General features: G+C 70.6%; 48 protein-coding genes, 1 tRNA gene and 4 pseudogenes (1 of these 53 cut by a window edge). 20 read left to right on the forward strand and 33 right to left on the reverse strand.

All coding sequences use genetic code 11. The annotated features are described in order from the left end of the window. Positions 1 to 295 precede the first annotated feature (295 nt). The 3 genes and pseudogenes from R3F55_09580 (at position 296) to rpoD (ending at position 4,799) form a co-directional block, all read left to right on the forward strand. On the forward strand, positions 296 to 748 hold the full coding sequence (locus R3F55_09580; GenBank protein MEZ5667665.1) for a GatB/YqeY domain-containing protein: 453 nt from the start codon (positions 296 to 298) through the stop codon (positions 746 to 748). Positions 749 to 857: 109 nt separating this feature from the next. Then, positions 858 to 2,744: a DNA primase gene (dnaG, locus tag R3F55_09585; protein MEZ5667666.1), complete on the forward strand. Its 1,887-nt coding sequence runs from the start codon at positions 858 to 860 to the stop codon at positions 2,742 to 2,744. Positions 2,745 to 2,803: 59 nt separating this feature from the next. Continuing rightward, positions 2,804 to 4,799: pseudogene (gene rpoD / locus R3F55_09590) on the forward strand (RNA polymerase sigma factor RpoD). Positions 4,800 to 4,844: 45 nt separating this feature from the next. Here rpoD and R3F55_09595 read toward each other — a convergent pair. The 10 genes from R3F55_09595 to R3F55_09640 form a co-directional block, all read right to left on the reverse strand. Continuing rightward, a complete protein-coding gene (locus R3F55_09595; GenBank protein MEZ5667667.1) occupies positions 4,845 to 5,639 on the reverse strand; it encodes an AAA family ATPase in 795 nt (264 codons plus the stop codon). 70 nt (positions 5,640 to 5,709) lie between these two features. Then, entirely contained in the window at positions 5,710 to 6,705 is a 996-nt protein-coding gene (locus R3F55_09600) for a 2-oxoglutarate and iron-dependent oxygenase domain-containing protein (GenBank protein MEZ5667668.1), read from the reverse strand. A 7-nt stretch (positions 6,706 to 6,712) separates the two neighbouring features. Further along, positions 6,713 to 8,401 carry a vanadium-dependent haloperoxidase gene (locus R3F55_09605; GenBank protein MEZ5667669.1) on the reverse strand — a complete coding sequence of 563 codons (1,689 nt, stop codon included), beginning with the start codon at positions 8,399 to 8,401 and terminating at the stop codon, positions 6,713 to 6,715. A 177-nt stretch (positions 8,402 to 8,578) separates the two neighbouring features. Further along, a complete protein-coding gene (locus R3F55_09610; protein MEZ5667670.1) occupies positions 8,579 to 9,253 on the reverse strand; it encodes a Fe2+-dependent dioxygenase in 675 nt (224 codons plus the stop codon). Between the two features lie 55 nt (positions 9,254 to 9,308). Next, positions 9,309 to 10,682, reverse strand: a complete 1,374-nt coding sequence (locus R3F55_09615; protein MEZ5667671.1) for an adenylate/guanylate cyclase domain-containing protein — start codon at positions 10,680 to 10,682, stop codon at positions 9,309 to 9,311. 98 nt (positions 10,683 to 10,780) lie between these two features. Then, a complete protein-coding gene (cysC, locus tag R3F55_09620) occupies positions 10,781 to 12,658 on the reverse strand; it encodes an adenylyl-sulfate kinase (GenBank protein ID MEZ5667672.1) in 1,878 nt (625 codons plus the stop codon). Continuing rightward, the gene (gene cysD / locus R3F55_09625; protein MEZ5667673.1) at positions 12,658 to 13,554 is read right to left on the reverse strand and encodes a sulfate adenylyltransferase subunit CysD; all 897 of its coding nucleotides are present in this window, start codon (positions 13,552 to 13,554) and stop codon (positions 12,658 to 12,660) included. The genes cysC and cysD overlap by 1 nt, the downstream gene beginning before the upstream one ends. A 53-nt stretch (positions 13,555 to 13,607) precedes the next feature. Beyond that, on the reverse strand, positions 13,608 to 14,102 hold the full coding sequence (locus R3F55_09630) for a transcriptional activator RfaH (protein MEZ5667674.1): 495 nt from the start codon (positions 14,100 to 14,102) through the stop codon (positions 13,608 to 13,610). A gap of 18 nt (positions 14,103 to 14,120) precedes the next feature. After that, positions 14,121 to 14,738 carry a winged helix-turn-helix transcriptional regulator gene (locus tag R3F55_09635; protein MEZ5667675.1) on the reverse strand — a complete coding sequence of 206 codons (618 nt, stop codon included), beginning with the start codon at positions 14,736 to 14,738 and terminating at the stop codon, positions 14,121 to 14,123. 121 nt (positions 14,739 to 14,859) lie between these two features. After that, positions 14,860 to 15,543, reverse strand: a complete 684-nt coding sequence (locus R3F55_09640) for a DsbA family protein (protein MEZ5667676.1) — start codon at positions 15,541 to 15,543, stop codon at positions 14,860 to 14,862. Positions 15,544 to 15,704: 161 nt separating this feature from the next. Here R3F55_09640 and R3F55_09645 point away from each other — a divergent pair, with 161 nt between their 5' ends. Further along, positions 15,705 to 17,810, forward strand: coding sequence for a catalase (locus R3F55_09645; GenBank protein MEZ5667677.1), 2,106 nt, complete (start codon positions 15,705 to 15,707; stop codon positions 17,808 to 17,810). 19 nt (positions 17,811 to 17,829) lie between these two features. Here the strand turns inward: R3F55_09645 and R3F55_09650 are convergent, their stop codons facing one another. The 10 genes and pseudogenes from R3F55_09650 to msrB form a co-directional block, all read right to left on the reverse strand. Then, a complete protein-coding gene (locus R3F55_09650; protein MEZ5667678.1) occupies positions 17,830 to 18,834 on the reverse strand; it encodes a hypothetical protein in 1,005 nt (334 codons plus the stop codon). A gap of 106 nt (positions 18,835 to 18,940) precedes the next feature. Then, positions 18,941 to 19,927, reverse strand: a complete 987-nt coding sequence (locus R3F55_09655; protein ID MEZ5667679.1) for an SDR family oxidoreductase — start codon at positions 19,925 to 19,927, stop codon at positions 18,941 to 18,943. Positions 19,928 to 20,022: 95 nt separating this feature from the next. Continuing rightward, positions 20,023 to 20,109 (reverse strand) — tRNA-Leu (locus tag R3F55_09660). 226 nt (positions 20,110 to 20,335) lie between these two features. Next, on the reverse strand, positions 20,336 to 20,503 hold the full coding sequence (locus tag R3F55_09665) for a YdcH family protein (protein MEZ5667680.1): 168 nt from the start codon (positions 20,501 to 20,503) through the stop codon (positions 20,336 to 20,338). Positions 20,504 to 20,626: 123 nt separating this feature from the next. Further along, positions 20,627 to 21,124, reverse strand: coding sequence for a molybdopterin-guanine dinucleotide biosynthesis protein B (gene mobB / locus R3F55_09670; protein ID MEZ5667681.1), 498 nt, complete (start codon positions 21,122 to 21,124; stop codon positions 20,627 to 20,629). A gap of 8 nt (positions 21,125 to 21,132) precedes the next feature. Beyond that, positions 21,133 to 21,699 carry a CDP-diacylglycerol--glycerol-3-phosphate 3-phosphatidyltransferase gene (pgsA, locus tag R3F55_09675; protein ID MEZ5667682.1) on the reverse strand — a complete coding sequence of 189 codons (567 nt, stop codon included), beginning with the start codon at positions 21,697 to 21,699 and terminating at the stop codon, positions 21,133 to 21,135. An 18-nt stretch (positions 21,700 to 21,717) separates the two neighbouring features. Continuing rightward, positions 21,718 to 23,601, reverse strand: a pseudogene (gene uvrC / locus R3F55_09680) (excinuclease ABC subunit UvrC). Positions 23,602 to 24,066: 465 nt separating this feature from the next. After that, positions 24,067 to 24,861, reverse strand: a complete 795-nt coding sequence (locus tag R3F55_09685; protein MEZ5667683.1) for an SDR family oxidoreductase — start codon at positions 24,859 to 24,861, stop codon at positions 24,067 to 24,069. Positions 24,862 to 24,890: 29 nt separating this feature from the next. Then, a complete protein-coding gene (locus R3F55_09690; GenBank protein MEZ5667684.1) occupies positions 24,891 to 25,847 on the reverse strand; it encodes a calcium/sodium antiporter in 957 nt (318 codons plus the stop codon). A 198-nt stretch (positions 25,848 to 26,045) separates the two neighbouring features. Beyond that, positions 26,046 to 26,444 carry a peptide-methionine (R)-S-oxide reductase MsrB gene (msrB, locus tag R3F55_09695; GenBank protein MEZ5667685.1) on the reverse strand — a complete coding sequence of 133 codons (399 nt, stop codon included), beginning with the start codon at positions 26,442 to 26,444 and terminating at the stop codon, positions 26,046 to 26,048. A gap of 211 nt (positions 26,445 to 26,655) precedes the next feature. Between msrB and R3F55_09700 the strand changes: the two genes are divergently transcribed. Together R3F55_09700 and chrA are read left to right on the forward strand one after the other, a co-directional pair. After that, positions 26,656 to 27,471 (forward strand): chromate resistance protein, encoded by an 816-nt coding sequence (locus R3F55_09700; protein ID MEZ5667686.1) that lies wholly within the window; start codon positions 26,656 to 26,658, stop codon positions 27,469 to 27,471. Further along, entirely contained in the window at positions 27,468 to 28,751 is a 1,284-nt protein-coding gene (gene chrA, locus R3F55_09705) for a chromate efflux transporter (GenBank protein ID MEZ5667687.1), read from the forward strand. Before R3F55_09700 ends, chrA begins: the two co-directional genes overlap by 4 nt. Here the strand turns inward: chrA and R3F55_09710 are convergent. Beyond that, positions 28,748 to 29,137 (reverse strand): MmcQ/YjbR family DNA-binding protein, encoded by a 390-nt coding sequence (locus tag R3F55_09710; protein ID MEZ5667688.1) that lies wholly within the window; start codon positions 29,135 to 29,137, stop codon positions 28,748 to 28,750. The genes chrA and R3F55_09710 overlap by 4 nt on opposite strands. Before the next feature lie 100 nt (positions 29,138 to 29,237). Between R3F55_09710 and R3F55_09715 the strand changes: the two are divergent. From R3F55_09715 to R3F55_09755, 9 genes and pseudogenes are all read left to right on the forward strand, one after another. Continuing rightward, positions 29,238 to 29,614, forward strand: a pseudogene (locus R3F55_09715) (glyoxalase). Between the two features lie 22 nt (positions 29,615 to 29,636). Further along, positions 29,637 to 30,650 (forward strand): annotated as a pseudogene (locus R3F55_09720) (Gfo/Idh/MocA family oxidoreductase). Positions 30,651 to 30,667: 17 nt separating this feature from the next. Further along, the gene (locus R3F55_09725) at positions 30,668 to 31,483 is read left to right on the forward strand and encodes a sugar phosphate isomerase/epimerase family protein (protein MEZ5667689.1); all 816 of its coding nucleotides are present in this window, start codon (positions 30,668 to 30,670) and stop codon (positions 31,481 to 31,483) included. Between the two features lie 37 nt (positions 31,484 to 31,520). Then, complete coding sequence (locus R3F55_09730; protein ID MEZ5667690.1) at positions 31,521 to 31,835, forward strand: L-rhamnose mutarotase; 315 nt, start codon at positions 31,521 to 31,523, stop codon at positions 31,833 to 31,835. Between the two features lie 3 nt (positions 31,836 to 31,838). Then, a complete protein-coding gene (locus R3F55_09735; GenBank protein MEZ5667691.1) occupies positions 31,839 to 32,606 on the forward strand; it encodes an SDR family oxidoreductase in 768 nt (255 codons plus the stop codon). A 1-nt stretch (position 32,607) separates the two neighbouring features. Continuing rightward, complete coding sequence (locus R3F55_09740; protein ID MEZ5667692.1) at positions 32,608 to 33,045, forward strand: HIT family protein; 438 nt, start codon at positions 32,608 to 32,610, stop codon at positions 33,043 to 33,045. A gap of 76 nt (positions 33,046 to 33,121) precedes the next feature. Further along, the gene (locus tag R3F55_09745; GenBank protein ID MEZ5667693.1) at positions 33,122 to 34,003 is read left to right on the forward strand and encodes a phosphotransferase; all 882 of its coding nucleotides are present in this window, start codon (positions 33,122 to 33,124) and stop codon (positions 34,001 to 34,003) included. Beyond that, positions 34,000 to 36,453, forward strand: a complete 2,454-nt coding sequence (locus tag R3F55_09750) for an FAD-dependent oxidoreductase (GenBank protein MEZ5667694.1) — start codon at positions 34,000 to 34,002, stop codon at positions 36,451 to 36,453. Before R3F55_09745 ends, R3F55_09750 begins: the two co-directional genes overlap by 4 nt. 99 nt (positions 36,454 to 36,552) lie before the next feature. After that, on the forward strand, positions 36,553 to 36,891 hold the full coding sequence (locus R3F55_09755; GenBank protein MEZ5667695.1) for a hypothetical protein: 339 nt from the start codon (positions 36,553 to 36,555) through the stop codon (positions 36,889 to 36,891). A gap of 13 nt (positions 36,892 to 36,904) precedes the next feature. On the opposite strand, the gene urtE is transcribed toward R3F55_09755, so the two are convergent. From urtE to urtA, 5 genes are all read right to left on the reverse strand, one after another. Continuing rightward, a complete protein-coding gene (gene urtE / locus R3F55_09760) occupies positions 36,905 to 37,606 on the reverse strand; it encodes an urea ABC transporter ATP-binding subunit UrtE (GenBank protein MEZ5667696.1) in 702 nt (233 codons plus the stop codon). A 76-nt stretch (positions 37,607 to 37,682) separates the two neighbouring features. Beyond that, complete coding sequence (gene urtD, locus R3F55_09765; protein ID MEZ5667697.1) at positions 37,683 to 38,462, reverse strand: urea ABC transporter ATP-binding protein UrtD; 780 nt, start codon at positions 38,460 to 38,462, stop codon at positions 37,683 to 37,685. Next, a complete protein-coding gene (urtC, locus tag R3F55_09770) occupies positions 38,459 to 39,628 on the reverse strand; it encodes an urea ABC transporter permease subunit UrtC (GenBank protein MEZ5667698.1) in 1,170 nt (389 codons plus the stop codon). Before urtC ends, urtD begins: the two co-directional genes overlap by 4 nt. Next, positions 39,628 to 41,310, reverse strand: coding sequence for an urea ABC transporter permease subunit UrtB (urtB, locus tag R3F55_09775; protein MEZ5667699.1), 1,683 nt, complete (start codon positions 41,308 to 41,310; stop codon positions 39,628 to 39,630). Before urtB ends, urtC begins: the two co-directional genes overlap by 1 nt. A gap of 71 nt (positions 41,311 to 41,381) precedes the next feature. Next, complete coding sequence (gene urtA, locus R3F55_09780; protein ID MEZ5667700.1) at positions 41,382 to 42,677, reverse strand: urea ABC transporter substrate-binding protein; 1,296 nt, start codon at positions 42,675 to 42,677, stop codon at positions 41,382 to 41,384. Positions 42,678 to 43,113: 436 nt separating this feature from the next. On the opposite strand from urtA, the gene secA reads away from it, so the two are divergent. Together secA and R3F55_09790 are read left to right on the forward strand one after the other, a co-directional pair. Next, positions 43,114 to 45,858 (forward strand): preprotein translocase subunit SecA, encoded by a 2,745-nt coding sequence (gene secA / locus R3F55_09785; GenBank protein MEZ5667701.1) that lies wholly within the window; start codon positions 43,114 to 43,116, stop codon positions 45,856 to 45,858. 257 nt (positions 45,859 to 46,115) lie between these two features. Then, the gene (locus tag R3F55_09790) at positions 46,116 to 48,287 is read left to right on the forward strand and encodes a methyl-accepting chemotaxis protein (protein MEZ5667702.1); all 2,172 of its coding nucleotides are present in this window, start codon (positions 46,116 to 46,118) and stop codon (positions 48,285 to 48,287) included. Between the two features lie 239 nt (positions 48,288 to 48,526). Here the strand turns inward: R3F55_09790 and R3F55_09795 are convergent, their stop codons facing one another. Then, positions 48,527 to 49,159 carry a hypothetical protein gene (locus R3F55_09795; protein MEZ5667703.1) on the reverse strand — a complete coding sequence of 211 codons (633 nt, stop codon included), beginning with the start codon at positions 49,157 to 49,159 and terminating at the stop codon, positions 48,527 to 48,529. Between the two features lie 24 nt (positions 49,160 to 49,183). Beyond that, positions 49,184 to 50,095 (reverse strand): branched-chain amino acid aminotransferase, encoded by a 912-nt coding sequence (locus R3F55_09800; protein MEZ5667704.1) that lies wholly within the window; start codon positions 50,093 to 50,095, stop codon positions 49,184 to 49,186. A gap of 176 nt (positions 50,096 to 50,271) precedes the next feature. Between R3F55_09800 and R3F55_09805 the strand changes: the two genes are divergently transcribed. The 3 genes from R3F55_09805 to R3F55_09815 are packed head-to-tail and all read left to right on the forward strand — an operon-like array spanning position 50,272 to position 52,834. Beyond that, the gene (locus R3F55_09805) at positions 50,272 to 50,793 is read left to right on the forward strand and encodes a MarR family transcriptional regulator (GenBank protein ID MEZ5667705.1); all 522 of its coding nucleotides are present in this window, start codon (positions 50,272 to 50,274) and stop codon (positions 50,791 to 50,793) included. Beyond that, a complete protein-coding gene (locus R3F55_09810; GenBank protein MEZ5667706.1) occupies positions 50,775 to 51,509 on the forward strand; it encodes a response regulator in 735 nt (244 codons plus the stop codon). The genes R3F55_09805 and R3F55_09810 overlap by 19 nt, the downstream gene beginning before the upstream one ends. 2 nt (positions 51,510 to 51,511) lie before the next feature. Continuing rightward, complete coding sequence (locus R3F55_09815) at positions 51,512 to 52,834, forward strand: ATP-binding protein (protein MEZ5667707.1); 1,323 nt, start codon at positions 51,512 to 51,514, stop codon at positions 52,832 to 52,834. 6 nt (positions 52,835 to 52,840) lie between these two features. Here R3F55_09815 and R3F55_09820 read toward each other — a convergent pair whose 3' ends face one another. The 5 genes from R3F55_09820 to R3F55_09840 form a co-directional block, all read right to left on the reverse strand. Further along, positions 52,841 to 53,785 (reverse strand): aspartyl/asparaginyl beta-hydroxylase domain-containing protein, encoded by a 945-nt coding sequence (locus R3F55_09820; GenBank protein ID MEZ5667708.1) that lies wholly within the window; start codon positions 53,783 to 53,785, stop codon positions 52,841 to 52,843. A 71-nt stretch (positions 53,786 to 53,856) separates the two neighbouring features. Next, on the reverse strand, positions 53,857 to 54,441 hold the full coding sequence (locus R3F55_09825; protein ID MEZ5667709.1) for a tetratricopeptide repeat protein: 585 nt from the start codon (positions 54,439 to 54,441) through the stop codon (positions 53,857 to 53,859). A 234-nt stretch (positions 54,442 to 54,675) separates the two neighbouring features. Then, on the reverse strand, positions 54,676 to 54,903 hold the full coding sequence (locus R3F55_09830; GenBank protein ID MEZ5667710.1) for a hypothetical protein: 228 nt from the start codon (positions 54,901 to 54,903) through the stop codon (positions 54,676 to 54,678). Positions 54,904 to 54,966: 63 nt separating this feature from the next. Then, positions 54,967 to 56,343 carry an AarF/ABC1/UbiB kinase family protein gene (locus R3F55_09835; GenBank protein ID MEZ5667711.1) on the reverse strand — a complete coding sequence of 459 codons (1,377 nt, stop codon included), beginning with the start codon at positions 56,341 to 56,343 and terminating at the stop codon, positions 54,967 to 54,969. A 42-nt stretch (positions 56,344 to 56,385) separates the two neighbouring features. Beyond that, positions 56,386 to 56,599, reverse strand: partial view of an alpha/beta fold hydrolase gene (locus tag R3F55_09840; GenBank protein ID MEZ5667712.1) — the end only. It continues 575 nt past the right edge of the window; only the last 214 of its 789 coding nucleotides appear in the window; its start codon lies off the right edge, out of view; it ends in the stop codon at positions 56,386 to 56,388.

The following is a 56,599-nucleotide window of genomic DNA, read 5'->3' on the forward strand; positions in this document are numbered from 1 at the left end:
GCGAAGCCACGGGTTGCAACGGTGTGCGAAAAAATCCTGTACCGCCCCCTTTGCGGGCGCCGCCGGCACGCCATATTACATGCAATCCAGACAGCGGCGGAAAACGCGCGCAGCGGCCGGACCGGCAGGCTGCAGGGCGGCGGCGCATGGCAGCCCGTGCAAGGGCCATGCCGGTGCGATTTTTTTGGGCACGGTAAATACCTCATTAATCTCAGGCATTTATGGAAACGGCAACCGAGTCGACATCCGATCGTGAGTCCGTGTATTTTTCGCGGCCACGTTTGGGGGAGCGTCAATGCTGCGTGAGCGCATCCACGAGTCACTGAAACAGGCGGTCGAGCTTGGCGACGACCGCGCAGTGGCGACCATTCGCCTGATCCTGACCGCGATCAACGACCGCGACGCGACCGCGCGCGCCCGCGGCCGGCAGGCGGTCAGCGACGACGACATCGTGGCGATGCTGAACACGATGATCGCGCAGCGGCGCGAGAGCATCGACATGTACGAGAAGGGCGGCCGGCTGGAACTGGCCGAGCAGGAGCGCGACGAGATCGCGGTGATTTCCCGCTTCCTTCCCGAACAGCTGAACGAGGGCGAGCTGGGCGGCGTGATCGATTCGCTGGTCGGCGAGCTCGGCGCCAAGGGCCCGAAGGACATGGGCCGGGTGATGACCGTGATGCAGGAGCGCTATCACGGCCGGATCGACCCACGAAAGGCGTGCGGTTTGCTGCGCGAGCGGCTAGCCTGACCCGGTTCCCCTGCCCCGCGCGACGGCCACCGGCCCGCGCCGCGGCATGAACGCCAAGAGTTCCAGGATCCCCGCCCGGCCGGCCTGATCCACCGGCCAGGACAGAGCGATGGCGACGTTCGGGCCCGACTTCCTGCAGGAGCTGCGCGACCGCCTGCGGCTCAGCGACTATGTCGCCCGCCGCGTACAGCTGCGGCGCAACGGCTCGGAAAGCTCCGGCCTCTGCCCGTTCCACAACGAGAAGACGCCGTCGTTCACGGTCTCCGACGACAAGGGCTTCTATCACTGCTTCGGCTGCGGCGCGCACGGCAGCGTCATCGACTGGGTGATGGAGACCGAGGGCCTGGGCTTTCCCGAGGCGGTGCGCCGGCTGGCCGCGGACGCCAACCTGGCGGTGCCCGAGGACCGGCCGGAGGACAAGGCGGCGGCCGCCCGCCGCCAGAGCCTGCACGACGTGCTGGAGACCGCCTGCACCTGGTTCCAGGCCCAGCTGGCGGCGCCGGACGCGACGAACGCGCGGGCCTATCTGGCCGGCCGCGGCCTCGATGCCGAGGCGATCGCCGCCTTCCGGCTCGGCTTCGCGCCGGACGGACGCGGCCGGCTGAAGGCAGCGCTGGCCAAGACCGGCATCGGCGACGACCAGCTGGTCGCCGCCGGCCTGATGAAGCGGCCGGACGACGGCGGCCCGCTGCGCGACTATTTCTTCGACCGCATCACCTTCCCGATCGCCGACGAGCGCGGGCGGATCGTCGGTTTCGGCGGCCGTGCGCTGGGCGATTCGCCGGCCAAGTACCTGAACTCGCCGGACACCGAGGTCTTCCACAAGGGCCAGCTGCTGTACAACCTGCAGCGCGCCCGCGCCGCCGCCCGCGGCGCCGGAACGGTGATCGCGGTCGAGGGCTACATGGACGTGATCGCGCTGCACCGGGCCGGCTACCCGCACGCGGTGGCGCCGCTGGGCACGGCAATGACCGAGCGCCAGCTGGAGCTGATGTGGCGGATGGCGGACGAGCCGGTGCTGTGCTTCGACGGCGACGCCGCCGGCCGCCGCGCCGCGGCGCGGGCGGCGGAGCGCGCACTGCCGCACCTGAAGCCGGCCAAGTCGCTGCGCTTCGTCGCGCTGCCGCCGGGCGAGGACCCGGACAGCCTGCTGCGCACCGCCGGGGCCGCCGGGCTGGCGCGCGCGCTCGGCCGCACTGCCCCGCTGCTCGCCCTGGTCTGGGGCGGGGCGCTGGCCGGCCGCCGCATCGACACGCCGGAACAGCGGGCCGCCGTGCAGGCCGAGCTCGGCCGCCGCGCCGCCCGCATCGCCGATCCGGCCGTGCGCCAGCACTACGACCGCATGCTGCGCGACCGCTTCTACACGCTGCTGCGCGCGCCGCGACGCGGCATCGGCCGCCCGCGCCAGCCGGCCGCGGCGCCGCGGCCGGCTGCCATCGCCCGTCCCGACCGCGACCAGCGTCTGGCCGACCAGCGCAGCCGCCCGGTACGTGCGGCGCTGGCGGCGCTGATCAATCACCCCGAAATCGGCGAGGCGGTTTACGAGCCGCTGTCCGGCCTGCCGATCGCCGACGCGGAGCTGGCGCGGCTGCGAGACGCCATCGTCGCCTGGCTGGGCCAGGACCACGGTGTGGAAAGTGGCGCCGGCGGCGAATCTCGGATTGACAGGTCCGCGCTTGAAAACCATCTAAGGCGATGCGGTTTCGATCGGACCGTCGACAGTCTGACAGGTCGTACGACCCGGGTACCCGACCGATTCGCGTGGCGCGAGGCCACGGCGGAGGAAGCGGTGCGCGGGTGGTATGCCTGTTTGCGCGACCTGGAAGCGAAGAGTGAGGAATCGACCCTGGACCAGGCAAGGAGCGATTTCCGACGGGATTTCGACCAGCGGTCGATGCTTCGCCTCGACGCGGTGGCCCAGGCGGTGCGCCGCGGGCGCGCGGCCGGCTCCTCCGATCAGGACGCCGGGCCGATCCACACATCGGGCAAGCAGTAACACGGACCAGCACGGCCGCGTGCGGCCGTGCATTTCGATTGGCAAGGCAGGTAACGAATATGGCAAGCAAGGCTGCGACCAGCGCTGAGACGCCCGAGACCCGCGAGGACAGCGACGGCCCGCTGATGGATGCCGCCGCCGCGGTGAAGAAGCTTGTCCAGCGCGGCAAGGAACGCGGCTTCGTTACCTACGACGAGATCAATGCGGCCCTGCCCTCCGACCAGATGAGCGCGGAGGAGATCGAGGACACGCTGGCGATGCTGTCCGAGCTGGGCATCAACGTGGTCGAGGGCGAGGCCGACGACGGCGCAGCCAAGAGCGACGAACTGGCCGAGCGTTTCGAGGCCAAGGCCAGCGACGGATCTGGGCCGTACCGACGACCCGGTCCGCATGTACCTGCGTGAGATGGGTTCGGTGGAGCTGCTGTCGCGCGAGGGCGAAGATCGCCATCGCCAAGCGCACAGCGAGGCCGGCCGCGAGAGATGATCGGCGGCATCTGCGAGAGCCCGCTGACCATCCGCAACCTGCTGTTCTGGCGGGACGCCTGCTGGAAGGCAAGATGATGCTGCGCGACATCATCGACCTGGATGCCACCTATGGCGGCGGCCAGGGCGGCGGCGGGCCACAGCGGCGGCGCCGGCACCCGCGCCGGCACCGGCCGCCCGGCCTGCGGCGCCGGCGGCCCCGGCCCCGGCGAGCCCCGCCAACGACATGGCGGTCGACGCCGACGGCGAGCCGGTCGCCCGGCCCGAGGACGACGAGGACGACGAGGCCGACGAGGCAACATCTCGCTTCGCGCCCGATGGAAGCGGCGCTGGCGCCCAAGGTGCTGGCCAACTTCGACCAGATCGCCTCGACCTATGCCAAGCTGCACAAGCTGCAGGAACAGCGGCTGGAGGCCGCCCAGGCCGGCGAGGAGACCGGCAAGAAGCTCGAGGACAAATACGCCAAGCTGCGCAAGCAGCTGGTGACGCTGATGGAGGACGTGCACCTCAACAACCAGCGCATCGAGCAGCTGGTCGACGAGCTCTATGGCCGCAACCGCCGGCTGGTGACGATCGAAGGCCAGCTGCTGCGCCTCGCCACCCGGTGCAGCATCGACCGCACCGCCTTCCTCGATTCCTATTTCGGCAGCGAAAGCCGACCCGAACTGGGCCGAGCGCATGGGCGAGGTCCGGCGAGAAGAACTGGAAGGCCTGTATTGGAGCGCCACGGTATCTCCGTGGCGCGCTGCGCCAGCAGGTGGCCGAGATCTCCGCCGCCGTCGGCCTGCAGGTCGGCGAGTTCCGCCGCATCGTGCAGACCGTGCAGCAGGGCGAGCGCGAGGCCACGGTGGCGAAGAAGGAGATGGTCGAGGCCAATCTGCGCCTGGTGATCTCCATCGCCAAGAAATACACCAACCGCGGCCTGCAGTTCCTCGACCTGATCCAGGAAGGCAACATCGGCCTGATGAAGGCGGTGGACAAGTTCGAGTACCGCCGCGGCTACAAGTTCTCGACCTACGCGACATGGTGGATCCGCCAGGCGATCACCCGCTCGATCGCCGACCAGGCCCGCACCATCCGCATCCCGGTGCACATGATCGAGACGATCAACAAGCTGGTGCGCACCTCGCGCCAGATGCTGCACGAGATCGGCCGCGAGCCGACGCCCGAGGAGCTGGCCGAGAAGCTGATGATGCCGCTCGACAAGGTGCGCAAGGTGCTGAAGATCGCCAAGGAGCCGATCAGCCTGGAGACGCCGATCGGCGACGAGGAGGACAGCCACCTCGGCGACTTCATCGAAGACAAGAACGCGGTGCTGCCGCTGGACGCCGCCATCCAGGGCAACCTGCGCGAGACCACCACGCGGGTGCTGGCCACGCTGACCCCGCGCGAGGAGCGCGTGCTGCGCATGCGCTTCGGCATCGGCATGAACACCGACCACACCCTGGAAGAGGTCGGCCAGCAGTTCAGCGTCACCCGCGAGCGCATCCGCCAGATCGAGGCGAAGGCGCTGCGCAAGCTGAAGCACCCCAGCCGCAGCCGCAAGCTGCGTAGCTTCCTCGACACCTGAGCCGACGCGCCTGCCCGCAGGGCGCCGCTTTTCCCTCAGCTCGCCTCAGAACCGCAACGCCTCGGGATCGCGCAGGGCCTCGGCGACGAAGCCCTCGGGATCGGCGATGAAGGCCCGATAGAGCCGGAAGTGCCGGGTCTGCGCCAACGCGATCTCGGCGATTCCGCGGCGGGTGATCTCGAGCAGGCGGGCCCCAGGCAGGGCCATCAGGATCGGCGAGTGCGTCGCCATGATGACCTGGGCCCGTGCGCTTCGCTGCACGCCGTCGAGGACGCGGAGCAATTCGATCTGCCGGGTCGGCGACAGCGCGCTTTCCGGCTCGTCCATGAAATAGATGCCCTGGTACCTCATCCGCTCCTCGAAGAAGCGAATGAAGCCCTCGCCATGCGACCACGACAGGAAGTCGGGCGGAACGGCCGACGGGTCGTCGAGCGCGGCCTCGTCGAGATAACGCGCCACCGAGAAGAAGGATTCGGCGCGGAAGAACCATCCATTGGTGACCTTCGGCAGCCAGGCCGCGCGCAGCGCAGCGGCCAGCAGGCCGCCGTTGCGGTCGATCGCCCGGCTGTGGTCGACCGGACGGTAGCCCTTGCCGCCGCCGGCCTCGTCATAGCCGGCGACGGCGGCGATCGCCTCGATCAGGGTCGACTTGCCGGTGCCGTTCTCGCCGATGACGATGGTCACAGGCGTGGTGAAGGCGAGCGTGAATGCCGGGTCCTGCAGCCAGGGCAGGTCGAAGGGATAGCCCGTGTTCGCCGCCATCGCATCGGCCCTGAGACCGATGGTCTTCAGGTAGGGGGCCGGCAGTCGGGTCGTGCGGTTGCGTCGCGCCATCGTCATGCCGTCTCGACAGCGGGACCTGCGCCGGCGCAGCCCGGCCGCCGCGGTCCCGACATCATCCGGTAAGCTGTCACACCGGCCGCGCCCCGGCGGCCGGCTCGAACGCCACCGTGCTGCGGTATTTCGCCATCAGGTGCGGGCCGGAGCGGACCGGCGGATGGCGCGGCGTCTCGCCGGGCGCCAGGCAGGACGGCAGGCAGGCGATCTCGGCATCCCAGTTCGGCTGGTGGAAGAAGGCGATCGACTGGCGCCGGCTGCGGCCACGGGCATCGGGCGGCGGATTGACCACCCGGTGCAGGGTCGACCGCCAGCGGTCGTTGGTCCAGCGCTGCATCAGGTCGCCGAGGTTGACCACATAGCCGTCGTCGAGTGCCGGCACGTCCAGCCAGCCCCCGTCCGGCCCCTGCACCTGCAGCCCGCCGGGCGCCGCCTGCTGGCGCAGCACGGTGAGGCTGCCGTAGTCGGTGTGGGCGCCGGCGCGGATCTGGCCCGGCGCCGGCGTCCGCTCCGGCTCCGGGTAGTTGAGGATGCGCAGCGCGCTGATGTGGCGGTCGATCGCGGGCGCGAAGAAGTCGTGCGGCAGGTCGAGCGCCAGCGCGAACAGGCCCATCAGCCGCGCGGCCAGCGCCGCCATCGCGCGGTAGTAGGCCTCCATCGCGGCGGCGAATCCCGGCAGCGCGGACGGCCACAGATTGGGGCAGTGCGCGAAGGTAGCGTCGGGGTCGGCCGTCGGCCCCACCGCCGCCGCGACGAAGGCGCAGGAGAAGCTTTCCTTCAGGTCGGGCGGGGTCGCCTCGCCGCGCGAATAGGCCAGCCCCTCGCCGAGATAGGGTACATAGCCATAGGGATAGCCGGGATAATGCACCTGCGCCGCCAGGCGGTCGGCCAGCGGCAGGTCGAAAAAGGCGCGGGCGGCATCCCACGCGGCGGCCTCCACCGCGCGCGGCACGCCGGCATTGACGATGGCGAAGAACCCGACATCGCGGCAGGCCGCGCCGATCCGGTCGGCGATCTTGCGGGCGTCGGGGCCGGCGGCGCCGGCCAGGTCGACGACCGGGATCGCCATCCCCGCCTCAGAGCGGCGGCTGCGGCGGCGCGGCCAGCGAGGCCGGCGCGTCGATCACCGCGGTACCGTCGAAGAAGCTTGCCGCCCGGTTCAGTGCCATCGCACCGACCTCGCGGCCCATTTCCTGGCCGCGCAGGTTGGCGTCCTGGATATGGATGCCGCCGTAGAGCCGAGAGTCGCCGGCCTGGCGGGCGGCATCGAACAGGGTCGGCCAGATCAGCACGAGGTCCGGCCCGTCATAGCGCTCGAACGCCAGGTCCGAATCGACGAAGCGGCCGAGCACGTCCGGGCCGGGCTCGTCGTCGAGGTCGAGCACGATCTCGGTCGGGTTGTCGGGGTCGTAGAACCGGTCGGTCCCGGCAAAGCTGGCGATCACCGTCGCCGCCGCCATGCTGAAGGTGCTGTGGCCGGAGACGTATTCGGGGAACGGCGGGGTCAGGAACGTCGGTTCCTGATAGGGCAGCCAGTCGGCGCCGGGCATGGCGTGGACGCCGCGGTTCGGGCCGACCCAGGACACCACCGTCTGATCGCCCCATTCGTGCCTGATCGCGGTGATCGGCCGGTCGGAGTCGTAGTGGAACTTGGCGTCCCAGGCGGCGATCGCCGCGTCGTGCAGCGCGCCGGTCAGGGCGAAGTACAGCAGCGCGGCCTCGCCGATGCCGTAGCCGTCGCGCAGCGCGATGCCCTGCGCGATCTGGTTCCAGTGACCCGGCGGCGTATCGGAGCGGGGGCCGTCGGCCCAGAACTCGGCGATGCAGCGGCGCGGCGCGCCGGTCTGCGGGTCGTCGAGCGCACCTGTCAGCACCAGCACCTCGCCATACTGGTCGAGCCAGGCCTGGTGGTTGGTGGTCTCGCGGCCCAGCGCGTCGACATAGGGGCTCATGTCGCCATAGACCGGCGGGGCCGGCGGCCGCACAGCGTCGCCGCTGGGCATGGCGAACGGCCGCACCTGGCCCCATTGCGGCGTCAGCGCCGCCTGCACCCGGAAGGATGCCGGGTCGGCGGAGACGACCGGGTTGCCGTGCTCGTCGCGCACCGACCCGGTCGGCACGATCAGCGGCTGCCAGCGATTCGGATCGAAGGCGGCGTCGGTGGGCGACAGCTCGGGCGCGTTGACCGGCGCATAGCCGGTGGTGTCGGCGAAGTTGTTCTGCCAGTTGGAGCCGTCCTCGGCCCAGTAGGCCAGCACCGCGTCGGCGGCCAGGTTGCCCACGCCGGCCGGCGTCGCCGGGTCATGGTCGGTCCGGTCCGGCTGAAGGCCCTGGGCGGCCATCATCGCATCGAAGATCGCCTGCTGCTGCGGATAAAGTGCGGACGCGGCGCGGTGCGCGGCATAGCTCAGCGCCGCCGCCATGTTGGCCTCGGTCCGCTCCGCCGCCGGCCGGCGCAGCGCATCGCCGTAGCGCGTGCCGAGCGCGACCGCGTCATAGGCGGCCCAGGCGTCGTAGATGGCGGTGTGCACGATGTGCAGGTTGCGCGCGGTGACGGTCGGCCGCGGCGGGTTGGCCCGCACCGCCGCCAGCATCGCCTCGTTCCAGTTCAGCACGATGTTGTCGTAGAGCAGCGGCTCATGCTCGCGCGCCGCGTGCGGCGCGGACCCGGAGCCGGGGGCGGCCGGAGGCGGCGTCGCCGCCCCTGTGCTGCCGGCAAACGCGACGGCGGCGATGGTGGCGACAAGGATGTTCCGCAACGCCATGGCTGCATTCCCTTCCGCGAGGCCTGCCGAGTGCGCGGCGCGCGCCGGTGGCAGGCTTCGGCCCCTCAATATCCGCTCGCCGCGTCGGCTGTCGATGCTGATCGGATCACATTAAGGCGCGGTGAAGGCGCGGATTCGCCGGAGCGCCCGACGACAGCGTCGGCCGCGGCACGGATCCTACAGGTCCGCCCACTGGCGCAGCAGATCCTGGTAGCCGCACGAGGCCAGCTGCTGCAGCTCCTCGTCGGCCTCGGTCTCGGCCAGGCGCCGGCGCAGCAGGTTGAGGTCGCTGACGATGCGGCGCTGTTCGGCATTGCGCACCATCGACTGCACCCAGCCGAAGGCGGCCAGCCGCGCGCCGCGCGTCACCGGCGTGACCCAGTGGCGCAGGTTGCCGGGATAGAGGATGGCGCTGCCGGCCGGCAGCTTGATCTCCTGCTCGCCGAAGGCCGTATCGATGTGCAGCACGCCACCGTCGTAGTCGGTGGGATGATTGAGAAACAGGGTCATCGAGATGTCGGTGCGCAGCGCCCGCTCCATGCTGGCGCCGACCACGCCGGCGTCGAAATGGGCGCCGTATTCCATCCCGGGCTCGTAGCGGTTGAAGGCCAGGTGCAGCCGGCGCGGCACGGTCAGCCGGACGAACTCGTCGCTGGACAGCACCGCCTGCTGCACCATCACGGCCGCCTGCTGCGCCGGTTCGCCGGTCGCGCGCATCTGCAGATTGCGCTTGCGGCCGGCCGCGATCCGGCCCGACGTCGCGGACCCGTCGTCGAACTGGGTCTGCGTCACCAGCCCGCGCAGGCGTTCCAGCTGCTGCGGGCTCAACAGTCCGTCGATCTGCGCGAACATCCGCGCCCCCCTTTTCTCGCTGCCTCCGTACCGAAGGCATCCTAGCGGGGGCGGCCTAGGGCACCAATGCGACCAGATCGATCGGCTGGTCGATACCCTGCACCCGGCGCTGCGGCCGGCGCTCGATCGGGCCGGCCGGTGCGAAGCCCTGGGCGACGGCGATGTCGTAGGCCTCCGCCGTGGCCAGGGCGCGCACCGCCTCTGCCTTGGCATGCTTCTCCAGCTTTGCCGCCAGGTTCACCGCGGCGCCGATCACGGTGTATTCCAGCCGGGTGGCGTCGCCGACCGCGCCGAACACGACACGGCCGGACGCGACCGCGGCATTGACCACGATCGGGCGGTCGCCGGCGGCGGCGCGCTCGGCGTTCCAGCGGTCGACCGTGACGATCACCGCCTCGGCGGCGCGCAGCGCGTCGGCGGCGTAGGTGGCGCTGTCGGCGGCGATGCCGAAGGTGACCATGACGCCGTCGCCGAGGAACTTGTCGATCAGCCCGCCATGGGCCTGGATCACCGGCACCACGCGGGCCTGGTATTCGGCCAGCAGCCGGATCAGCGCGGTCGGTTCGTAGTGGGCAGACAGGGCGGAGAATCCGCGGATGTCGATGAACATCACCGCGCCGTCGCGGGCCTGGCCCTCGCCGGCGGCGATCTCGGTCTCGGCGCTGCGGATCTGGGTGGCGAGGCTGGAATCGAAGAAGCGCGACAGGTCCGCCGCCGCCTGGCCCTCGGCCACCGCCTGCACCAGCAGGCGGCGGGCGCGGACCTGGGCCACCACCAGGATCCCGGTCACCACCAGGATCGAGATGATCTTGTCGAACTCCGCCCCGATCAGGATCGCGTTCTGGGTCATGTATTCGACGAAGTCGCGGGTGACCATGGTGCCGCCCTCGTCGTAGGTCGCGGCATAGGCGACCAGAATCGCCCAGCCGGCGGCCGCGGTGATGCCGGCGGCGGCGACGAAGCGCGGCTCGAAGCGGAGCGTGCGCAGCGAGATGAACATGAACACGTAGAGCAGCGTCGGGATCTTCAGATAGAAGCTGGGCGGCTGCACATATTGCAGGTGGAACGACCAGATCAGCGTCATCAACAGCCCGATGTCGATCAGGATCGACAGCATCAGGAACCAGTCGGGCAGGCGCAGCCGGAACGAGAGCGCCACCCGGATCAGCGTGAAGCAGAAATACAGCGCCAGGGCATAGGGCACCGGCACGAAGCGCACGTCGGCGGGATAGGTGGTCGGCGACAGGAAATAGAGCACGCCGAACATGACGACGACGCCGAGCTGGACCAGGCCGATCAGCCGCTCCGCCCGGTCCTGCTGCCGGCCGATCGCGGCGCGGATGCGCGCCGGCAGCGCGGTGCTGCGGCGATCGCCCAGGATCATCCGGAAGCCGGCAGGCCGCGGCGAGAGCTCGTTCATCGCGCGCATGTGGCGATCCGGCCCCCGCAATGCCCGTCACAACGCTTCATATTGCAGTGACGGGGCCGCGGGCGGCAACCGGTCGCCGCAGGCGCGGCACACGGCGCCTAGACGTAGCCGCCTTCGACCAGGTGCTGGACGACCAGCTCGGCCAGCTCCTCGGGCGGGCGCGATCCGCCGTGCAGGTGGATCTCAGGCTGCTCCGGCGCCTCGTAGGGCGCGCCGATGCCGGTGAAGTTGGCGATCTGGCCGGCGCGCGCCTTGGCATAGAGGCCCTTGGGGTCGCGCCGCTCGCAGACCTCCAGCGGGGTGTCGACGAACACCTCGACGAAGCTGCCCTGCGGCACCATCTCGCGCACCATGCGCCGGTCGCTGCGATAGGGCGAGATCAGCGCCGCGATCACGATCAGGCCGGCGTCGACGAACAGGTGGGCGACCTCGCCGACCCGGCGGACGTTCTCGACCCGGTCGGCCTCGGTGAAGCCGAGGTCGCGGTTCAGGCCGTGGCGCACGTTGTCGCCGTCCAGCACATAGCTGTGCCGGCCCATCGCGTGCAGCCGGCGCTCGACCAGGTTGGCGACGGTCGACTTGCCAGCGCCCGACAGGCCGGTGAACCACAGCACGCAGGGCCGCTGGCCCTTCAGCCGCGCCCGCTCGGCCACGGTCACGTCCAGCGCCTGCCAGGTCAGGTTCTCGGCCCGCCGCAGCGCGAAGGCGATCATGCCGGCGCCGACGGTGCGGTTGCTGACCCGGTCGATCAGGATGAAGGCGCCGGTGGTGCGGTTGTCGGCATAGGCGTCGAAGGCCACCGGGCGGTCCAGCATCAGGTTGCAGAAACCGATGTCGTTGGCATCCAGCGTGCGCGCGGCCTGGTTGTCCAGCGTCTCCACGTCGATGCGGTGCTTCAGCGTGGTGACCTCCGCACCGGTCTCGGCGCCGGAGCCGAGCTTGATGCGATAGCGCCGGCCGGGCAGCATCGGCTTCTCGTCCAGCCAGATCAGGGTGGCGGCGAACTGGTCGGCCAGGTGCGGCGCGTCGTCGGGCGCGGCCAGGATGGCACCGCGGCCGATGTCGACGTCGTCGGCAAGCTCCAGCGTCACCGCGTCGCCCGCCTCGGCCGCCGCGCGCGCGCCTTCGAAGGCGAGCACCCGGGCCACCGTCGTCTCGCGTCCGCCCGGCACCACCGTGACCCGGTCGCCCGGCGCCACCCGGCCGGCGGCGACGGTGCCGCAATAGCCGCGGAAGGCGACGTTGGGCCGGTTGACCAGCTGCACCGGCATGCGGAACGGCCGCTCGGTCCGGTCGGATCCCGGTGCCGGCCGCAGCAGCGCCTCCAGCACCGACGGCCCGTCGTACCAGGCGATGCCGCCCTCGTTGCGCACGATGTTGGCGCCCTCCGGCGCCACCACCGGTACCGCGGCGATCTGCGCGATGCCCATCCGCCCGGCATGGGCGCGGTAGTCCTCGACGATCCGGTCGAACGCCGCCCGGTCGCGGCCGACCAGGTCCATCTTGTTCACCGCCAGCACCACCGCGCGCACGCCCAGCACCGAGAGGATGTTGGTGTGGCGCCGGGTCTGGCGCACCACGCCCTGGCGGGCGTCGACCAGCACGATCGCCACCTCGGCCTGCGAGGCGCCGGTGGCCATGTTGCGGGTGTACTGCTCGTGGCCCGGCACGTCGGCGATGATCAGGCGGCTCGCGCCGACGGCGAGATAGCGATAGGCGACGTCGATGGTGATCGCCTGCTCGCGCTCGGCCAGCAGACCGTCGAGCAGCAGCGAGTAGTCGAGCCCGTCGCCGGCGCGACCGAACTTGGCGCTGTCGCTGCGCAGCTTCGCCGCCTGGTCGTCGGGCACCACGTCGCAGTCCCACAGCAGGCGGCCGATCAGGGTGCTCTTGCCGTCGTCGACGCTGCCGCAGACCACGACGCGGACCAGCGCGGGCGCGTCGGCGACCGTTATGGGTGCAGCCGCGGCGGCCATCAGAAATAGCCCTCCTGCTTCTTCTTCTCCATCGAGCCCGACTGGTCGTGGTCGATCAGCCGGCCCTGGCGTTCCGACTGGCGGGTGGCTTCCATTTCAGCGATCACCTCGGCCAGCGTGCGCGCCTCGGACTCGACCGCGCCGCTGAGCGGATAGCAGCCGAGCGTGCGGAACCGCACCGCCCGCATCTGCGGCGTCTCGCCGGGTTCCAGCGGCAGCCGCTCGTCGTCGACCATGATCAGCGCGCCCTTGCGCTCCACCACCGGCCGGTCGGTCGCGAAATACAGCGGCACCACCGGGATGTCCTCGGCGGCGATGTAGCGCCAGACGTCGAGCTCGCCCCAGTTCGACAGCGGGAACACGCGCATGCACTCGCCGGGCGCCAGCGCGGTGTTGGCCAGCTGCCACAGCTCGGGCCGCTGCTGGCGCGGGTCCCAGCGGTGGTTGGCGTCGCGGTGCGAGAAGATCCGCTCCTTGGCGCGCGACGCCTCCTCGTCGCGGCGGGCGCCGCCGATGGCCGCGTCGAAGCGGTAGAGGTCGAGCGCCTGGCGCAGCGCCTGGGTCTTCATCACGTCGGTGTAGGTGACCGAATCGTGGGTGACCGGCGACAGGCCCTCGGCGCGGCCGGCCTCGTTGGTGTGCACGATCAGCCGCACGCCCAGCTCCGCCGCGGTGCGGTCGCGGAACGCGATCATGTCGCGGAACTTCCAGGTGGTGTCGATGTGCAGCAGCGGGAACGGCACCGGCGCGGGGTGGAACGCCTTGCGCGCGAGGTGCAGCAGCACCGAGGAATCCTTGCCGATCGAGTACATCAGCACGGGGTTGGCGAAGCCGGCCGCCACCTCGCGCAGGATGGCGATGCTTTCGGCCTCGAGCATGCGCAGATAGGGGTGCATGGATTCCCGCCCTTCGGGCCAGCGATGCGACGGCCGACCGGCCGCCGGCCGCGTCAGGCCGCGACCAGATGTTGCGGCAGCGCCGCCACCTTCACGGTGCGCTGCAGCAGGTCGAGCAGCACCCAGATGCGGTCGCGCGGGTCGATGGCGACGATCCGGCCGACCAGGTCGTGGAAGGCGGTGCCGTCGAAGCGCACCTCCTGGCCCAGCCGGAACCGGTCGCGCACGCCGTGGGCGCGCAGGTCGCCCTCGGCCTCGCGCGCGCGCAACGTCTCGACCAGGCCGGCCGGCACGATGCCCAGCCGCTCGCCGAAGCGCACCACCGCACGCACGCCGACGGTCGACATGATCGGCCGCCAGATCCCGTCGCGGCTGGCGACGTCGACGAAGACATAGCCGGGGAAGAACGGCCGTCGCACCGTCTCGACCTTGCGGGCGTGGCGACGCTGCACTGCAACCTTGGGGCAATAGCAGGCATAGGCCTGCCGCTCCAGGTTGCTGATGGCGGTGTCCTCCGCGTTGGCATGGGTGTTGACGGCAAGCCACATGGGCGATCTTCCCGGAACCTAGTGGATGAAGGGGGGGATGAGCAGCTGCTGCGCGTCGAGCGCCAGAGCCGTGCGCAGCGCGTCGAGGTCGTAGCGCTTCGGCAGCCGCACCTCGAAATGGGTGCCGACCAGCGCATCAAGCCGGCCGGCGGGCATCTGCGCCAGCACCTGCTCCGGCCCGGTCACGACCGGCAGCCCGGCGCAGCGGCTGCGCGTGGAGCGGGGATCGAGCACGCAATGGGCGCGCACGGTCTCGCTGCGCGACATCACCAGCATCGCCAGCTCCGCCAGCTCGCTGTCGCCGAGCAGCGCGACGTCGGACCAGCCGTTGGCCTCGCACAGCGCGGTCAGCGCCTCGTACTGCTGGCGGCCGACGCGCAGGATGTCGAACGACACCCGCAGGAACTCGGCGGTCAGCCGCGCCTTCTCGCCGAAGCCCTCGGGCGTCAGGTAGTACAGGTAGCGCTTGACCGGCGCCTGGCGCAGCTTGATCCAGCCCTTGCCGGCGCAGCGCTTCAGGTGCCAGTTGACCGAGCCGATCGACAGGCCGAGGCTGGACGCCAGCTTGCGTTGCGAGACGGCCGGATCCTGCTGGATCTCCTCCAGCAGCTGCCGCAGCACATTATCCTGGGACATCGGGATTCCAGGCCCTTCCGGCGCCGACGCGGTCCATGTTCAGAAATTGAACTACACCCCGGCTCCGCGTCGTGTCAACACGACCGCCGGCGCGGCGCACCGGCCCGCGACCGCCCGTCTCCTAAAGGCCCAGGCGCGCCCGCTCGGCTTCGATCGCCGCCTTCAGCGTGTCGTAGCCGACGTCGCCGACCAGGATGCGGCTTCCGATCACGAAGGTCGGCGTGCCGTCGGTGCCGAGGTCCTGGCCGAGCCCGAGGTTGGCGTTGATCTGCGGGTCGAAGCGGGTGAGCGGCCCGCCGGCCGCGACGTCGACGCCGACCAGTTCGGCGATGGTGTCGACCAGCTCCCGGTTGCGGGCGCCGACGCCGAACATCGCCTCGTGGAATTCGCCGTACAGGCCCTGCTCATTGGCGGTCAGCGCCACCTGGGCCGCATACCAACTCTCCGGCGCCAGGATCGGCATCTCCTTGTAGACCAGCCGCAGCTCCGGCTCCTCGGCCATCAGCCGCTTCAGCGCCGGCAGCATCGCCCGGCAATAGGGACAGTTGTAGTCCGAGAACTCGACCAGCACGATGCGGCCGTCGGGATTGCCGCCGACCGGGTCGCCCGCCGTCGCGAACAGCGCGTCGCGGTGCGCCGCCACCTTCTGCGCGCCCTCGTAGCGGTCGATCGCCTCCAGGATCACGTCCGGGTTGTCGAGCAGATAGCCGATGACCGCCTCGCGGTCGAACTCGGTGGCGCTGGCGGCCGGCGGCGCGGCGAGCGCCGCGGCCGCCAGTAAAAGGCTGGCAAGGGTGCGAATCATCGCCGGATGCAACCAGATGGCCGGGCGCCGCGCAAGCGGCTGCGCGCTCACTTCTGCGCGCGGACGGCGCGATCCGGAACGGTTTCGACCCGCCCGGGAACGGCCCGCCGGCTGGCGCGTTCTGCCAGCACCACGACAATTGTGCAGGCAGGGAGGACGCGATGGCATCGACGGCCGGACGGGGCGGCAAATCCGGGGCTGGAGGCAAGGCGGCGGGCAAGGTCGGAGAAGGCGGCGAGATCCACCAGACCGCCGGCCGCGACGTACCGGCGCTGACGACGCAGCAGGGCGTGCCGGTCGCGGACGACCAGAACTCGCTGAAGGCCGGCGGGCGCGGCCCGACCCTGCTGGAAGACTTCCACCTGCGCGAGAAGCTGTTCCACTTCGACCACGAGCGCATCCCCGAGCGGGTGGTGCACGCCCGCGGCTATGGCGCGCACGGCTATTTCGAGACCACCCGGGCGTTGGCCGACATCACCGCCGCGGACATCTTCCAGCGCAAGGGCGAACGCACGCCCGCCTTCGTGCGCTTCTCCACCGTCGCCGGCAGCAAGGGCTCACCCGACCTGGCCCGCGACGTGCGCGGCTTCGCGGTCAAGCTGTACACGCGGCAGGGCAACTGGGACATCGTCGGCAACAACATCCCGGTATTCTTCATCCAGGACGCGATCAAGTTCCCCGACCTGATCCACGCCGCCAAGGCGGAGCCCGACCGCGGCTTTCCGCAGGCGCAGACCGCGCACGACAATTTCTGGGACTTCATCTCGCTGACGCCCGAGGCGATGCACATGGTGATGTGGATCATGTCCGACCGGACGATCCCCCGCTCGCTGCGGTTCATGGAGGGCTTCGGCGTCCACACATTCCGGCTGGTCAACGCCAAGGGCAGGTCGACCTTCGTCAAGTTCCACTGGAAGCCGAAGCAGGGCATGCAGTCGGTGGTGTGGGACGAGGCGGTCAAGATCAACGGCGCCGACCCCGACTTCCATCGCCGCGACATGTGGGATGCGATCGGCGCGGGCGACTTCCCCGAGTGGGAGCTGGGCCTGCAGCTGTTCGACGACGACGCCGCCGAGCGGTTCGGGTTCGACGTCCTCGACCCGACCAAGCTGATCCCGGAGGAGGAGGTGCCGATCCGCATCGTCGGCCGGCTGGTGCTCGACCGCGTCGTCGACAACTTCTTCGCCGAAACCGAGCAGGTCGCCTTCTGCACCCAGAACATCGTGCCCGGCATCGACTTCACCGACGACCCGCTGCTGCAGGGACGCAACTTCTCCTATCTCGACACGCAGCTGAAGCGCTTGGGCAGCCCGAACTTCACCCACATTCCGGTCAACGCGCCGAAATGCCCGATGCACAGCTTCCAGCAGGACGGGCACATGGCGATGGCCAACCCGCAGGGCCGCGCGAACTACGAGCCGAACAGCTGGGGCGGCGCCGAAGGCGGGCCGCGGGAGGACCCGAACACCGGCTTCCGCTCGTTCGAGGCGGCGGTGACGGGGCCGAGGCGCCGGGTGCGGTCGGAGACCTTCGCCGACCACTACAGCCAGGCCCGCCAGTTCTACCGCAGCCAGACCGCGCTGGAGCAGGCGCACATCGCCGACGCACTGGTGTTCGAGCTGTCGAAGGTGAAGACCGTGGCCATCCGCGCCCGCATGGTCGGCCATCTGCGGGTGATCGACGAGACGCTGGCACGGCGCGTGTGCGACGGCCTGCGGCTGGACGCGATGCCGGCAGCCGCCAGGCCGGCGCGGGCCGTGGTCGACCTGCCGGAGTCGCCGGCGCTCAGCATCCTCCGGAACGCCGCGGGCAGCTTCGGCGGGCGCAAGCTCGGCATCCTGGCCACCGACGGCGCCGACGGCGCGCTGCTCGCCGCGCTGCGCGCGGCGGCGGCCGACGCCGGCGCCACCGTCGCCATGGTCGTGCCGCAGGTGGGCGGCATCGAAGCCGCCGACGGCAGCCGGATCGCCGGCGACGAGAAGATCGGCGGCGGCCCGTCGGTGCTGTTCGACGCGGTGGCGATCGTGCCTTCCGCGGATGGCGCGCGCCAGCTCGCCGACGACCCGGCGGCCTGCCAGTTCGTCGCCGACGCCCACGCTCACCTGAAGTTCATCGGCTACGGCGCGGCTGCGGGACCGCTGCTCGAGAAGTCGGGCGTGGCGGATGCGCTGGACGACGGCTGCCTGCGCCTGACCGGGGCGGCGGACGCGCAGAAGTTCCTGAAACTGTGCCGCGAGCTGCGCTACTGGGCACGGGCGGACGGCTGAGCGGCCGGTCGCCCCCGGCTCAGAACGGTTCGTCGACCTGCCAACGCCGCAACACCGGCGCCGGGTAGGTCGGCGGCTGGCCGAGCCAGAACAGCGCCGGGGAGTCCGCGCCGAAGGCCCACAGCCCGCGGCCGCGCATCGGCACCGCCGCATCGGTGCCGACGGCAGCGCCGTCGCCGGCCGCGATCAGCGCGCCGTCTACGAAGTCGCCGGCGATCATCCGGCCCCAGGGGCTGGGTTCCAGCCCGGCCGCGGTCTCCGGGTCGAGGCCGCCGCGCAGGTCTGTCACCGCGCCGCCGAAACCGAGTCGGACGAGCCGGCCGTCGGCGGTGACCGCGATGAAGTCGGGTGCGCCGACCCAGTCCAGGTGCAGCACCGGTGCGGACAGGCCGAAGGTCTCCAGCGGGCCCTCCTTGCCAGTCAGCTGATACAGCGTCACGGTCTCGGCCGGGCCGCGGGCGGCCGGCAGCGCGCTCGGCGCGAACACCGCCAGCTCGCCGCCCGGGTCGATCGCCGCGCTCTGCAGCGGCCGGTCGCCGAGCAGCGCGGTGCGCGCCGGCCCGTCGCCGGACAGCGACCAGACCGGGCCGCCGGCCTCGCAGGCGCCGACCAGCATCAGGCCGTGGGCCGAGAAGTCGAGCTGCCGGCAACCGCCGGTACCGGCATCGGCATAGAGCAGTGCGCCGGAGGCCGCGTCGCGGATCTGCATGCCGGCGGCCGGCGCCGGCCCGTCGCCGCCGTCGAGCGCGATGGCCAGCCGCTCGACATCGACGAAGACCATGTCGGCGATGCAGCACCCGTCGATTGCGAAGCTGGCGACCGGCCGGCCGTCGGCGGCATCGAGCACTGCCACGGTCGTCGCGTCCGCCACCGCGACGCGGACGCCGGTGGGATCGGCGGCCAGGGCCACCGGTGCGCCGATGGCGAGGTCGACCTCGAACAGCATCTCGTCGGCCTGCGCCGGCCCGGCGAGCCCGAGGCCCAGGGTCAGCCAAGCCAGCGCGGGCCGCTTTGCGAATCGCATGCGTCACTCCTTGCAGGCGCCGCGCCCTGCCGGGCGGCGCGAAGCCCCCGCATAGGCGACGATTCTGGCGAGATCTGGGTTGGCGATGCGCGGCCGGCCGCGGAGCCTATGCGCCGACGGCGCGCTGGGCGGCGACGATGACGTCGAGCTTGTCGTCGAGGGCGATGCGCGCCGGCGCCACGCCGGCGGTGCGCTGGCGATAGCAGCGCAGCGGCTCGGCCAGGATCGCGTCCAGGCTTTCGGCGCAGGCGAAGTCGCCCGCCACCGCCCTGACCTTGCTGTTGTCGAACACGACCGAGTGGACCTTGTCGCCCAGCAGCGGCCCGGTCCACTCCGGATCGAAGCGGACCAGGCTGTCGGTGGGGACGTGAACGATGTCGGGCTGTGCGCCGACGCCGCGGCCGATGGCGGCATAGATCTGGTCCCAGGTGAACGCCCGGTCGCTGGTGATGTGGAAGGCCTCGCCCAGGGCCGCCGGCTTGCCGAACAGGCCGACGAACGGCACCGCGAGGTCCTCCGACCGGGTCAGCGTCCACAGGCTGGTGCCGTCGCCGGGCACGATCACCGGCAGGCTCAGCCGCATCCGCGTCGCCGCGTGGTCGCGTTCCGAAAGCGCGGTCGGCAGCTGGGTGCGGACCGTGTGGCTGGGCCGCACGATGGTGTACGGCACCGCGTCCTGGCCGACGATCGCGGCCTCCGCCTCGGCCTTGCGGCGGCTGTATTCCCAATAGGGGTTGACCAGCGGCACGTCCTCGGTGATCGGCCAGACGTCGACCGGCTTCTTGTAGGCCGACGCCGAGGAGATGAACACGTACTGGGCGGTCTGGCCGCGGAACACGGCGAGGTCGCGGCGCACCTGCTCGGCGGTGAAGGCGATGAACTGGCAGACCACGTCGTAGCGCTTCGCCGCCTCCGCGCGATACTGCGAGTCGTCGTTGAGGTCGCCGCCGACGGTCGCCACGCCGTCGGGCAGGGTCGCCGCTGTGGTGCCGCGGTTGTACACGGTCACGCGGTGCCCGGCCGCGACCGCGGCCTCCACACAGGACAGCGATATCTGTCCGGTGCCGCCGATGAACAGAACGTTGAGCGTCATGGGCCGTCCCGCTGCGGGCCGCGGCGCGACCCGCCGATGCCGGTACCGGCCACAGGGCCGGTGCGCATCCGGGCGCCCGAGGCGAGGTCAGGCAATGGTGCGGATGGAGAGACTCGAACTCTCACTCTGTTACCAGAACCAGATTTTGAGTCTGGCGCGTCTACCGGTTCCGCCACATCCGCGGCCAGGCCGTCGCCCGACGGCCAAGGCAGACAAATAGACAAAGCCTTCCCCGCTGACAACCACGCGCCTCAGCGGGCGATGCGGCCGGCGGCGGCTCCGCCGCGGTTCCACGAGCCGCCGGCGTCGGGCCTTGCGGCCCGACGATGCGACCCCCAGACACAAAATGCGCCGGCGTTCCCCAGAATACGCCGGCGCAATGGCCTTACCGAGTGTGTCGCTGCGACTTCAATGTGCGGCCGCCTGTGCGATCTCGTCCTTGATTTTCAGCTTTTGTCGCTTGAGCTCGTGCAGTTTGAGCGTGTCCGGAGCAAGGCGCCGCTCCTCCTCCTCGATCATCGTGTGCAGCTGTGCGTGCTGATCGCGGAGCGCGGCCAGATTGCTTGGTTCGCTCATCCGTGGTCTCCTTCCGACAAAGTTGGACCCAGCAATCATATTCTAGGCACTCGTAAAAAAATTGCCATATCCGTGTCGTTCACAATTGGCGGCACCGGCCCTGACGACGCCATACAGGCCGACTCAGCCGAGCCCGGTCCGCGCCAGGACGAACGCCGCGATCGCCGCGTCGTCGTCGCGGTCGAAGGCCGGGATCGCGACCGCCGGCGCCGGCGGTGGGCAGGCCAGCGCCACGACGTGCGGATCGTCGCGGCACAGCGGTGGCCGCCCCAGCGCCGGATCGTGCACCTCCAGCTTGGCATGGTGGGCGAACTTGAAGCCCTCGACCAGCACCAGGTCGACCGGGATCAGCCGGGCCAGCAGTTCGTCCAGCGTCGGCTCCGGCGCGCCGCGCAGCTCGCGCACCATCGCGACGCGGGCGCGCGAGGCCACCATCACCTCCTGCGCGCCGGCCTGGCGGTGGCGATAGCTGTCCTTGCCCGGCCGGTCGATATCGAAGGCGTGGTGCGCGTGCTTGATCGTGCTGACGCCGATGCCGCATGCGACGAAGCGGGCGATCAGCTTCTCGACCAGCACGGTCTTGCCGCTGCCGCTCCAGCCGACGATCCCGAACACCTGCATGTGCGCGGTCAGCCCCCGGCCCGGTCGCGGGCGACGACATGGGCGATGCCACGGCGCAGATAGTCCGCGCCGGTGACGGCGGTTGCCGCCGCCGCCGCCCACAGCAGCACCAGCCCGACCACGTGCACCGCCTGTCCGGTCATCGGCGCCACCATCAGCACGACGATGGCGACCAGCTGCACCGTGGTCTTGCACTTGGCGAGGAAGGTCACCGGCATCGCCACCGAGTCGCCGGCGAGAAACTCGCGCAGGCCGGCGACCAGGATCTCGCGCGCGACGATCACCAGCACGGCGACCACGTGGACGTGCGCCACCGTGCCGTCGGCGACCAGCATCACCAGCACCAGGATCACCAGCACCTTGTCGGCGATCGGGTCGAGGAAGCGGCCGAAGGCGGAGGTCTGGCCGCGGGCGCGGGCCAGCCAGCCGTCGAACCAGTCGGTGACGGCGGCAGCGGCGAACAGCAGGGCCGCCAGCCAGCGCACCGCGTCTGACGGCACGAACATCAGGCCGACGATCACCGGCACGGCAACCACCCGGCCGAGGGTGAGCAGGTTCGGAAGCGTCCACAGCATGACGGCCAGCCTAGGCGCTCACTGCCGTTCGTGGAAGAAGTCGTAGACCTTGCGGGCCACCGTCTGGCTGATGCCGGGCGCCTTCTCCAGATCCTCGATGCCGGCGCGTTCGATGGTGCGCACCGAACCGAAGTGCAGCAGCAGCGCCTTCTTGCGCTTGGCGCCGATGCCGGGGATCTGGTCCAGCGCCGACTTGGCGATCTGCGCGCTGCGCTTGGCCCGGTGCGTGCCGATGGCGAAACGGTGCGCCTCGTCGCGCAGCCGCTGGATGAAATAGAGCACCGGGTCGCGCTCCGGCAGCAGCAGCGGCTGCGCGCGGCCGGGCAGGTGGATCTGCTCGCGCCCGGCGTCGCGGTCGGGCCCCTTCGACACCCCTGCCACCGCCACGTCCTCGATGCCGAGCTCGCCCATCGCCTCCAGCGCCGCGCCGAGCTGGCCCTTGCCGCCGTCGATAAGCAGCAGGTCCGGCCACTGGCCGCGGCTGCGGTCCGGGTCCTCCTTCATCGCCCGGGCGAAGCGGCGCTCGATCACCTGGCGCATCATCGCATAGTCGTCGCCGGCCGCGATCTCGTCCGGCAGGCTGGCCCGGCCCTTGGCGGCGACGTTGCGGATGGCGAACTTGCGATAGGCTGCCTTGATGAAGCCGTCCGGCCCGGCGACGATCATCGCGCCATAGGGGTTGGTGCCCTGGATGTGGCTGTTGTCGTAGACCTCGACCCGCTCCGGCGCCGCATCCAGCTCCAGCGTGTCGGCCAGGCCCTCCAGCAGGCGACGCTGCGAGCTGCTCTCGGCCAGCCGCCGGCCCAGCGCCGCCTCGGCATTCTGCAGCGCATGGGCCACGGCGTTGTGCTTCGGTCCGCGCTTCGGCAGCTCGAAGCGGATGCGCCGCTCCGCACGCAGGCTCAGCGCCTCGGCCAGCAGGTCGGCCTCGGCCGGCTCGTGCGACAGCAGCACCAGCGGCGGCGGGCTCACCGTCTCGTAGAACTGGCCGACGAAGGCGGCGAGGACCAGGTCGAGCGGCTCGTCCTTGTCGTGGCGCGGGAAATAGGCCCGGTTGCCGTAGTTGCTGCCGGAGCGGAAGAAGAACACCTGCACGCAGGTGTGTCCGCCGGCCTGGTGGGCCGCGATCACGTCGGCCTCGTCCAGGTTGCCGATGTTGATGTCCTGGTGGGCCTGGATCTGGGTCAGCGCGCGGATGCGGTCGCGATAGGCGGCCGCGGTCTCGAACGCCATGGCCGCGCTGGCGGTCTGCATGGCGTCGGCCAGCCGCGCCTGCACGTCCTGGCTCTTGCCGGCCAAGAAGGCGCGCGCCTCGGCGACCAGCTCGCCATAGGCGGCGGTGTCGATCCGGTCGACGCAGGGCGCGCTGCACCGCTTGATCTGATAGAGCAGGCACGGCCGCGACCGGGTCGAGAACACGCTGTCGGAGCAGGAACGCAGCAGGAAGACGCGCTGCAGCGCGTTCAGCGTCCGGTTGACCGCGCCGGCGGAGGCGAACGGGCCGAAATACTCGCCCGGCTGGTTGCGCGCGCCGCGGTACTTCATCACCCGCGGGAAGCGGGCCGGCGCGTCGGGCGCGGCCCCGGCGTCGGCATCGCGGATGAAGATGTAGGGGAACGACTTGTCGTCGCGCAGCAGCACGTTGTAGCGCGGCCGCAGCTGCTTGATCAGGTTGATCTCCAGCAGCAGCGCCTCGACCTCGGTATGGGTGGTCACCACCTCCAGCGCCTTGGTCTCGGAGACCATGCGCTGCAGCCGGTGCGGCAGCTTGGCGAGCTGGGTGTAGTTGGTGACGCGCCGCCGCAGGTTGCGGGCCTTGCCGACGTAGAGCGCGTCGCCATGGCCGTCGAGCATGCGATAGACGCCCGGCGTCTGCGGCAGCGTGCGCAGCTTGGCCTGGATCAGTGCGCGGCCGCCCGCCATCGTTGCCGCGTTATTGGTCGCGACCGCCCCGTTTTCATGTGCGGAACTCATCGCGCGATCATAGGGCGGTACGGGCCGGCGGCGAAGCGGCGCGACGGCGCGACGCCGGAAAGCGCGGATCGCCTGGAGCCGCCGCCGTTATCCACGGCAACTGTGGATAAGCCTGTCAGCGAATCCGTCGGCATCGGGCGAATCGGGCGGAATTCCGATGGTTTCACAAAATTGAACAAATTTTGTGCAACGGAATAACATGTTGATTTTATTTGTATTTTTTCTTGATCAAGGTGAAGAAAGCGTTTCATTTCGTTGACACAAGACGGGTGCCGTAATCGTGAACGAATCCTGACGGTTGTGCATAAGCGTCGGCAATGCCGGCGTTAACCCGGGTTACCGGGCGCAGTCGTTGCGGCTTTTCACCCTTGCAGGATGTTAATATTGGCGCGGTCAATCGAACGGGTTGATCGCCTGGCCGGGCTGGGCCCAGCCGAGATGCTGGCCGCCGTCCACCGTGATCAGCGCGCCGGTCACCGACGGCGCCGCCAGCAGATACAGCACCGCGTCGGCGATCTCGTCCGGTTCGGCGCCATGCTCCAGCGGCATCGACCGGTTCTGCCGGTCGAAATGCGCCTGCTCCTGCTTGGCCCCCTTCAGGGTCGGGCCGGGGCCGATGCCATTGACCTGGATGCGCGGTGCCAGGCCCAGGGCCAGCGTGCGCGTCATCGCCCACAGACCGACCTTGCTGATCGAGTAGCTGGTGAAGAACGGGGTCAGGTTGAACACCCGCTGGTCGACGATGTTGACGACGTGGCCGCGCCGGTCGGCCGGCAGCTGCCGGGCGAAGGCCTGCGTCAGCACGAAGGGTGCGCGCAGGTTGACCTCCATGTGCAGGTCCCAGCGCGCCCGGTCGGCGCTCAGCGCGTCGTCGAACTCGAATGTCGAGGCGTTGTTGACCAGGCAGCCCAGCGGTCCGAGCGCCTGCACCACCTGCGGCACCAGGCCCTGCATCGCCCGCTCGTCGGACAGGTCGGCCCGGAATGCCTGCGCCCGCCCGCCGGCGGCGGCGATGCCGGCGACCACCTCTTCCGCGGCGTCGGCGGAGCCGTTGTAGTGCACCGCCACGGCCCATCCGTCCGCGGCCAGCCGCTCGGCGATCACGCGGCCGACCCGCTTCGCCGCGCCGGTGACCAGGGCCGTGCGCGGCATCGGCAGCAACTCGTAGCGGCGGGCCTTTTCGGACATGGCGGCGTCCCTCCCCCTGTTTCCGCCGGCTAGGACCCGTCGAGAACGGGTTTGCCGAGGAAGTTTATGGCGACGAAGGCGACGAACAGCGTCAGCAGCACCACGCCTTCCGGGCGCGACATCCGCCGCCCGCTGGCCGCCAGCGGCAGCAGCAGCAGGGTGACCCCGACCATGACCAACAGGTCGAAGCCGATGGCGGCGAGATCGACCGGGATCTGCGCCACCAGCGCGGTCACCCCGAGGATGCCGAGGCAGTTGAATATGTTGGAGCCGACGACGTTGCCGAACACCATGTCGGTGTGGCCCTTGCGCGCCGCCACCACCACGATCGCCAGCTCGGGCAGGCTGGTGCCGACCGCGACCAGGGTGACGCCGATGATCTCGTCGGAGACGCCGAGCGACCGGGCGATGTCCACCGCGCCGTCGACCAGCCATTCCGCACCGAGCACCAGGCCGACCAGGCCGAGCACGATGAACTGCAGCGCGCGCAGCAGCGACTGGGCCGGCGGCGCCGTCACATCCGGCAGCGCCCGCAGCGCGGCGTCGCGCATGTCGTGCCGGTAGCTGACGATCAGGTAGAGCGTCAGTGCGGCCACCATCAGCCCGCCCTGCCACCAGCGGAACACGCCGGACCAGCCCACCGCCGCCACCACGACCGAGGCCAGCAGCACCATGCCGCCGTCGCGCAGCAGCGAGGCGGCCTGGGCCGGCACCGGCCGGATCACCGCGCCCAGGCCGAGGATCAGCAGGATGTTGGAGATGTTGGAGCCGACGACGTTGCCGATGGCGATGCCGGGGCTGCCGTCGAGCGCGGCGTCCACCGACACCACCAGCTCCGGCGCCGAGGTGCCGAACGCCACCACGGTCAGGCCGATCAGCAGCGGCGACATGCCCAGCCGGTGCGCGAGCGACGCCGCGCCGCGCACCAGCAGCTCGCCGCCGATCAGCAGCAGCACGAAGCCGGCGACAAGGAAGACGATGCTCATGCGGTCCGGCTCATCGGTCGCCCGCGCCGGCCGGCGCCGGTCGCACGGCGCGGCGGGCAGCCGGCGCGGCGGCTGTTGGTCTGGCGGCGGTCACAAGCGTTCCGTCTGGCCCCGTGCGATTCGGCGCGGTCGTGGAAAGGCGCGTGGGTTGTAACCCTACCCGTCGCCGCTGGCCAGATGTGCCCGGCGTGCGGCCGGTCAGTCGCCGTCCGACTCCGGCTCCAGCTTCAGCGAGGCCGAGTTCATGCAATAGCGCTGGCCGCCCGGGCCGGGCCCGTCCGGGAACACATGGCCCAGATGCACCTTGCAATTGCCGCAGACCACCTCGGTCCGCACCATGCGATGGCTGACGTCGACCCGCTCGGCCACCGCGCCCTCGCTCGCCGGCTCGGTGAAGGACGGCCAACCTGTGCCGGAATCGAACTTGGTGTCGGAACTGAACAGCAGTGCGCCGCAATTGCGGCAGCGATAGTCCCCGGCGGTCTTGCAGTCCCAGTACTCGTTGCGGAACGGCCGCTCGGTATCGCCGTCGAACATCACCCGCCGCTGCAGGTCGGTAAGGTCGTCGCGGTCGTCTGGATCGGGCATGCCGGCCATGTGGTGCCTCCGAGATGCGGCGCCGGCGGGCGCCGGTGCGGGGAAGCCCTCAATATTGGGCCGCGCCGGCCGATTGGCCAGTGCGGCGCGCGCGTTCGTGTTGTCGCGCGGTGGAAGCCGTCCTATTGTGCCCGATACGGGGCTCACGCGGTGGCCCCGTCAGGCGCAAGCCCAAGCACCGCTCCGCAGTCGATTTGCCGGAGCTTTGGCCATGGGCGACTACTTCATCTCTTCCGAACGACTTTGGAACCGGGCGGGCTCGGCCGACGCCCCCGCCGTGCTCGACGTGCGCCGCCGCGCCGTGTTCGACGCCGACGATGCGGCAATTCCCGGATCGCTCTGGTGCGACCCCGCCGCCGCCGTCGCGCTGGCGCGGGCTTGGCCGGCGACACGGCCGGTGGTGGTCTCCTGCGCCCATGGCCACCAGTTGTCGCAGGGCGTCGCCGCGAGCCTGCGCGCGGACGGCCGCCCGGCCGCGGTGCATGACGGCGGGTTCGCGGCCTGGCGCGAGGCCGGGCTGCCGGTGCTGCGGCCGAGCGGCCTGCCGCAATGCGCGCCGGGCGCCGCCAGCCTGTGGATCACGCGGCGCCGGCCGAAGGTCGACCGGGTCGCCTGCCCCTGGCTGATCCGGCGATTCGTCGACCCGCGCGCCGCCTTCCTGTTCGTCGAGCCCGACCAGGTGCTGGCGCTGGCCGACGAGACCGGCGGCATCGCCTTCGACATCGACGGCGCGCCCTACAGCCACGACGGCGCCCGCTGCAGCTTCGATGTGCTGCTGGCCTGCAGCGGCATCGCCGATCCGGCGCTGGCCGACCTGGCCACGATCGTCCGCGGCGCCGATACCGCCCGGCTCGATCTGGCGCCGCAGTCGGCCGGGCTGCTGGCGATGGCGCTGGGGCTGTCGGCGCTGGCCGGCGACGACGACCGGCGCGCGCTCGAGGCCGGCATGACGCTCTACGACGCGCTCTATGCCTGGCGGCGGCACGCGCCGGGCGAGCGCCACAGCTGGCCCGCGGCGGCGGCATGAGCGCGCCGACCTTCGCCGAGGCCGTCCGCGTCTGGGCGCGAATCGGCTGCCTGTCCTTCGGCGGCCCGGCCGGCCAGATCGCGCTGATGCACCGCGAGATCGTCGAGCAGCGCAAATGGCTCGACGAGCCGGACTACCTGAATGCCCTCAACTTCTGCATGCTGCTGCCGGGGCCGGAGGCGATGCAGCTCGCCACCTATGCCGGCTGGCGCCTGCACGGCGTGCGCGGCGGGCTGGCGGCCGGCCTGCTGTTCGTGCTGCCGGGCGCGCTGGTGGTGCTGGCGCTGACGATGGCCTATGCCGCCTTCGGCCGGCTGGCGCCGGTCGAGGCCGCCTTCGTCGGCATCAAGGCGGCGGTGCTGGTGATCGTCGTCGAGGCGTTGCTGCGCATCGCCAGGCGGGCGCTGCACGCCGCCGCCCATTGGACCATCGCCGCCGCCGCCTTCGTCGGCATCTTCCTGTTCGAGGCGCCTTTCCCGCTGATCGTCGGCGCGGCTGCCGCGATCGGCTTCGCCCTGGCGCCGCAGCGCCGCGCCGACGGCCCGGCCGAGCCCTGGCCGTCGCCGCGGCGCACGCTGGCGACCCTCGGGCTCTGGCTCGCGGTGTGGCTGGTCCCGCTCGGCCTGCTGTGGGCCCTGCTCGGCGGCGGCCATGTGCTGGCCGAGATCGGCGCCTTCTTCTCGATGCTGGCCGTGGTGACCTTCGGCGGCGCCTATGCGGTACTGGCCTACATGGCGCAGGCGGCGGTTGAAACCCACGGCTGGCTCGACGCCGGCGAGATGCTGGACGGACTCGGCCTTGCCGAGACCACGCCCGGGCCGCTGATCCTGGTTACCGAGTTCGTCGGCTATCTGGGCGCCGCCCGCAGCGGCGGCGAGGCGTCGTTGCTGCGCGGGCTGGCCGGTGCCGCCGTGACGCTGTGGGCCACCTTCGCCCCCTGCTTCCTGTGGGTGTTCGCCGGCGCGCCCTATGTCCAGCGCATCGCCCGCGCGCCGCGGCTGCGCGCCGCGCTGCAGGGCATCACCGCCGCCGTGGTCGGGGTGATCCTCAACCTGTCGCTGTGGTTCGGGTTGCACGTGCTCGCGCCGGGCATCCAGGAACGCGCCACCGGTCCGCTGCGCTGGTGGACGCTGCCGCCGGACGGGATCGACCCGGTGGCGGCGGTTCTGGCCGCGGTCGCCGCCGTGGCGCTGCTGGCACTGCACCAGGGCGTGCTGCGCACGTTGGTACTGTGCGGCGGGCTGGCGCTGGCGTGGTATGCGCTGCAAGCGCCGGGCTAGCGATCCAGCGTCGCCGCCAGCCGCTTCGGCGCGACCGCGCGAAAGCTCTGGTCGATCCACTCGCACAGCATGGCCAGCGGCGGCTCGTCGTCGGGCCCGAAGCTGGCGGTGACCCAGCCGGAGCGGCCGAGACCGTAGCCGGTGGGCGCGACGAAAGGCAGCGTCAGCGCCATCTCGGCCGACACCGGCAGCTTCACGGTCAGCCGGAGCCCGCCGTCGTCGCCGGCCCAGACAAAGGCGAACACCTTGCGCCGCACCTTGAACGCGCGCTCGCCCCAGGGAAATTCCTCCACCGCCTCGGGCAAGGCCAGCGCGTGGCGGCGCAGCGCCGCCACATGCGGCCCGTTGCCACGCACCGTCGCGCCACGCAGGCCGTCGTCGGCCATCGCCACCTCCAACCGTCGCTGCCGCAGCTTCGCGGCGCCGGCGCGGCGTCGTCAAGACGCGCCACCTTGCGCCGGCCGGGCCATCGCCTAATCTGGCGGCATGACCGTCATCGGACTCGACCACGTCCAGATCGCCATGCCGCGCGGCGCGGAGGCCGCCGCCCGCGCCTTCTACGGCGACCTGCTCGGCCTGGCGGAGATCGCCAAGCCGGCGAAGCTGGCGGCACGCGGCGGCGCCTGGTTCCGGCTCGGCCCGCTGCAGTTGCACCTCGGCGTCGAGGACGACTTCCGCCCGGCACGCAAGGCGCATCCGGCGCTGGTGGTGACGGACCTGGATGCGCTGCGCGCGCGGCTGGAAGACCGGGCGCTGGCGGTGCGGCCGGACGACCGGTCGACGGCCGCGCCCGCTTCTTCGTCGACGACCCGTTCGGCAACCGGCTGGAATTCGTCGCGGCGACGGCGGGGCAGAGCGCATGACCGCCCGCCTGGGGTCGCCGGCGTCGGCTGGTGGGCCGCGTTCAACCATATCCCCGCGCTGGTCGACAGTGCCGACGCCGCGGTGGTGGCGCTGGCCGACCCGGACACGGCGCGGGTCGCCCAGGTCGGCGACCGCTTCGGTATCGCCGGCCGCTACGGCGAGGTCGCGGCGATGGTCGCCGCCGAGCGGCTGGACGGCGTCGTCGTCGCCTCGCCCCATGTCGCCCATTTCGACAACGCGATGACCGCGCTGACCGCCGGCTGCCACGTCATGGTCGAGAAGCCGATGACGACGACCGCGGCCGATGCGCGGGCGCTGGAAGCGGCGGCCGCCGCTGCCGGCCGGCAGGTGCTGATTCCCTGCGGCTGGAATTTCCGCGCCTACACCGCCGCGGCGGCGCGCTGGGTGGCGGAGGGCCGGATCGGCCGGGTGGAGCATGTGGCGTGTCAGATGGCCTCGGCGCTGGACGACCTGTTCGCCGGCCGGCCGATGGCCGAGACCGCGGACCACATGTTCCGCCCGCCGCCGTCGACCTGGGCCGACCCGGCGCGGGCCGGCGGCTATGGCTGGGGCCAGATGTCCCATTCGCTGGCCTGGGTCTATCGCGTCGCCGGCGTGCAGCCGGCCGCCGCCTTCTGCTTCGCCGGCCAGTCGCCGGCCGGCGTCGACTATTACGACGCGGCCGCGGTGCGGCTCGACGGCGGCGCGACCATGGCGCTGTCCGGCGCCTCGACGGTGCCGAAGCACTGCGGGTTCCAGCTCGACATCCGCATCTTCGGGTCGGCGGGGATGATCCTGTTCGACGTGGAGCGCGAGCGGCTGGTGCTGCACCGGCGCGACGGCGCCGACGACGCGGTCGCGTTGGCGCCGGGCGACGGCGGCTATGACGGCGCCGCCCCGGTGCATCGCTTCGCCGCCCTGTGCGCCGGCCGCGCCGTGGCCAACGACGCCGACGCCACCGTCGGCCGCAGGGTGGTGGAGACGCTGGACGCGCTCTATCGTTCCGCCGCCTCGGGCCGGGCCGAGGCGGTCTGAGGCCGGGGAGGTTCGGGATGAAGCTGTCGCTGACGTCGTGGTCGCTGCGCGCCTGCTCGCTGGAAGAGGCGGTCGGGCTGAGCAAGGTGCTGGGCGTACACGCACTCGACCTCGGCTATTTCTACGGGCCGGCGCTGGACAAGGCGGCCCTGCTGGCCGACCCGGACGCGATGGCGGCGAAGGTGCGCGCCCTCGACATCGCCGTGCCCTGCTTCTACCACCTGTTCGGCGCCGGCCTCGCCGACCGCAACCTGGCCGACCCGGCCAGCCTGGCCGCCAACCTGGCCGACTTCGCGCAGGTGATGCGCTTCTGCAAGGCGGCGGATATCCCGACCGTGTTCGTCCTGCCCGGCGTGGTCAATCCCGGCCAGTCGCGTGCCGAGGCGCTGGCGGTCTCCGCCGATGCGCTGAACGCGCTGAAGCCGATCGCCGACGATGCCGGCGTGACCCTGACGGTGGAGCCGCACGTCCATTCCTACCTGGAGAGCCCGGACATCACCCGCCGCCTGCTCGAGCGCGTCGACGGGCTGAAGCTGACGCTGGACTACGCCCACTATGTCTGCCTCGGCTGGCGGCAGGAGGAGATCGACCCGCTGGCGCCGCACGCCGCCCACGTCCACCTGCGCCAGGCCAGGCCGGGTGTGCTACAGACCAAGATCGACCTCGGCACCATCAACTTCGGCGCGCAGTTCGGCACCCTGCGCGACGCCGGTTTCGACGGCTGGCTGGCGCTGGAGGTGGTGCACCAGGACTACATGGGCACGCTGTACGACGACGTGCTGACCGAGACCGCCGCGATCCGCGACCGGTTCCGGGCGTGGCGCGGCAACTGAGACTGCCGGGACAACCGCAGAGGGGGGACGGGTTCGAATGGGCAACTTCGCCTGGGTGCTGGAGGTCCGGCCGGGCTGCGAGGACGAATACAAGCGGCGTCACGACCGGATCTGGCCGGAGATGGTCGACGAGCTGCGCGCCGCCGGCATCCGCAACTACTCCATCTTCCGACTGGGCCTGACGCTGATCGGCACGTTCGAGACCGACGACCTGGCGAAGACCATCGGCCATCTGCGCAACAGCGACGTCAACCGGCGCTGGGCGGACTATATGGGCCCGATCATGAAGATCGAGGTCGACGACCGCATCGGTTTTCCGTTCCTGCTGCCGTTGCAGTGGCATATGGACTGACCGATGACGGGATTGGACGGCAAGGCGGTACTGGTCACCGGCGGCTCGCGCGGCATCGGCGAGGCGATCGCGCGGGCGATGGCGAAGGCGGGCGCGCGGGTGGCGGTGGCGGCGCGCAATATCGAGGCCTGCCGCAGCGTGGCGGCCGAGATCGTCGAGGCCGGCGGCGAGGCCGTCGCGCTGCCGCTGGACCTGGGCGACGCCGCCTCGGCGCAGGCCGCCGTTGGCCAGACGCAGGCCAAGCTCGGCGGCCTCGACGTGCTGGTCAACAACGCCGGCACGATCGATCCGATCGGCGGCATCGACGCGGTCGCGCCGGCCGACTGGGCGCGCTGCGTCGCCATCAACCTGACCGGCGCCTATGCGACGACGCACCATGCCTTCCGCGCGATGCGCGCCGGCGGCGGCGGACGGATCGTCAACATCTCGTCGGGCGCCGCCCGCCGCCCGCTGGAAGGCTGGAGCGCCTATTGCGCCTCCAAGGCCGGGCTGGCGATGCTGACCCGGTCCACCGACCTGGAGGGCCGCGCGCACGGCATCCGCTGCTTCGGCTACGCCCCTGGCGTGGTCGACACCGCAATGCAGGCGACCATCCGCGCCAGCGGCGTCAACGAGGTCTCGCGCATCCCGCGCGCGGCGCTGGATCCGCCCGACGATGCCGCGCGGCTGGCGGTGTGGCTCGCCTCCGGCGCCGCCGACGACCTGGCGGCGGAGGCGCTCGACATCCGCGACCCGGCGCTGCGCGCCCGCGCCGGGCTGGCGCCGCGCTGACATGTTCGCGCTGGCCGAACCGCTCGCCCGCGACAGCGTGCCGGTACTGCCGATGCTGTACATCAGCCAGGTCCGGCTGATGGACGATGCCCGCTATCCCTGGCTGCTGCTGGTGCCGGAGCGCGACGGCGCGGTGGACCTGCACGACCTCGACGCGGCCGACTGCGGCCTGCTGGCGCTGGAGGCGCGGCTGTGCTCGCAGGCGCTGGCGGAACTGTTCGACCTGGCCAAGACCAATGTCGCCACCCTGGGCAACATGGTGCCGCAGATGCATGTGCATGTCATCGGCCGGCGGCGGGACGACCCGGCCTGGCCCGGCCCGGTCTGGGGCGTCGGCACCGCCGTGCCCTATGCGGCCGCCGAGCGGGCGCGGCGGGTCGGCGCGGTCGCCGAGCGGCTGCAGGCGGCGTGCGCCGGCACCGCGCGACCGAGCCTCTAGGCTTGGCCGCGAAACCGCCCTACTCTGCCGGTGCGCCGTTCGGCGCGCCCTGTCCAACCTGTCGGTAGCCTCGGCGATGAGCGATCCTCGACAGCGGGCCGCGAGCCTGCCCTGCTGGTCGGCGGCGGTAGCGCCGGAGCCGCTGAGCGGCGGCATCACCAACACCAACTTCCTGGTCGAGGACGGCGGCCGCCGGTTCGTCGTGCGGATCGGCGCCGACATCCCGGTGCACCAGATCATGCGGTTCAACGAGCAGGCCGCCAGCCGCGCTGCCCATGCCGCCGGCCTGTCGCCGGAGGTGGTCTACGCCGAGCCCGGCGCGATGGTGCTGGCCTTTGTCGACGGCCGGGTGCTGGGGCCGGCCGATTTCGCCGACCGCCGTACCCTGCGCCGTGCGGTCGACCTGATGCTGCGCTGCCACCGCGACCTGCCCGCCTTCCTGCGCGGCCCGGTGCTGGCCTTCTGGGTGTTCCATGTCGTCCGCGACTATGCCGCCACGCTGCGCGAGACCGGATCGGCCTACGAATCCATGCTGCCCGGTATGCTGAAAACGGCCGAGCGGCTGGAACGGCTGGTCGGCCCGATCGACATGGTGTTCGGCCACAACGACCTGCTCGCCGCCAACTTCATCGACGACGGCGAGCGGCTGTGGCTGATCGACTGGGACTATGCCGGGTTCAACAGCCCGCTGTTCGACCTGGGCGGGCTCGCCGCCAACAACGCGCTGCCGCCAGCGCTGGAACGCTGGCTGCTGGAGGCCTATTTCAACCGGCCGGTCGGTGACGAGCTGATGCTGCGCTACCAGGCGATGAAGTGCGCCGCGCTGCTGCGCGAGACGCTGTGGAGCATGGTCTCCGAACAGGTCTCGACCCTGACGTTCGACTACGCCGCTTACACCACCGAGAACCTGCAGCGGTTCAAGGCCGCGCTGGCCGTGCTGGACGGGATCGCACGATGACGCAAGCACCTGCATCGGCCCGCGTCGTCATAGTCGGCGGCGGCATCGTCGGATGCTCCGTGGCCTATCACCTGGCCAAGCGCGGCGTCGACGAGGTGGTGCTGCTGGAGCGGCACCGGCTGACCTCCGGCTCCACCTTCCACGCGGCGGGACTGGTCGGCCAGCTGCGCACCAGCGCCAACATCACCCAGATGCTGGGCTACTCGGTGGCGCTGTACGACCGGCTGGAGGCGGAGACCGGGCTGGCCACCGGCTGGAAGCGCAACGGCGGGCTCAGGCTGGCCTGCAACGCCGACCGCTGGATCGAGGTCAAGCGGCAGGCGACCACGGCCCATTCGTTCGGGCTGGAGATGCACCTGCTGACGCCGGCGGAGGCGCAGGCGCTGTGGCCGCCGATGCGGGTCGACGACGTGGTCGGCGCCGCCTTCCTGCCGACCGACGGCCAGGCCAACCCCAGCGACATCACCCAGGCGTTGGCCCGCGGCGCCAGGCGCGGCGGCGTGCGCATCCTGGAGGACACGGCGGTCACCGCGATCGAGCGCGACGAACAGGGCCGGCTCGCCGCCGTGGTCACCGACCGCGGCCGCATCGCCTGCGAGAAGGTGGTGTGCTGCGCCGGCCAGTGGTCGCGCGCGCTCGGCCGGCTGGCCGGCGTCAACGTGCCGCTGGTGTCGGTGCAGCACCAGTACATGGTGACCGAGCCGATCCCCGGCCTGCCGACGGGCCTGCCGACCCTGCGCGACCCGGACCGGCTGACCTACTACAAGGAGGAGGTCGGCGGGCTGGCGATGGGCGGCTACGAGCCCAACCCGAAGCCGTGGGCGGTCGAGGGCATCCCGCCCGGCTTCCACTTCACGCTGCTCGATTCCGACTTCGACCATTTCGAGCCGATGATGGAGCGGGCGCTGGCGCGGGTGCCCGCGTTGGAGACGGCCGGCGTGCGCCAGCTGATCAACGGGCCGGAGAGCTTCACCCCCGACGGCAACTTCATCCTGGGCGAGGCGCCGGAATTGCCCGGTTTCTTCGTCGGCACCGGCTTCAACGCCTTCGGCATCGCGTCGGCCGGCGGCGCCGGCATGGTGCTGGCCGAATGGGTCGCCGATGGCGAGCCGCCCTACGACGTCTGGCCGGTCGACATCCGCCGCTTCGGCCGGCCGCACCTGGACACCGCCTGGGTGCGCCGGCGCACGCTGGAAGCCTATGCCAGGCACTACACCATGGCCTGGCCGCACGAGGAGTTCTCCAGCGGCCGGCCGCTGCGGCGCTCGCCGCTGTATCCGCTGCTGGCCGAGGCCGACGCCTGCTTCGGCGAGAAGATGGGTTGGGAGCGGCCGAACTGGTTCGCCGACCGCAGCGCCGGCGAACTGCCGCAGGACAGCCACAGCTTCCGCCGGGCGAACTGGTTCGAGGCGGTGGCGCGCGAGCATGCGGCGACCCGCCAGTCGGTGACGCTGTTCGACCAATCCTCGTTCGCCAAGTTCCGCCTGGTCGGCCGCGACGCCGCCGCCGCGCTGGCCTGGATCTGCGCCAACGACACCGACAGGCCGGCGGGCAAGGTGATCTACACCCAGCTGCTCAACGACCGCGGCGGCATCGAGGCCGACCTGACCGTGACCCGGCTGGCCGAGGACGATTATTACATCGTCACCGGCACCGGCTTTGCCACCCGCGACTTCGACTGGATCCGGCGCAACATCCCGGCCGGCTGCGACGCGCGGCTGATCGACGTGACCAGCGCCAACGCGGTACTGGCGCTGATGGGACCGAAGGCCCGCGCCGTGCTGCAGGCGGTGACCGAGATCGACGTCGGCAACGCGGCCTTTCCATTCGCCTCGGCGCAGACGCTGCCGATCGCCGGTGCGCCGGTGCTGGCGGTGCGCATCACCTATGTCGGCGAACTCGGCTGGGAGCTGCACTGCCCGGCTGAGAGCGCGGTCTCGGTGTACCGGGCCCTGATGGCGGCGGGGGCGGAGGCCGGCATCCGCAACGCCGGCTATCGCGCGATCGAATCGCTGCGGCTGGAAAAGGGCTACCGCGCCTGGGGCGCGGACATCGGCCCGGACCACAGCCCGGTGGAGGCGGGGCTGGGCTGGGCGGTGCGCAAGGCGGGCGGGCGGCCCTATCGCGGCCAGGCAGCGGTCGAGGCCCAGCGCCGCGACGGCGTGCGCAAGCGGCTGGCCTGCTTCACGGTCGACGACCCGGCGGTGGTGCTGCTGGGCCGCGAGACGCTGTATCGCGACGGCGAAAGGGTCGGCTGGCTGACCAGCGGCGGCTTCGGTCACAGCGTCGGCCGGCCGATCGGCTTCGGCTATGTGCGCAACCCGGACGGGGTCGACGAGGGCTGGCTGACGTCCGGCGACTACGCGCTCGAGGTCGCGACCGAGCGGCTGCCGTGCCGCATCCATCTGCAGCCGCTGTTCGATCCGGGCAATGCGCGCGTGCGGGGCTGACCCGCCGATGACGCCGCCCGCGGCTGGCCCATGTCGCCATCACGCGGCCACAATCCGCTGGCACCAGGGGGCATGGCCCGTTTTGGCATGCTAGCACCGGTGGCACTGCTTGCCGCGCAGCGGACACGCGCGCTCGCGGTCGGCCTGGGCCTGACCGCCTTCGCGACGGCCGACGCCATCGGCCAGGACCGCTCGCTGACCGGCGAGGGACCGGTGCTGGCGCAGCAATGCGTGTCGTGTCACGCCGACGCCGCCGTCGGCCGCCGCATCCCGCCGCTGTGGGGCCTGGACCAGAGCCGCATCCTGTCGGCGCTGGAGGCGTTCCGCGACGGCAACCGCGACAACCCGGCGATGATGAGCGTGGCGCGGACGCTGACCACCCAGCAGATGCTGGACATCGCCCGCTATTTCGCCGGCCAGCCGGTCGGCGGGAACTAGCCGCCGCGATCCCCTAGACGGTCAGGTGCCGCCTGACCGCCTCCTCGTTCGCCGCCAGCGCGGCGCGGTCGCCGGACAGCACCACCTCGCCGCGGTCGAGCACGACGAAGTCGTCGGCCAGGTCGCGCGCGAACTCGAAATACTGCTCGACCAGCAGCATGGCGATGTCGCCGCGCGCGGCCAGCATGCGGATGATCTCCTCGATCTGCTTGATGATCGACGGCTGGATGCCCTCGGTCGGTTCGTCGAGGATCAGCAGGCTGGGGCGCGTGACCAGGGCGCGGCCGATGGCGAGCTGCTGCTGCTGGCCGCCGCTGAGGTCGCCGCCGCGCCGGCGCAGCATGTCCTTCAGCACCGGGAACAGCGCGAACACGTCGTCGGGTATGCTGCGCTGCGACCGCGGCAGCGCGGCGAACCCGCTGCGCAGGTTCTCCTCGACCGTCAGCAGCGGGAAGATCTCGCGCCCCTGCGGCACGTAGCCGATGCCCCTGGCGGCGCGGCGATGCGCCGGCAGGCGGGTGATGTCCTCGCCGTCCCAGGTCACGCTGCCGCGCGACGGCGTCTCCAGCCCCATGATCGCCTTCAGCAGGCTGGACTTGCCGACGCCGTTGCGGCCGAGCACGCAGGTGACGCGACCCTTCGCCCCGCTGAGGTCGACCCCGCGCAGCGCATGGCTGGCGCCGTAATGGAGATGCAGGCCGGAGACGGTCAACATGGCCGGGAAGCCCTCGTCCCGGCCCGCCCCCATCCGCGGGGCAGCAGGTGCAGCCGAACGGTGTGCGGAACGGCGCTCATCGCCCGAGATAGACCTCGATCACCCGCGGGTCGCTCTGCACGCGGTCGAGCGGGCCCTCGGCCAGCACCGAGCCCTCGTGCAGCACGGTGACCCGCACGTCGAGCGCACGGACGAACTCCATGTCGTGCTCGACCACCACAACCGAATGCTTGCCGGCGATGCGGCGCAGCAGTGCGGCGGTCTGCTCGGTTTCCGCATCGGTCATGCCGGCCACCGGCTCGTCGAGGAACAGCAGCTCAGGGTCCTGGATCAGCAGCATGCCGATCTCCAGCCACTGCTTCTGGCCATGCGAGAGCGTGCCGGCCGGCCGGTCGCGGCGGTCGGTCAGCCCGACGATCTCCATCACCTCTTCGATCCGCGCCCGCCGGCTGCCGTCGAGCACGGCGAACAGCGTCGCCCGCACGCTGCGCTTGCCGGCCAGGGCCAGCTCCAGGTTCGCGAACACGCTGTGCTGCGGAAAGACGGTCGGCTTCTGGAACTTGCGGCCGATGCCGGCCCGCGCGATCGACGCCTCGTCCAGCCGGGTCAGGTCGAGCCGCCCCTTGAACAGCACCCGGCCGGTGTCGGGCCGGGTCTTGCCGGTGACCACGTCCATCATCGTGGTCTTGCCGGCGCCGTTCGGGCCGATGATCGCGCGCATCTCGCCGGTGTTCATCACGAAGCTGAGCCCGTTCAGCGCGCGGAAGCCGTCGAAGGCGACGGTGACGTTGTCGAGATAGAGCAGGCCGGCGGGCTCGGCCTCGGCGTCGGCAGCCGTGGTGGCATAGCTGCTCATTCGGCCGGCTCCGCGGCGACGTGGCGCGCCGCGGCGGACCCGCCGCGCCGGTCGCGCCAGGCGCGCCACCAGCCGGTCGCCGAGCCGAGGATGCCGTTCGGGAAGAACAGGGTGACGGCGATGAACAGGCCGCCGAGGATGAACAGCCACGCGTCCGGCGCCGCCCCGGTGAAATAAGTCTTGCCGTAGTTGATCAGCACGGCGCCGAGCGCGGCGCCGACCAGGGTGGCGCGCCCGCCGACCGCGACCCAGACGATGATCTCGATCGAGTTGGCCGGCGAGAACTCGCCCGGATTGATGATGCCGACCTGCGGCACGTAGAGGGCGCCGGCGATGCCGGCCAGCACCGCCGACAGCACGAAGGCGAACAGCTTGTAGTGTTCGACCCGGTAGCCGAGGAAGCGGACGCGGCTTTCCGCGTCGCGCACCGCCATGATCACGCGCCCGTATTTCGACGTCACCACCAGCCGGCAGGCGAGGAAGCCCAGCGCCAGCGCCACCGCGCTGGCGACGAACAGCCAAGCGCGGGTGCTGTCGGCCTGGATGTCGTAGCCGAGCAGGTCCTTGAAGTCGGTCAGCCCGTTGTTGCCGCCGAAGCCGGTGTCGTTGCGGAAGAACAGCAGCAGCAGGGCATAGGTCATCGCCTGGGTGATGATCGACAGGTAGACGCCGGTCACCCGGCTGCGGAAGGCGAACCAGCCGAACACCAGCGCCAGCAGGCCGGGCACCAGCACCACCATGACCATGGCGAAGCCGAAGCTGTCGAAGCCGTGCCAGTACCAGGGCAGCTCCTTCCAGTCGAGGAACACCATGAAGTCGGGCAGGTCCGGGTTGCCGTAGACGCCGCGGTCGCCGATCTGGCGCATCAGGTACATGCCCATGGCATAGCCGCCGAGGGCGAAGAACGCGCCGTGGCCGAGGCTGAGGATGCCGCAGAAGCCCCAGATCAGGTCCACCGCCACCGCCAGCAGCGCATAGCACAGGTACTTGCCGAACAGCGGCACCAGCCAGGACGGCAGGTGGAACGGCGACGAGGCCGGCAGCGCCAGGTTCAGCACCGGCACCAGCACCGCGGCCAGGGCCAGGATGGCGAGGAACACGCGCCCCGGCGCGTCGATCCGGGCCAGCAGCGGCACGTGCCCGGACGGATGGGTCGCCGACGCCATCATGCCTCCACCGCCCGGCCCTTCAACGCGAACAGGCCGCGCGGACGCTTCTGGATGAACAGGATCACCGCGACCAGGATGATGATCTTGCCGAGCACGGCGCCGGAGTAGGGCTCCAGCAGCTTGTTGGCGACGCCCAGGCTCATGCCGCCGGCGAATGTGCCCCACAGGTTGCCGACGCCGCCGAACACCACCACCAGGAAGGAATCGATGATGTAGGACTGGCCCAGGTTCGGGCTGACGTTGTCGACCTGGCTGAGCGCGACGCCGGCCAGCCCGGCGATGCCGGAGCCGAGCCCGAAGGTCAGCGCGTCGATGCGGCCGGTGCGGATGCCCATCGCCTGGGCCATCGGCCGGTTGGCGGTGACCGCGCGCATCTGCAGCCCGAAGCTGGTGCGCTTCATCATCACGATCAGGCCGACGAAGACGATAAGGCAGAAGGCGAGGATGTACATGCGGCTGTAGGTCAGGGTCAGGCCCGACGCCGTCTCCACCGCGCCCTGCATGAAGCCGGGGTTGCCGACCTCGCGGTTGGTCGGCCCGAAGATCGTGCGCACCGCCTGCTGCAGGATCAGGCTCAGCCCCCAGGTCGCCAGCAGGGTCTCCAGCGGCCGGCCGTAGAGCCAGCGGATCACGCTGCGCTCGATGGCGATGCCGAAGGCGCCGGCGACCAGGAAGGCGGCCGGGATCGCCACCGCGATCGACCAGTCGAACAGGCCGGGGAACGAGGTGCGGAAGACCTCCTGCACCATGTAGGTGGTGTAGGCGCCGATCATCATCATCTCGCCATGGGCCATGTTGATGACGCCCATCACGCCGAAGGTGATGGCCAGCCCGATCGCCGCCAGCAGCAGGATCGAACCCAGCGACAGGCCCTCGAACAGGCTGCCGGCGAAGCGCCACAGCTCGAGCCGGGATTCGATGGATTCCACCGCATCCGCCGCCGCCGCCCGCACTGTCTCGTCGGGCTCCTTGAAGCCGTCGCCGTCGGGCAGCAGCAGGGCGGTCAGCAGCGAGCGCACGGCCGGGTCGCCGAAGCCTTGCAGCGTGGTCACCGCCTCCAGCCGCACCGCGGGATCGTCGGCGGTGAGCAGCACCGCGGCGCGGGCGCGGACCATGGCGTCGCGCACGGCGTCGTCGGTCTCGGCGGCAAGCGCGGTCTCCAGCGCTTCCAGCGCACTTGGGTCCTGCGCGCCGAACACGGTGTTCGCCGCCGCCAGCCGGGCGGCCGGGTCGGGCCCCATCAGCGTCATGCCGCCCAGCGCCTCGCGGATCGCCTTGCGCAGGCCGTTGTTGGTCTTGACCTGCTCGATCGCATCCTCGTCGACCACCGCAAGCTCTTGGAGGGTCAGCGGATCGAGCAGCCGATAGCCGTCGGCGACCTCCTCGGCGATGACGACAGTGCCGTCGTCGACGCGGGTATAGAGCCGGCGGTCGCCCATCGCCTCCAGCACCGGAATGGCACGCGGGTCGCCGGTCGCCGCCAGCGCGGCCACCGCCGCGCCCTTGTCGCCGTAGCCGCCCGCGGCCAGGGCCGGCAGCAGGGCGCGCAGGGCCGCATCGTCGAGCTGGGCACGGGCCGGGCTGGTCAGGGCGAGCAGCACCGCTGCGACGGCGACGGCGAGCCGGACCAGGCCGACGCGGCGCCGACGTCCGGCCTGCCGGTTACGGGCGGGGATCATGGGACCTGTCTTTCGTCGGAGACGGCGGGGCGCGGCTTGGGCGCACCCCGCCGTCCGCTCCTGTGGCGGCCTTACTTCTCGACGAAGTTCGGCTCCTCGCAGCCGCCGCAGACCCACGGGAAGGTCCAGTCCGCGACCAGCTTGGCGCTCTCCGGGATGTAGTCCGACCAGGCGTCGCCGACCACGACGTCGTCGGTCTCCCAGACCACGTCGAACTGGCCGTCCTCCAGGATCTCGCCGATCAGCACCGGCTTCGACAGGTGGTGGTTGGTGTTCATTACCGCGACGCCGCCGGTCAGGTTGGCGACGGTCTGGCCGTACATGGCCTGGCGCACCGCGTCGACGTCGGTGGTGCCGGCCTGCTCGACCGCCTGCACCCACATGTTGAAGCCGATGTAGTGGGCCTCCATCGGGTCGTTGGTCACCCGGGCGTCGTCGGCGATATAGGCGTGCCAGGTGTCGATGAACGCGGCGTTCTCGTCCGTTTCCACCGACATGAAGTAGTTCCACGCGGCCAGGTGGCCGACCAGTGGCGCGGTGTCGAGGCCGGCCAGCTCTTCCTCGCCGACCGAGAAGGCGACCACCGGGATGTCCTCGGCGGAGATGCCCTGGTTGGCCAGCTCCTTGTAGAACGGCACGTTGGCGTCGCCGTTGATGGTGGAGACCACGGCGGTCGGCTTGCCCTGGCTGGCGAATTCCTGCACCTGCGAGACGATGGTCTGCCAGTCGCTGTGCCCGAACGGGGTGTACTCCTCCATGATGTCCTCGTCGGCGACGCCATGGGCGTTGAGGAAGGCGCGCAGGATCTTGTTGGTCGTGCGCGGATAGACGTAGTCGGTACCCAGCAGCACCCAGCGCTCGGCGCCGCCGCCCTCCTCGCTCATCAGATACTCGACCGCGGGGATCGCCTGCTGGTTCGGCGCGGCGCCGGTGTAGAACACGTTGCGCGAGGATTCCTCGCCCTCGTACTGCACCGGATAGAACAGCAGGCCGTTGAGCTCCTCGAACACCGGCAGCACCGACTTGCGCGACACCGAGGTCCAGCAGCCGAAGACGACGTCGACCTGGTCCTGCTCGATCAGCTCGCGCGCCTTCTCGGCGAACAGCGGCCAGTCCGACGCCGGGTCGACCACCACCGCCTCGAGCGGCCGGCCGAGCAGGCCGCCGGCCGCGTTCTGCTGCTCGATCAGCATCAGCATGACGTCCTTCAGCGTGGTCTCGCTGATCGCCATCGTTCCGGACAGCGAGTGCAGGATGCCGACCTTGATCGGCTCGCCTTCCTGGGCGAGCGCGCTGCCGGCGAACGGCACCAGTGCCGTCCCCGCAAGCAGCAGCGCCGCGACCTGCCCCCGAAATGCCTTCCTCATTGTTGCCTCCGCTTCATGTTTGTTGCACTGCAACAGCGGAGAGCAAGGCGCGTGCCAGCCCGCAGGCGCCGGCGCCGGCAGCGATCCCCCGGGCGCACGGCGTCGCGGCGGCCGCCCGCGACGTCCCCCGTCGACCGTCTCGCACGAGCGCCAGGAGACCGGCGAATGCGTCAGCAATGCTGCCAATAATTTGACCGGAGACGGCGAGGCAGGCTGCCTGTTTTCTGCTCAACCGGCGCGCGAATCCGCCGGCCGCCGCCACGGGAATGCCCAGATTGGCTGGGCCCGCATCCATTGACAGGTCTGCGCCGCCTGCCTATGTGTCCAGGCGCTTGATCGCCGCATCCACGCTGCCGCCGACGGCGGCGGGCGGGATATTGCATCTCGCGGCCGGATGACATCCCATTCCGGACAACCAGCAAGGCGGACCATGCCCATGTTCGGCGCCGTTGCCCGAAAGCTGTTCGGCACAGCCAACGACCGTTACGTCAAGTCGCTCGGCCCGATCGTCCATGCGATCAATGCGCGCGAGAGCGAGATGGCGGCGCTGTCCGACGAGGCGCTGCGCGGCCAGACCGACAAGCTGAAGGCGCAGCTGGCCGCCGGCAAGACGCTGGACGACGTGCTGGTCGAGGCCTTCGCCACCGTGCGCGAGGCGGCCAAGCGCACGCTGGGGCAACGCCACTTCGACGTGCAGATGATGGGCGGCATCGTGCTGCACCGGGGCATGATCGCCGAGATGAAGACCGGCGAAGGCAAGACGCTGGTCTCCACCCTCGCCGCCTATCTCAACGCGCTCAGCGGCAAGGGCGTGCACATCGTCACGGTCAACGACTACCTCGCCCGGCGCGACGCCGACTGGATGGGCCAGATCCATCGCTTCCTCGGGCTTTCGGTCGGCGTGATCGTGCCCGGGCTGATGGACGAGGAGCGGCGCCAGGCCTACGCCGCCGACATCACCTATTCGACCAACAACGAGCTCGGCTTCGACTATCTGCGCGACAACATGAAGCTCAGGCTGGAGATGATGGTCCAGCGCGAGCCGAACTTCGCCATCGTCGACGAGGTCGATTCCATCCTGATCGACGAGGCGCGCACGCCGCTGATCATCTCGGGCCCGGCCGAGGACTCCTCCGCGCTGTACCGCGCGATCGACAAGGAGATCCCGCACCTGGAGCCGAGCGCCTACGAGATCGACGAGAAGACCCGCTCGGTCACCCTGACCGACGACGGCATGGAGGCGATCGAGGAGCGGCTGCGCCAGGCCGAACTGATGGAAGGCGGGCTGTACGACAGCCAGAATGTCACCCAGCTGCACCACGTGATGCAGGCGCTGCGCGCGCACAAGCTGTTCCGCCGCGACACCGAATATGTGGTCAAGGACGGCAAGGTCGTCATCATCGACGAGTTCACCGGCCGCATGATGGAGGGCCGGCGCTATTCGGAAGGCCTGCACCAGGCGATCGAAGCCAAGGAAGGGGTCGAGATCCAGGGCGAGACCCAGACGATGGCCTCGATCACCTTCCAGAACTACTTCCGGCTCTATCCCAAGCTGGCCGGCATGACCGGCACCGCGATGACCGAGGCCTCCGAATTCGGCGAGATCTATGGCCTGGACGTCATCGAGATCCCGACCAACGTGGCGGTGGCGCGGTCCGACGCCGACGACGCGGTCTATCGCACCCGCGCGGAGAAGGAAAAGGCGATCGTCGAGTCCATCGTCGACTGCCAGCAGCGCGGCCAGCCGGTGCTGGTCGGCACCACCTCGATCGAGAAGTCCGAGGAGCTGTCGGCCCTGCTGAACCGGAAGGGCATCAAGCACAACGTGCTGAACGCCCGCTATCACGAGGCCGAGGCCTATATCATCGCCGACGCCGGCATTCCGGGCGCGGTGACGCTGGCGACCAACATGGCCGGCCGCGGCACCGACATCCAGCTTGGCGGCAACCTGGAGATGCGCATCCGGCGCGAGCTGGGCGAGGTCGAGGACGAGGCGGAGCGCGGACAGCGGATCGAGACGATCAAGGGCGAGATCGCCGACAAGCGCAAGCAGGCGCTTGACGCCGGCGGGCTCTACGTCATCGGCACCGAGCGCCACGAGAGCCGGCGCATCGACAACCAGCTGCGCGGCCGCTCGGGCCGGCAGGGCGATCCCGGCCGCTCGGCCTTCTTCCTGTCGCTGGAAGACGACCTGATGCGCATCTTCGCGGCCGACAAGATCGACGCGATGCTGAAGCGGCTGGGCGTGAAGGAAGACGAGGCGATCTCGCACCCGTGGGTCAACAAGGCGCTGGAGAAGGCGCAGGCCCGGGTGGAACAGCGCAACTTCGAGATCCGCAAGCACCTGCTGCGCTTCGACGACGTGATGAACGACCAGCGCAAGGTGATCTACGAGCAGCGCAAGGAGCTGATGCGCGCCCAGGAGGTGCACGACACGGTCGTCGACATGCGCGAGGAGACGCTGGACGCGCTGATGAGCGGCTATGTGCCGGAGAAGGCCTATGCCGAGCAGTGGGACATCGAAGGGCTGTCGCGCGAGGTGAAGCGCATCTTCAACCTGGAGCCGCCGATCAAGGACTGGGCGGCGGAGGAAGGCGTCGCCGACACCGAGATCCGCAAGCGGCTGGCCGACCTGGTCGACGCCAAGATGGCGGAGAAGACCGCCAATGTCGGCCTCGACGCCATGCGCATGATCGAGAAGAACCTGCTGCTGCAGCTGCTGGACTTCCACTGGAAGGAGCACCTGCTGCACCTGGACCAGCTGCGCCAGGGCATCAACCTGCGCGCCCACGCCAACCGCAATCCGCTGGACGAGTACAAGCGGGAGGCGTTCGACATGTTCGAGACCATGCTGGCCCGGCTGCGCGAATCGGTCACGCGCGTGATGGCGAATGTGGAGATCCGCGCCGCCGATCCGCAGGCCCAGGCCCGCGCCGCCGGCCTGGTGCCGGCCGCGGCGCCGGCCGCGCAGATGGTCGAGAGCCGTGTCGACCCGGCCGGCGCCCCGCCGGTGGCCGACGACGAGGACCTGCCCGGCCCCGACGGCGGCGATGCCGCCGTGGCGACGCGGCCGCGGCCGGTGGCGGCCGTCCCGGCCGCCAGCGCCAAGGTGCCGCGCAATGCGCCCTGCCCCTGCGGGTCTGGCAAGAAATACAAGCACTGCCACGGCAAGACGGCCTGATCCGACCGATCTGACCTGATGCCGCGTCGCCTGAGCCGCGGATCGCGACGGATTCCGCGGTGCGCGCCGCCGAGTCCGATCGGCCGGCGGGTCCGTGCTACGACCGCCAGGGCGGCGTAGCGGCCTGGTGCCCCGCCCGACCGGGCGCCCGCGGCATAACCAACAATTAGCGAATATTTAGCCGTTGCCGGCCATTCTGCGTGCTGGCCCCGCGCGGGCCGTCCAGCCGGTCTCAGGAATCATTTTCGGGTCAGATCATGCTCAAGACGTTCTCCGGTTCCGCAGCGGGCGGCAAGTTGTCGATCGCAGCCAAGATCCCGCTCGCTATCGTCGCCAGCGGCCTCGCCGTCATGCTGGCCGTCGCCGGCGTGTCCTACTGGCAGGCGCGCGGCAGCCTCGTCGAGGATGCCACACAGAAGCTGGACGCGGTGGTGGTCAACCGCGCCTCCGCCCTGCACATGTACCTGGATTCGATCGTCGACGACCTGCTGGTGCAGGCCGACAACCGCACGGTGCGCGAGGCCCTGCGCGCGTTCGACAGCGCCTGGGACGAGCTGGGCGGCGAGCAGACCGAGACCCTGCATCGACTCTACATCGAGGACAACCCGAACCCGCTAGGCGAGAAGCACCGTCTGGATTTCGCGCCGGACGGCTCGCAGTACAGCCGTGTGCACGCCCAGTATCATCCGTGGATGCGCCAGCTGCTCGAGGCGCACGAGTATTACGACATCTTCCTGTTCGATATGGACGGCAACCTCGTCTACACCGTGTTCAAGGAGTTGGATTTCGCCACCAACCTGAACAGCGGCGAGTGGAAGGATACCGACCTCGGCAATGCCTTCCGCGCGGCCCGTGACGGGGCGGCCGACGGCGGCGCCTATTTCTTCGACTTCGAGCCCTATGCGCCGAGCCACGACGTACCGGCGGCCTTCTTCTCCGCCCCGATCCACGACGAGGAGGGCCGCACCATCGGCGTGCTGGCCTACCAGATGCCGATCGCCCGCTTCACCCAGGTGATGGGCAGCACCGACGGACTGGGCGAGACCGGCGAGACCTATATCGTCGGCGAGGACTTGCTGATGCGCAGCGACGCCCGCGCTGCCGCCGAATCGACCATCCTGGCCGTGACGGTGGACAACGAGGCCGTCCGCAACGCTCTGGCCGGCCAGAGCGGCGACACGATGGGCGAGACGCCCACCGGCGAGTCTGCTGCCTTCGCCTTCGTGCCCTTCGACTTCCTCGGCACCCACTGGGCCTTCATCGGCAGCCAGAACCTGTCGGAGATCACGGCCGCCGCCGACAATCTGGCCCTGGTCGTGGCCGCGATATGCGTCGGCGCCGCGCTGCTGCTGGCCGCCGTCGGCCTGTTCATCGGCCGCGGAATCAGCCGTCCGATCACCGTGCTGTCCGGCCGGATGGGCGATCTTGCCGGCGGCAACAGCGCGATCGACGTGCCCTATGAGGGCCGCGGCGACGAGGTCGGCCTGATGGCGCGCGCGCTCGGTGTGCTGAAGAAGAACACCCAGGAGGCCGAGCGGCTGCGCGCCGAACAGCGGGTCCGCGACGAGGACGCCCGCAAGGCCCAGCGCGCGGCCCTGGAGCAGATGGCCCGGACGATCGAGGCCGAAGCCGACCAGGCGGTCAGCGGGGTATCCGCCGGCAGCGACGAGATGACGGGCACGGCCACGCACCTGTCGGAACTGTCCCGCGAGATGCAGGGCAATGCCCAGGCGGTGGCCGCCGCCAGCGAGGAGTCGCTGGCCAGCGCGGAGACCGTCGCCGCGGCGATCGAGGAATTGAGCGCTTCGATCGATCAGATCCGCCAGCGCGCCGCCCATTCGTCGACGGTTGCCGGCAATGCCAAGCAGATTTCCGACGAGACGTCCGGCATCGTCGCCAGCCTGGGCGAGGCGGCCAGCCAGATCGGCGAGGTCGTCGCCCTGATCTCGCAGATCGCCGAGCAGACCAACCTGCTGGCGCTGAACGCCACGATCGAGGCGGCACGGGCCGGCGAGGCCGGCAAGGGTTTCGCGGTGGTCGCGGCGGAGGTGAAGAACCTGGCCACCCAGACCCAGCGGTCGACCGGCGACATCTCCGCCCATGTCGCCACCGTTCAGGCCGTCGCCGACAAGGCGGTCGACGCCATCGCCCGCATCCAGAAGACGGTGGACGAGATGAGCGTCGCGTCCGGCGACATCAGCGACAGCGTCAACCAGCAGAGCGAAGCGGTCGGCGCGATCGGCGAGAGCGTGCGTCAGGCCGCCGCCGGCGCCCGCGAGGTCGCCGCGCAGATCGGCCAGGTCACCCGGCAGATCGGGGATGCCGACCACATGGCCGAAGCGGTCGCGAAGACCGCGGCCGAGCTGCGCCAATCGGTCGACGCGCTGAGCGGCTCGCTGAAGCAGTCGGTGCGCGCCGCGGTCGGCTGATCGCCGACCGCCACGGGCGGCAAGAATCTGAACGGAAAGCGCGCCGCGCTAAGGCTTCGTTAACCCTGTCGGCGCATTCTCGGCTTGCGGGCGGCGGTGGTTCCTCATGCATCGCCGCCCTCCGGCTTCCGCCGTCGATCGGGACCTGTCCTCCCGCCCGATCCGGCGACCGGACCCTCTCTCACATGTCGCCTTGTCCGGCCCGGGTGTTACCCGGGCCGATTTTTTTTGCCCTGCGCCTATTCGGTCGCCACGCAGGGCGCCAGGCTCGCCGCCATGCCGTCGAACAGCGGCATCAGGCGGTCTTCGGGCAAGGCGGCGCCGACCGCCAGCCGGCCGACGGTGAAGGCGGTATCGCCGAAATGCAGGGTCAGCAGGGCCGCCGCCGGTTCCCCGTCCACGTCGATCGGCGCACGCGCCAGGGCGATGCCGAACGTCGCTTCCGCGCCGCGACAAGCCACCACCATGCGCTCGGTCGCGACCGGCGCGTCGGCGACCGGCTGCGGGCCGGTGACCGCAATCGCGGCGGGCTCGGCGCAGTCCATGGCCGCCTGGATCTGGGTCGCCAGCTCCGCAAGCGACGGCACGCCGCGCAGCGTCGGCGCAAGCAGCTCGCCAAGGTCGACGCCGTCGACCGTCCGCGGCTCGACGCCGGCGCCAAACGAGATGATCTCGACGCCGTCCGGTACGACCAGCGCCACGCCGCGGACGCAATAGGTGCCCGGCCCCGCCCATTCGCCGAGCGGCGGCTCCTGCTGTGCGTAGGCCGCCGGTCCGGCGGTCAGGCCGGCGACCAGGGCCGCCGTCGACCTTCGGAGCGGGCGGTGCCGACCGCTCAGGGCGCGCCCGGTTTCGCGCGGTGGACCTGCCATCGCCGCAGCCGCCCGAGTGGGCGCTCAGGCGGCGCTGGCGCGCACCGATGCCGCGTTGGCATCCTTGCGCTGGACCAGCGCGTCGAAATCGGCCACCAGCGCGCGGCAGACCTCGCCGACCTCGAAGCTGTAGTCGCCGATCTCGCGCACCGGGGTCACCTCGACCGCCGTGCCGGTCAGGAACACCTCCTGGGTGTTGGCGAACTCCTCCGGCATGATCGCGCGCTCGACCACCTCGTAGCCGCGGGCACGGGCCAGGTCGATGGCGGTGCGCCGGGTAATGCCGTCCAGGAAGCAATCGGGCTTCGGGGTGTGGATGGTGCCGTTCTGGACCAGGAAGATGTTGGCGCCGGTCGCCTCGGCAACCTGGCCGCGCCAGTCCAGCATCAGCGCGTCGTTGTAGCCCGCCCGTTCCGCGGCGTGCTTCGACAGCGTGCAGATCATGTAGAGGCCGGCCGCCTTGGCGTGCACCGGCGCGGTTTCCGGCGCCGGCCGCCGCCACTTCGCGAACTGCATGCGGATGCCCTGCAGCCGCGCCTCCGGCGTGAAATAGGCCGGCCAGTCCCAGGCGGCGATCGCCACGTTGATCTTGTTGGCCTGCGCCGACACGCCCATCATCTCGCTGCCCCGCCAGGCGACCGGACGGACATAGCCGTCGACGATGTTGTTGGCGCGGCAGACCGCGTTGCAGGCCTCGTCGATCGCCTCGACGCTGTAGGGGATCTCGAAGTCCATCATGCGGGCGGAGGCAAACAGCCGCTCGGTATGTTCGCGCAGCTTGAAGATCGCGCCGCCATAGACGCGCTCGCCCTCGAACACGCAGCTGCCGTAGTGCAGGCCGTGGGTCAGCACGTGCACCTTGGCCTCGCGCCACGGGACCAGCGCGCCATTCTGCCAGATTTCGCCTTCGCGGTCGTGGAACGGGATAAGGGCCATTTGCTTCGCGTCCGTCAGTTGGTTATGGGATCGGACGACGAACCTCTTCAAACTGCGCCCCGCGCTGCGGATTCCGGCCGGAGTCGGTCATCTTCTTGCCGGATCGCGGCGGCGCGCGATCGAATATGTCCGTCACTTGCGGCTGGTTATAACATCCTGACGGCAAATATGTCAACATGACTGACGTAAAATTTCCGTCCAACCCGCTGTTCCTCCGCGACGAGGAATTGCGGCTGGGGATCGAGCTGCTGTTCTACGCCTATCGCGATTTCACCGGCGAGCCGGACTCGATGCTGGCCCGGCTCGACCTCGGCCGCGCCCACCACCGGGTGATCTATTTCGTCGGCCGCTATCCCGGCATCACCGTCAGCGAGCTCTTGATGGTGCTGAACATCACCAAGCAGAGCCTGTCGCGGGTGCTGAGCCGTCTGCTGAAGGATGCCTATGTGGAGCAGCGCACCGATGCGGACGACCGCCGCAAGCGCCTGCTTCACCTGACCGACAAGGGCGCGGAACTGGAGCGCCGGCTGACGGCGAACCAGCGGGCGCGCATCGCACGCGCCTATCGCGAGGCCGGCGCCGATGCGGTCGAGGGTTTCAAGAAGGTGATGCAGGGGATCATGGACAGCGGCACCCGGGCGCTCAGCCAGAGCGGCCCGCGACCGACGGAGCCGAAGGCATGGCGTCGCGAGAGCTGAGCGCCGCCGCGGCCGAGCCCGCCGGCGACGCCGGCGGCGCCCACGTGCTGGTGGTCGACGACGACCAGCGGCTGCTGCGGCTGCTGCAGCGCTACCTGACCGACGCCGGCTTTTTCGTCACCACCGCCGCCGATGCCGCCGACGCCCGCGCGCAGATGGACCGGTTCAGCTTCGACCTGATCGTGATGGACGTGATGATGCCGGGGCAGAGCGGCCTGGCGCTGACCCGCGCGCTGCGGGCCGAGCGCAGCCCGGTGCCGATCCTGCTGCTGACCGCGCGCGGCGAGCCGGCGGATCGCATCACCGGCTTCGAATCCGGCGCCGACGACTACATGCCGAAGCCGTTCGAGCCGCGCGAGCTGGTGCTGCGCATGCACTCGATCCTGCGCCGCGCCGCGCCGGCGCCGGCCGCTCAGACGGCGCCGCCGATCCTAAGGCTCGGCGCCTTCGTCTACGACACCGCCCGCGGCATCCTGCACCAGGGCGAGCTGCAGATCCGGCTGACCACCGGCGAGCATGCCCTGCTGCGCGAACTGGCCGGCTCGCTCGGCCAGCCGGTGTCGCGCGACGACCTCGCGACGCGCTGCGAGATCAACAGCGGGCGCGCGGTCGACGTGCAGATCACCCGGCTGCGCCGCAAGATCGAGCACAACCCCCGCGAACCGCGGTACATCCAGACCGTGCGCGGCACCGGCTACATGCTCGTGCCCGACTAGCCGTGCGCTGGCTGTCCCGCAAGATCAAGGCGATCCTGCCGCACACGCTGCTCGGCCGGGCGCTGATGATCATCGTCACGCCGGCGATCCTGCTGCAGCTCCTGCTGCTGGTCATATTCTACGAGAACCACTGGGACCTGATCGCCCGCCGGCTGGCCGCCGCGGTGGTCGCGGAGATCTCGGCGATGACCGCGGTACGCGACATCGTCGACCTGACCCATCCGGGACAGACCGAGCGGATCGCCTATCAGACTCTCGAGCTCCGGCTCGACTTCCGTCCCGGCGAGGCGCTGCCCCGCCCGCTGCCGGAACCGGACGGCGACATGCTGTACCAGAAGCTGGCCGCCGAGCTGGAGGACCGCATCGGCCGCCCGTTCGTCATCGACGTCGACTATACCGAGCGGCAGGTGAAGATCGCGGTGGAATATCCCGACGGGGTGCTGAACGTGATCGCCCCGCGCGAACGGCTGTTCACCTCGACCAGCTACATCTTCGTGTTCTGGATGGTCGGCGCCTCGGTCGTGCTGTTCACCATCGCGATCATCTTCATGCGCAACCAGATCCGGCCGATCCGGCGGCTGGCGCGGGCGGCCGACCGGTTCGGCAAGGGCCAGGACGTCGGCGAGTTCAGGGCACAGGGTGCCTCGGAAGTACGCCAGGCCGCCCGCGCCTTCAGCCTGATGCGCGGCCGCATCATGCGCCAGATCGCCCAGCGCACCGAGATGCTGGCCGGCGTCAGCCACGACCTGAAGACCCCGCTGACCCGCATGAAGCTGCAGCTCGCCATGCTCGGCGACGGGCCCGATGTCGCCGACCTGAAGGCCGACATCGAGGAGATGGAGCACATGATCGGGGGCTATCTCGCCTTCGCGCGCGGCGAGGGCGAGGAAACGCCGGTGCCGACCGACATCGACAGCCTGCTGGAGGAGGTGGTGGTCAGCGCACGCCGGCAGGGCGGCGAGGTCGCCTTCGACGCGCGCACCGGCCTCAACATGATCGTGCGGCCGAATGCGCTGAAACGCTGCGTCGCCAACCTGGTGTCCAACGCGGTGCGCCATGCCGAACAGGTGCGGGTGACGGCGCGCGCCAGCGCGACCGTGCTGGAGGTGCTGGTCGAGGACAACGGACCGGGCATCCCCGAGGACCAGCGCGAGGAGGTGTTCCGCCCGTTCTACCGGCTCGACCCGTCGCGCAATCCGAAGACCGGCGGCGTCGGCCTCGGCCTCAGCATCGCCCGCGACATCGCCCGCGGCCACGGCGGCGAGCTGAGCCTGGGCCAGTCGACGATGGGCGGCGTGCGCGCGGTGCTGCGCCTGCCGCTGTAAGCGGCGTCAGTAGATGAAGACGAAGAAGATCAGCGCGCCGAACACGACGTATTTATAGGCGTAGTACAACCCGCGGTTCCAGCGCTTGAACGACTTGCTCCAGCGCCGCACCGCATAGACATACTTGAAGATCTTGTTGAACACGCCGACGCGGTCGCCCTCAGCATTGCGGGTCTGGGTGGCGCGCACGAAGAAGAAGCGGAAGAACCGGTTGATCGCCTTCGCCACCGGCCCGCGCATCGGTCGCTCGATGTCGGCGAACAGGATGATCCGGTCCTGGTCGGATTCGTTGAGCGCGCGGTGGATGTAGGTCTCGTCGAAGACGATGTCCTCGCCGTCGCGCCAGCTATAGGGCTCGCCGTCGATGTAGATCCGGCAGCTGTCGCTGTTCGGCGTCTTCAGACCGAGATGGTAGCGCAGCGACCCCGCGAACGGGTCGCGGTGCGCCACCAGTGCGCCGCCGGGCGGCAGCAGGGCGAACATCGCCGCGTGCACGCTGGGGATGCTCTCCAGCAGCGCCACCGACTTCGGGCACAGCTCGCGCGCCGACGGCAGGTAGTCGCCGTACCATTTCAGGTAGAAGCGCTTCCAGCCGCGCTTGAAGAACGAGTTGAAGGCGAGGTCGTCGTGCTGGGCCGACGCCTTGATGTGGCCGACGTCGTAGAGCTTCAGCGCCTCGTCGCGCAGCATCTCCCAATTGTCGCGGATCGGCTGCAGATCGTCGAACTTGCTGGAATCGAGGATCGGCCGGTTGGGGACGCTGGACAGCCCGTACATCAGCAGGTTGATCGGCGCCAGGAAGGTGGAATGGTCGGTCAGCTGGCGGGTGAACCGATGGCGCACCTTGCCGCGATAATGGATGACGATCGCCGAGAGGATGAAGACGTAGAGGACGATGAACTTGGCCGAATAGAGCTCGCGCAGCGTCTCGAATGACCAGAAATCGTCCATCGGCCTTCCCCCCGGCGTGCGCCCTGCGACGCGGGCCGGATTATACGCCCGTTGCCGATCCGGCCGCCAGCCTACTCCCCCGCCGGCGCATTCTGCCGCGCCAGGGCCGCGGCGTGCGCCTCGGCCACCATCGCCGCGGTCATCCGCGCCGCCAGCCGGTCGCGCAGGTCGGCCGCGCCCGCCACGCCTTCGGCAGCGGCGAGATCGAGCCACATATAGGCCTCGACGTCGTCGAGCGGCGCATTGCTGCCGGTCGCCAGCAGGCCGCCCAGGTTGTATCGCGCCGCCGCCAGCCCCTGCTCCGCCGCCGCCCGGTACCAGCGGATGGCACCGGCCTCGTCGGGCGCGACCCCATCGCCGCCCTCCAGCGCGATCGCCAGGTTGTACTGGGCGTCCGCGACCCCCTGCTCGGCCGCGGCGGTCAGCCAGCGCACGGCCTCGGAGCGCACGCCCGGCCCGCTCGCCTGCGCCTGCAGCAGCAGGGCCAGCCGGAACTGGGCCAGGGCGTAGCCGCTGTCGGCCGCGGCCCGGTACCAGCGCTCCGCCTCGGCCATGTCGGGGACGCCGCCGCGCACACCCTGTTCGTACTGCAGCGCGAGCATGAACTGGGCCTCCGCGTCGCCGTTCTCGGCCGCGTTGAGGTACCAACGAAACACCGCGCCGTATCCGGACGGCGCGGCGGCATTGGCGGACAATGGCAGGGCCAGCAGTGCGGAAAGCACCGCGAAGGCTAGACGAACTGGCGTGTTCACGGCGCGGACGTTACCGATCGATGACGCGGAAATGCAAGCGCAACTTGCGCGCAATCGGCAGAAATCCGCGCATTTCGGCATTGGAGGACCGGGTTGTGCGGCCGCATCGGTCCGACAGCACGGCGCGCGGGGCTGCGCTCAGAACGCGACGTCGCCCACGCCCGGGTAGGAAATCACCACCAGCCGGCCTTCCTCGCCGGGCTGCGGCTCCATGAAGCACTCCGGCGGGCCGAGCGTTCGATAGCACCAGTATTCGCTGACCTCGTCGCCGGGCAGCAGCACCGTGTCCGGTACCTCGTCGCTGCTGTAGCCGCATCCGGCCAGCCCGAGCCCGATCGTCGCCAGCACAACAGCCATCCTGGCCATCGCCGTCTCCATCGTCGTCCGCGCGCAGCATAGCACATCCCGCGTCGCGTCGCACGGCTGCGCTCAGTCGGGCATCTCCAGGCCGACGGCGGCCATCGCGGCGGCCTGGCGGGCGGCCAGCGCGTCGGCGTCGAAGCCTTCGATCAGTTCGTGGAACAGGCGGTACCAGTTGATCTCGGCGCTGAGCCGCAGGAACACCGAGCCGAGGCCGATCGCCGCCCGGTCCATGAACACGAACTCCCGCGGCGGCGTCACCCCGCCGATCCGGCGCAGCTCGGCATGGACCTTGGAGGCCACGTCGGCGCCATAGCGGGTGGCGTTGGTCTCCTCGATCCGCCGCGCCTTGTCCTCCAGGATCGGTGCGAACACGAAGCCGGCCCACATGTTCAGCACGTCGATCAGCTCCTGCGACAGGTCGGTGAAGCCCCAGGTGCGATAGGCGTGGGCGGCGCGGTCGCGGTCGCCGTCGCGCACGGCGAAATAGAGGTCGATCACGCCGCCGACGAACCGGGCATGGAAGATACGCACGCAGCCGAAATCGAGCAGGTTCAAGGAGCGGTCGGCCCGCACCGTGTAGTTGCCCAGATGCGGATCGCCGTGGATGACGCCGTAGTCGTAGAACGGCACGTACCAGGCGCGGAACAGCGCCATCGCCACCGCGTTGCGGTCCTCGGCCGGCGGCGCGGCGTCGATGAAGGCGCCCATGCGCTCGCCCTCCTGCCACGTCAGCGTCAGCAGGCGGCGGGTGCTGAGCGCATCCAACGGCTCCGGCACGTGCACCCGCGGCTCGTCGGCCAGCATGGCGCCGTAAAGGCGGGTGTGCCGGCGCTCGCGGTCGTAGTCCAGCTCCTCGCGCAGGCGCGCCGCGATCTCGGCATGGATGCGCTCGGTCGAGATCGCCTTGTCGGTGCGTTCGTACAGCGAGAAGATCAGCCGCAGCTGCTTCAGGTCGGCCTCCACTGCCGAGGCCATGTCGGGATATTGCAGCTTGCAGGCGACATTGCGCCCGTCCGGCAGGGTCGCGCGGTGGACCTGGCCCAGCGAGGCGGCGTGGGCGGCCTCGTGGCCGAAGCTGGCGAAGCGCGCCTGCCAGTCCGCGCCCAGCTCGCTCGCCATCCGCCGCTTGACGAACGGCCAGCCCATCGGCGGCGCGTCGGCCTGCAGGTGGGCCAGTTCGCGGGCATATTCCGGCGGCAGCGCGTCCGGAATGCTGGACAGCAGCTGCGCCACCTTCATCAGCGGCCCCTTGATGCCGCCCAGCGCCGCGCGCAGGTCGGCCGCATGCTTGGCCCGGTCGATCTTGATGCCGAGATAGCGGTCGCCGGCCATCCGCGCCGCCAGCCCGCCCATGGCGGAGCCGACGCGGGCATAGCGGCGCACGCGCCCGCTCAGTGTTGCGTCGTCGCCCTGGGCGCGCCGCGTCGTGCGGTCATCTGGCATCCGCATGCTCCCTGCCACGGCCGGACGGACGGCGGCAATGGCTCAGCCGTCGAGACCATTATCTGGGTTGGCGAGCCAGCCGAGCAAGCGATCGGCGACAATCTGCCAGCCGTGGTCCAGCATCAGGCCGTGGCCGAGCCCGGGCAGGATCTCCGCCTCGGCCTCCAGCAGCCCGGCGGTCGCATGGACGAATGGCGGCGGGATCAGCGCATCGCGCTCGGCGCCGAGCACCAGCCGCGGCAGGCCGCGCAGCGGC

The organism is Alphaproteobacteria bacterium, assembly GCA_041396705.1.
Taxonomy (GTDB): domain Bacteria; phylum Pseudomonadota; class Alphaproteobacteria; order CALKHQ01; family CALKHQ01; genus CALKHQ01.

What these genes read in the sequence shown, in the direction of transcription:
- R3F55_09580 (MEZ5667665.1), top strand. Translation starts at nt 296, where the DNA reads ATGCTGCGTGAGCGCATCCACGAGTCACTGAAACAGGCGGTCGAGCTT.
- dnaG (MEZ5667666.1), top strand. Translation starts at nt 858, where the DNA reads ATGGCGACGTTCGGGCCCGACTTCCTGCAGGAGCTGCGCGACCGCCTG.
- R3F55_09595 (MEZ5667667.1), bottom strand. Translation starts at nt 5,639, where the DNA reads ATGACGATGGCGCGACGCAACCGCACGACCCGACTGCCGGCCCCCTAC.
- R3F55_09600 (MEZ5667668.1), bottom strand. Translation starts at nt 6,705, where the DNA reads ATGGCGATCCCGGTCGTCGACCTGGCCGGCGCCGCCGGCCCCGACGCC.
- R3F55_09605 (MEZ5667669.1), bottom strand. Translation starts at nt 8,401, where the DNA reads ATGGCGTTGCGGAACATCCTTGTCGCCACCATCGCCGCCGTCGCGTTT.
- R3F55_09610 (MEZ5667670.1), bottom strand. Translation starts at nt 9,253, where the DNA reads ATGTTCGCGCAGATCGACGGACTGTTGAGCCCGCAGCAGCTGGAACGC.
- R3F55_09615 (MEZ5667671.1), bottom strand. Translation starts at nt 10,682, where the DNA reads ATGCGCGCGATGAACGAGCTCTCGCCGCGGCCTGCCGGCTTCCGGATG.
- cysC (MEZ5667672.1), bottom strand. Translation starts at nt 12,658, where the DNA reads ATGGCCGCCGCGGCTGCACCCATAACGGTCGCCGACGCGCCCGCGCTG.
- cysD (MEZ5667673.1), bottom strand. Translation starts at nt 13,554, where the DNA reads ATGCACCCCTATCTGCGCATGCTCGAGGCCGAAAGCATCGCCATCCTG.
- R3F55_09630 (MEZ5667674.1), bottom strand. Translation starts at nt 14,102, where the DNA reads ATGTGGCTTGCCGTCAACACCCATGCCAACGCGGAGGACACCGCCATC.
- R3F55_09635 (MEZ5667675.1), bottom strand. Translation starts at nt 14,738, where the DNA reads ATGTCCCAGGATAATGTGCTGCGGCAGCTGCTGGAGGAGATCCAGCAG.
- R3F55_09640 (MEZ5667676.1), bottom strand. Translation starts at nt 15,543, where the DNA reads ATGATTCGCACCCTTGCCAGCCTTTTACTGGCGGCCGCGGCGCTCGCC.
- R3F55_09645 (MEZ5667677.1), top strand. Translation starts at nt 15,705, where the DNA reads ATGGCATCGACGGCCGGACGGGGCGGCAAATCCGGGGCTGGAGGCAAG.
- R3F55_09650 (MEZ5667678.1), bottom strand. Translation starts at nt 18,834, where the DNA reads ATGCGATTCGCAAAGCGGCCCGCGCTGGCTTGGCTGACCCTGGGCCTC.
- R3F55_09655 (MEZ5667679.1), bottom strand. Translation starts at nt 19,927, where the DNA reads ATGACGCTCAACGTTCTGTTCATCGGCGGCACCGGACAGATATCGCTG.
- R3F55_09665 (MEZ5667680.1), bottom strand. Translation starts at nt 20,503, where the DNA reads ATGAGCGAACCAAGCAATCTGGCCGCGCTCCGCGATCAGCACGCACAG.
- mobB (MEZ5667681.1), bottom strand. Translation starts at nt 21,124, where the DNA reads ATGCAGGTGTTCGGGATCGTCGGCTGGAGCGGCAGCGGCAAGACCGTG.
- pgsA (MEZ5667682.1), bottom strand. Translation starts at nt 21,699, where the DNA reads ATGCTGTGGACGCTTCCGAACCTGCTCACCCTCGGCCGGGTGGTTGCC.
- R3F55_09685 (MEZ5667683.1), bottom strand. Translation starts at nt 24,861, where the DNA reads ATGTCCGAAAAGGCCCGCCGCTACGAGTTGCTGCCGATGCCGCGCACG.
- R3F55_09690 (MEZ5667684.1), bottom strand. Translation starts at nt 25,847, where the DNA reads ATGAGCATCGTCTTCCTTGTCGCCGGCTTCGTGCTGCTGCTGATCGGC.
- msrB (MEZ5667685.1), bottom strand. Translation starts at nt 26,444, where the DNA reads ATGGCCGGCATGCCCGATCCAGACGACCGCGACGACCTTACCGACCTG.
- R3F55_09700 (MEZ5667686.1), top strand. Translation starts at nt 26,656, where the DNA reads ATGGGCGACTACTTCATCTCTTCCGAACGACTTTGGAACCGGGCGGGC.
- chrA (MEZ5667687.1), top strand. Translation starts at nt 27,468, where the DNA reads ATGAGCGCGCCGACCTTCGCCGAGGCCGTCCGCGTCTGGGCGCGAATC.
- R3F55_09710 (MEZ5667688.1), bottom strand. Translation starts at nt 29,137, where the DNA reads ATGGCCGACGACGGCCTGCGTGGCGCGACGGTGCGTGGCAACGGGCCG.
- R3F55_09725 (MEZ5667689.1), top strand. Translation starts at nt 30,668, where the DNA reads ATGAAGCTGTCGCTGACGTCGTGGTCGCTGCGCGCCTGCTCGCTGGAA.
- R3F55_09730 (MEZ5667690.1), top strand. Translation starts at nt 31,521, where the DNA reads ATGGGCAACTTCGCCTGGGTGCTGGAGGTCCGGCCGGGCTGCGAGGAC.
- R3F55_09735 (MEZ5667691.1), top strand. Translation starts at nt 31,839, where the DNA reads ATGACGGGATTGGACGGCAAGGCGGTACTGGTCACCGGCGGCTCGCGC.
- R3F55_09740 (MEZ5667692.1), top strand. Translation starts at nt 32,608, where the DNA reads ATGTTCGCGCTGGCCGAACCGCTCGCCCGCGACAGCGTGCCGGTACTG.
- R3F55_09745 (MEZ5667693.1), top strand. Translation starts at nt 33,122, where the DNA reads ATGAGCGATCCTCGACAGCGGGCCGCGAGCCTGCCCTGCTGGTCGGCG.
- R3F55_09750 (MEZ5667694.1), top strand. Translation starts at nt 34,000, where the DNA reads ATGACGCAAGCACCTGCATCGGCCCGCGTCGTCATAGTCGGCGGCGGC.
- urtE (MEZ5667696.1), bottom strand. Translation starts at nt 37,606, where the DNA reads ATGTTGACCGTCTCCGGCCTGCATCTCCATTACGGCGCCAGCCATGCG.
- urtD (MEZ5667697.1), bottom strand. Translation starts at nt 38,462, where the DNA reads ATGAGCAGCTATGCCACCACGGCTGCCGACGCCGAGGCCGAGCCCGCC.
- urtC (MEZ5667698.1), bottom strand. Translation starts at nt 39,628, where the DNA reads ATGGCGTCGGCGACCCATCCGTCCGGGCACGTGCCGCTGCTGGCCCGG.
- urtB (MEZ5667699.1), bottom strand. Translation starts at nt 41,310, where the DNA reads ATGATCCCCGCCCGTAACCGGCAGGCCGGACGTCGGCGCCGCGTCGGC.
- urtA (MEZ5667700.1), bottom strand. Translation starts at nt 42,677, where the DNA reads ATGAGGAAGGCATTTCGGGGGCAGGTCGCGGCGCTGCTGCTTGCGGGG.
- secA (MEZ5667701.1), top strand. Translation starts at nt 43,114, where the DNA reads ATGTTCGGCGCCGTTGCCCGAAAGCTGTTCGGCACAGCCAACGACCGT.
- R3F55_09790 (MEZ5667702.1), top strand. Translation starts at nt 46,116, where the DNA reads ATGCTCAAGACGTTCTCCGGTTCCGCAGCGGGCGGCAAGTTGTCGATC.
- R3F55_09795 (MEZ5667703.1), bottom strand. Translation starts at nt 49,159, where the DNA reads ATGGCAGGTCCACCGCGCGAAACCGGGCGCGCCCTGAGCGGTCGGCAC.
- R3F55_09800 (MEZ5667704.1), bottom strand. Translation starts at nt 50,095, where the DNA reads ATGGCCCTTATCCCGTTCCACGACCGCGAAGGCGAAATCTGGCAGAAT.
- R3F55_09805 (MEZ5667705.1), top strand. Translation starts at nt 50,272, where the DNA reads ATGACTGACGTAAAATTTCCGTCCAACCCGCTGTTCCTCCGCGACGAG.
- R3F55_09810 (MEZ5667706.1), top strand. Translation starts at nt 50,775, where the DNA reads ATGGCGTCGCGAGAGCTGAGCGCCGCCGCGGCCGAGCCCGCCGGCGAC.
- R3F55_09820 (MEZ5667708.1), bottom strand. Translation starts at nt 53,785, where the DNA reads ATGGACGATTTCTGGTCATTCGAGACGCTGCGCGAGCTCTATTCGGCC.
- R3F55_09830 (MEZ5667710.1), bottom strand. Translation starts at nt 54,903, where the DNA reads ATGGCCAGGATGGCTGTTGTGCTGGCGACGATCGGGCTCGGGCTGGCC.
- R3F55_09835 (MEZ5667711.1), bottom strand. Translation starts at nt 56,343, where the DNA reads ATGCCAGATGACCGCACGACGCGGCGCGCCCAGGGCGACGACGCAACA.